The sequence below is a fragment of the Acinetobacter sp. ANC 5600 genome (genome assembly GCF_002018395.1).
GTDB lineage: Bacteria > Pseudomonadota > Gammaproteobacteria > Pseudomonadales > Moraxellaceae > Acinetobacter > Acinetobacter amyesii.
In genome coordinates this window covers 57,672-115,342 of sequence record NZ_MVKW01000001.1, presented here as the reverse complement: position 1 = coordinate 115,342, position 57,671 = coordinate 57,672, and the positions used below count along the sequence as shown (strand labels likewise).

Sequence of the window (57,671 nt, the reverse complement as noted above, 5' to 3'; positions counted from 1 at the left end):
TGCTCCGCAAGATGGTTTCCTTATGAAGCACGTTCTCATTTTGCCAAATGAGAAACAACGTTTCGTAAGAGTACCTCCGACTGAAGGCTAAACCCTTTATTCAAACTTTAGATGTAAGATTCCGTCGAATATTCTTAAAAATCATCTAAAAATGTGAAATTATTATTACGAGCTTAACATCAGTAAAAATACTATAAATTGAGCAAAATAAAAAACACCACAATTTGAACAATATAAATATTCGTTTATCTTTGAGCTAAATATGCAGAGATCTGGTTGATAAAACTACATTTGAAATTTTGTGACAAAAATCTGCGAAAAAGCCGGTTTTTCAACTTTCGGCTATAAAATCATAATACTAATCATGATTATTTTGAAAATTGATAGTGAATATATAACAAAATAACCTTGTCGAAATCTGCTTTTAGATTCATTAATTTTCAGTTTTCCATTACAATTGTGGGGTTTTGAAATTTATGCTTAGATTTACAATTAATTAGAGGACGTATCTGTGAGCAAAGACACTATCGTTGCCCTACATGCAGAGCACCAAGGTCGCTGGAAAAACCGTGAAGAAATCGCGGAACGTATGATTGCCCTAGTGGGTCAGTTATATCGTGAAAAAAACATCGTAGCTACAGTATACGGTCGTTCTTTAATTAACCGTTCGGTTATCCAAATTCTTAAAGCGCATCGTCGTACTCGCGTACTTGACGTTGAACTTTCAGTTGTGAACACTTTCCCAATTCTTGAAGCTTTGGCGAAAATCGAAAACATCGGTACTGCTGAAATTGATCTTGGCAAACTTGCTGTTGAGTTCAAAGAAAAAGGTGGTGATGTTGACGCATTCGTTGCTGACGCTGTGAAATCACTTGAAGGCAATGCAACTAACGTTGAAAACCGTGATGTTGTACTTTACGGTTTCGGTCGTATCGGTCGTATCCTTGCACGTTTGATGATCAGCCAATCTGGTCTAGGTCGTGGTCTTAACCTTAAAGCAATCGTTGTTCGTAAATCATCTGACGGTGACTTAGAAAAACGTGCGTCTTTGTTACGTCGTGACTCTATTCATGGTCCATTCGCAGGTACGATTTCTGTTGATGAAGAAAACGAAGCAATCATTGCTAACGGTAACTTCATCAAAGTGATCTATGCGTCTAACCCATCTGAAGTTGATTACACTGCTTACGGTATTAACAATGCACTTGTAATCGATAATACAGGTAAATGGCGTGATTCTGAAGGTCTTGCACAGCACCTTAAATGTCCAGGTGCTGCACGCGTAATTCTAACTGCACCTGGTAAAGGTGATATGAAGAACGTTGTATACGGTGTGAACCAAGCTGACATCCTTGATGAAGATACAATCATCTCTGCTGCAAGCTGTACAACAAACGCGATTACACCAACACTTAAAGTGTTAAATGACAAGTACACAGTGATTAATGGTCACGTTGAAACAGTTCACTCGTTCACAAACGACCAAAACTTGATCGACAACTACCATAAAGCTGACCGTCGTGGTCGTGCTGCTACTTTAAACATGGTAATCACTGAAACTGGTGCTGCTAAAGCTGTTGCTAAAGCACTTCCTGCTCTTCAAGGTAAATTGACTGGTAACTCAGTACGTGTACCTACTCCAAACGTATCTCTTGCAATTTTGAACCTTACTTTGGGTCAAGATGTTGACCGTGAAGAAGTGAATGAATACATTCGCCAAATTTCAATCAACTCTAACCTTCAAGGTCAAATCGGTTATACAAACTCAACTGAAGTTGTATCGTCTGACTTTATCGGTTCACGTACTGCTGGTGTGTTTGACGCTCAAGCGACAATCGCTTCTGGTAACCGTTTAACTGCTTATGTTTGGTACGATAACGAAGTGGGTTATAGCTGCCAAGTATTGCGTATTGCTGAGCAAATGGGCGGTGTAAGCTATCCAAAAGTTCCTGCTGAAACTAATGCTTAATTAGTTCACGCTGTAAAAAAAGGGCCTCATTTGAGGCTCTTTTTTTATCTAAAGAGTATGGGTTAAAAACTTAAGGCATAGATGACGAATGGATTGATCAAAAACATCAAAAGTTCTTGTTTTTTCTGCCACTGTTAGATGAGTGTAAGTCATTTATAATGAAAAGCTGACTAAAATGTTCAAGTTTTAAGTTGATGAAATTATTAAAGAATTAAATACAAAAAAATGCAAACTAGTTTGTATAATGTGTTCAAAATGATACTGTAAAAAATAAAAAGCAAAAGGAATTTAGTTTGCAAGCAAAGCACATGCTCAGTGGATTGGCATTTATTGTGTTTGCTGCGCTCTGTGGTGTACTTATCGCCATTTGGGTGTTTAAGCACTTTAATATTTATATCCCGCTAGAAAATCAGAACGTCAATATTGACCTGCAAGAGCCGTTACAAGCCGAAGTCAAAATTCATGATGCCTTAGATGTGGACGTGACAGGGCGGGTGAATGCTGAAATTCCGATACATGAAAATTTAAATATTCCCTTAACTCAAACGCTGACGCCACGGGTGTATTTTGATAATCAAGTCCCAATCAAGACCACGATTCCAGTACGTGAAACTTTGAAAGTGAATCAAAACCTTCCTGTGAATACCAAAGTGAAAGTTAAAGTCATGGGGCAGGATGTGACTTTGCCGCTCAAAGGTGATATCCCGATACAATTGGATATTCCAGTAAATATGAATGTGCCTTTGGAGCAAAAAGTACATTTAAAATTTGATGCGCCAGTCAAAACCGTGCTGAAAGAAAACCTACATATTCCACTAAATGCAAATTTAAAAACCAACATTCCTATTGAAGGTAATTTAAATGTTCCAATTAAGACGGCATTAAAAGCGACAGTGGATGTGCAAAATACGTTGCCGGTTCAAATTAAAAAGGGTGAATTGGTAATTCCACTAAAAACAATGCGACTCAACAGAGAGCATGCCAAAACTGAAGCGAAAGCTCAGGAGTAAGCCATGTGGATATTTCAATCGGCGAAGCGCATCATTTTGAGTTTTATCGCAGTTGCGTTATTGGTTGCGGTACTATTTTGGTTGTATTTAAATATTTATGCGTCGATGCAAGTACGTGCAAAAAATGCTGATATTCAATTGTCGCATTCACTACCCACCAAAATTTCCGTTGGTAATTATTTGCAAACGCAGTCTATTGGGACTCTGGATACGCAGATTGCTTTAGATCGGAAGCTGCAACTACCCTTAAAGGGAAAATATCTGGCAGATTTGCAGTTTAGTGTAGAGGTTCCGATCTCAGTGGATATTGATTATTCCACCAATATTCAAATTAACCAGACGATGCCGCTTGAGGCGACCACAGATTTGGTGATTAAAAATAAACTCGTGCCGAAATTTCCCTTAAAAATGGACATTCCTGTCAAGTTAGATGTGCCTTTTCATTTGAAAAGAACCTATAACATTCCTATTCGAATTAATTTTAATGGTCCTGTGTATTTTGAGTTTAATGAAAAAGTCGATTTGCATGTGGTACATCAGTTTGCACCACAGCTAAAACTCAATGACCCGATGACAATGCGAAAAATCGCAACCTTTAATGCCACGATGTACAACGCAGAGCGTAATACCAAGGCAAATTTAGATATGAATATGGATTTGCCGATAAAAAATGTACATCCATAAGCATGATTCAACTCAAAAAAGCCCGAATCAATTCGGGCTTTTTTGTGGGTTCAATCTTATTTTAAAGCAGCTTCAACAGCACTACGTAGAGAAGTAGTTGGGTGACCGAGTAACTGTTCCAAGTCCTTACGATCACTTTGCATCGCACCGCCAATGCTATTGATATCGGCATCGACGATAACATCTACAAGACCAGCAGGTAAGCCAGCTTGTAATAGACCTTGCGTATAGTCTTCTGCTGTAAGATTTTGATAGTGAACATTTTGACCTGAAACTTGCTGTAGGGTTTCAGCAAGCTGTGCCAAGGTGAAACTGTCTGAGCTTGCAAGTTCATAGGTTTTATTTTCATGACCAGAGCTTGTAAGTACTTTTGCAGCAGCTTCAGCATAGTTAGCACGGGTCGCTGCATTAATTTTCCCATCCTTTGCTGCACCAAATAAGGTACCTGTTTCCACCACATGTCCTGCAGCAGCAAGATAGTTTTCGACATACCAGTTATTTCGTAAGAAGGTATAGGTTAAACCACTAGCTTGAATCAGACTTTCTGTTTCACGATGTTCTTGAGATAAACCCAATGGCGATGTATCAGCACGTAACAGGCTGGTATAAGCAAGATATGGAACTTTCGCTTCTACTGCAGCATCAATTACGGCTTTGTGTTGTGGAGTACGCCGACCAATTTCATTGGCAGAAATGAGTAATAATTTATCGACACCTTGTAGTGCAGGAACCAGTGTATCTGGTTGATCATAGTCAAAATGACGAAGTTCGATGCCTTGAGCTTGTAGAGATGCTGCTTTTTCTGTTGAGCGAACTAAAGCGATGATGTTTTCGGCCGCGGTTTCTTTCAATAAAAATTGAAGGACCAATTGGCCTAGTTGACCTGTTGCACCTGTAATTGCGATTTTCATATTTAAACCCTCTGATTGTTGAATAAATGATCTTGATGGTGGAATCTTAATCTGTTAACTTACTAAATGTAAGTACGTACCAAAAAGTAAGTTAGTGACTTTGAGGAAAGATTTAATGAACACATACGCTACAAGTAAATTATTAGGTCAAGTTTTATCCACAGATTGTCCATCTCGAGAAATATTGGAACATCTCACCAATAAATGGTCAGTATTAGTTTTACGTTGTTTGACTGAAGGGGTACACCGTTTTAGTGAACTTAAGCAGCGTATCGAAGGGGTAAGCGAAAAGATGCTGGCTCAAACGCTGAAAATGCTCGAGCAAGATGGTTTTATCTTAAGGACAGTCTATCCAGTCGTGCCACCCAAAGTTGAATATCAACTGACTTTAATGGGCTCGCAGGCTGCAGAAAAGTTAATGCATCTGATTGGTTGGGTTGAACGAACCTTGCCTGAAATTATTGAAGCCAAGGAAAATGCACGTAAATAGCTTTCAGAAATGGGGAGTGAAATTCGTTTGCCATTTATCAAAGGTATTTTGATGATGAGCTAAAGACTTTCGAGTGAGGTGCGGATTTTCCTAAAAATTTGCATCAGTACCAAGATGAATGAAATTTATAGTATTGCTGAATAATATTGTTCGAGAAATTCTTTAAAATATGGCAGAATAAGCGGTTTTAAAGTTTTTAGAGGATTGGCAAATATGCGCTTTGTTGATGAAGCAGTCATTACCGTAGAGGCTGGCGACGGTGGCAATGGCGTAGCCAGTTTTCGCCGTGAAAAATTCGTACCATTTGGTGGTCCAGATGGTGGTGATGGTGGTCGTGGCGGTAACGTATACGTTCAAGCCGACAACGACACAAGTACCCTAGTAGATTATCGTTATACACGTAAATTCCGTGCAGAACGTGCTAAAAATGGTCGTGGAGCGAACTGCTCAGGCCGTGGCGGTGAAGATACCGTATTGCTCGTTCCAGTGGGCACAACAATTGTAGATACAGAATCTGGCGATATCATCGGCGACTTAGTGGCTGACGGTCAGCGTGTGTTAGTGGCAGCAGGTGGTGAAGGTGGTTTGGGTAATACTCACTTCAAATCTTCAACCAACCGTTCTCCACGTAAATGTACACACGGCTCAAAAGGCGAATATCGTGAAATTCGTCTTGAATTAAAAGTACTCGCAGACGTTGGTTTGTTGGGTATGCCAAATGCGGGTAAATCAACCTTTATCCGTGCAGTTTCAGCAGCAAAACCAAAAGTTGCAGATTATCCATTTACCACAATGGTGCCAAACCTAGGTGTGGTTGATGCCGATAGTCACCGTTCATTTGTAATGGCGGATATTCCGGGTCTAATCGAAGGGGCTGCAGAAGGTGCAGGTCTAGGTATTCGATTCCTGAAACACTTGGCGCGTACACGTATTTTATTGCACATCGTAGATGTTCAACCGATTGATGGTTCTGACCCTGCGTATAATGCAAAAGCAATTTTGGAAGAGTTGAAAAAATTCTCCCCAACACTTTCAAAATTACCTGTTGTATTGGTACTCAATAAAGTAGACCAATTGGCGGCTGAAACGCGTGATGAATGGTGTGATCACATTCTCGAAGAGTTGCAGTGGAAAGGCCCTGTATTCAAAACTTCAGGTTTAACGTTTGAAGGTACTAAAGACGTTGTGTACTACCTGATGGATCAAATTGAAGAACAGCGCGAACGCGAAACTGAAGATCCTGAATATGCAGCAGAAGTTAAAGCGTTCCGTGATCAACTTGAAGCTGAAACACGTGAGCAAACGCTTGCTGCGAAAGAAGCATATCGTGAAATGCGTCGTCAACAACGTTTGGCAGGTCAAGGTGAAGACTTTGATGATGAATTTGAAGACGGTGATGATGAGGCAGAATCGTACTACGTACGTTAATTGCTGAATAAGTGTCAAAGCAAACAAGTCTGAGGACAAGATGATAGAAGTGGTAGATGGGCAACGTCAGCTCAAGGGTTGTAAACGTATCGTTGTTAAAATCGGATCATCACTACTCACAGCAAACGGAAAAGGGTTAGATCTGGATGCAATCTCGCATTGGGCGGGACAAATTGCAGAACTACACAATGCAGGGCACGAGATCATTCTTGTGTCTTCCGGTGCTGTGGCTGAAGGGATGGTTCGTATGAATTTGGACAACCGACCCACAGATCTACCCAGTCTACAGGCTTGTGCTGCCATTGGTCAGATGGGCTTAATTCATACTTGGTCTAGCGTATTAGAACAACGTTCGATTCGCACAGCACAAGTTTTGTTAACGCATGATGACTTGGCAGACCGTCGTCGCTATTTGAACTCTTGTGATGCCTTGCAGCATTTGATTGATTGGCGTGTGATTCCTGTGATCAATGAAAATGACACAGTGTCGACTGACGAAATCCGCTTTGGCGATAACGATACTTTGGCTGCGATGGTGGCTGGACAGGTTCATGCAGACCTTTTGGTGATTCTAACTGACCAAGAAGGCATGTTTGACTCAGACCCTCGTTCCAATCCAGATGCCAAACTGTTCCATACAGTACGTGCAATGGATGAATCATTATTCGATATGGCTGGCGGCGGCGGTAAATTCGGTCGTGGTGGTATGTTGACCAAAGTTCGTGCGGCACGTTTGGCAGCCAAGTCCGGTTGTCCAACAGTCATTGCGAGCGGTGATAGTGATAATGTGCTGTCACGTGTAATGGCAGGTGAATTACTCGGTACATTATTTATTACCGATAATGATCGTGTGACAGCCCATCAACAATGGTTAGCTGCACATTTACAAACAGCGGGTCGTTTAGTAATTGATGATGGCGCAGTCAAAGCCATTCGTGATAATCACCGCAGTTTATTACCTGTCGGTGTGAAAGCGGTTGAAGGGCATTTCGAACGTGGTGATGTGGTGGAATGTGTCGATACACAAGGTCATCGTGTTGCCGTCGGTCGTGTAAACTTCAGTTCACGTTCGGCAGAAATCGTCAAAGGTTTGGCCTCAGATAAAGTTCATCAAGTTTTAGGGGAAGCTCGATCACTTGAAATGATCCATCGCAATCATATGGCGATTTATTAATAATTACGTGGAATTACTTGGAGTGTAAATATATTGCATAAGTTGTTGTATTCTAATCTAAAAGCGAATTTTTTTATAAGGTTGGAATTACAAGTAATTACGTAATAACACTTTGAAATACCACTTTAAAAGAGGTTAGACTAGAGGTTAATGGTCTAACCTTTTTTATGGGTGTGTTGAATGTTAACTAAATTACAAATAGATGCTTTGAAGGCGAAGGACAAACTTTACAAAGTTTGTGATGGGGATATGCTTTATATTTTCACTTCTCCTACCGGTAAGAAAACATGGAAGGTTCTATATACTTTTGATCATAAGAAAGGAACTGTAACACTTGGGCCTTATCCAACTGTTTCGATCAAAGAAGCTCGATTAAAACGAGATGAAATTAAAGTTCAACTTGTTAAAGGTAATACGCCAGGCCAATTAAAGAAAAAAAATGAACACAACAAATTGGAAAGTATGACTTTAAAGGATTTATTGGAAGAATACTTACAAGTAGTCACACCTACGCATAAAGGTGCGAAACAAGAAGAAAGTGTCATTAAAAGTTATATAAGGGATTTTCCTAAATTAATGAAGAAGCTAGTTAAGGAAATTAACTCTTCAGATATAGATGATTTTAGGGATGAGAGATTAAAAAGAGTGGTAGGTGCAACCGTTGCTAGAGATTTGGGCGTTCTAGGCGGGGTCTTCAGGTATGCGATTGAAAATAAAAAAATCATCAAAGATTCTCCTCTGAAATATGTTAAAAAACCTAAGCAATCAAAACATAGAGAAAGAAGAATTTCAGAGGATGAAATAAGAAAAATATTAGAAGCTTTTAAGTATAAGCCAACATTCAGGCCAATTAATAAGAAACAACAAACAGCTTGGGCATTCTTATTTGCTATTGAGACCGCTATGCGGGCTAATGAGATTACTAGCATGAAGTGGGAACATGTTTTTGAAGATCATGTTTTTTTACCAGATACTAAAAATGGTGATTCACGAAAAGTACCTTTGTCAAATAAAGCAAAACAGTTACTTGAATTAATGAGGGGGTTGGATGATGAGAATGTATGTACACAGACAAATACAAATAGTCTTTCTCAAAATTTCTATAAAGTTTCTAAAAAACAATTGATGCTAGATGATCTACGTTTTCATGATACAAGACATGAAGCAACAACTCGATTAGCTCAAAAGCTCCCAATTCAAGATCTTGCCAAAGTTACCGGTCATAAAGATCTTCAAACATTAATGAAATATTACAACCCAACAGTATCGGAATTAGCAGAAAGAATTAATATGTAATATTAATTCTATTGTATATGCATTTTTAGAGTAATAATTATGTTTAATGACTTGAAAAAAGAGATATTAGATCATTTAGTTAAAATTAAGGGATTATTTATAGATAGTAATGAAATAAATACTGAATTAGCAGATGTTTATTTTAAATATATTTCTCTAGATTTTTTAAGTTTATTCAAGTTGGTAGAAAGAGATATAGAAAAATATAAAAATGATCTCATGAATAAATTTGAATCACTTTCTAAAGAAAGAACGGATGCTATAGATTACGTTAAGTTGTCTATAGCAATAGATGTAATGATTATGAAGTATTTAGAAAGTGATCAAGTTGATGTAAGTTTTTTAACTAGTCAATTGATAGCAAATCATTATGCTTTGTCAAAAAATATTATATATAAAATCCAGTCTGTGGATGTGATGATGGAAATTCAATCAAAAAAGAACAGTCAAGCTGGAAAGCAAAAAGGAAAAAGGAATGAAGAGCTAAAAGTAGAATATTACGACGATATTAAAGCTTATAGAGAGCGAAATAGATTTCTATCACTGACACGATGTGCAGGTGAGATAAAGGATAATTTAGAGATACCCCTTACTGAACCTAATATTATAGAAGTTATCAAACAGGTTGATAATGAGATTAATAATTTAAGATAATTTTGAAATAAATTGTTACATGTGTCTTTGAAGCGCTGTATCGGTTTTTACAGGTATAAAAAAATATTTCAAAGTGAGTTCAAGCAATAACGTTCCATGTAAAGGAAAGAACAAATGTTTGAATTACCCTTAAAAAATTATTATCGAATGCAGGATATTGCTAAATATTCTGAACAGCCTCAAAAATATCATGTGTACAAATCTGGTAAAAACAAGGGAAAAATTAAAGTTATAAAAGCTCAGCCCGCAAAACAGGGACTAGTTCCTGTTTCAGCTAAGACAATTTGGTGTTGGGTTCGGGAGGGTAAATTTCCAAAACCTATACGACTGAGTGCTAATGTAACAGTATGGAAGGCTGAAGATATTCATCAGTGGATCTCTAATAAAGAAGCAGGAGATAATTGATGAATATTGAACATTATTCGAACTATATTCAAAACTGTTCATTTAAAATGACTTTAGGAACTACTATTTCAAATTTATTTACTATGAAATATGGGATCATTCCTAATGATGTTTATGAAGCAACTGTTAACTTAGAAGGGTATCCTCCGGTAAAAGGGTTGCCACTTATTCCTTTAATAGATTTAGATAAATAATATTACAGGATTATTTTTCTTGGATATTTTTAATGATAAGGAAATATTGATTGGTTGTGGTTATGTTCTTTTGAATAAAAACAAATTAAATGATGAGGCTGTTTTAATTACAGAAGATAAGTATGCGGCCTTTAAAATTTCTGCTACTAAATATTCGGTTTATTTTTTAAAAAAAGCAGATAAAGATTTAGTTTTGAAAATAAAAGAAAAATGGAAAAATCTTTCTATCGTTGTTGCATGCCATGAGCAAAATGATTTTAGAAGGAGATTACATGATATTAATATCAAGGTTTTAGGGCTATCTGAACCTGTTACAGCTTATAGTGACCCCATAGAATTACAAAATGAGATTGAATATCTCATTTCAAATACTTCGATAAAACAATGGGATAACCCAAAAGAAATAAAAACAACTTTATCTATGGTGCAACCTCTTACAAAGTCAATGTTACCTTCAGTAATGTGGGACTATATTTCTGATGAAGCAATACGTGCAGACAATATGTCAATTGATTTTGTGGCTGTTTGTACATTAGTAAGTTGCGGTTCAGTTGTAGGTACTAAAGTCGCAGTAAAACCAAAGCAAAAAGATGATTGGACAATAATTCCTAATCTTTGGGGAGCTATTGTTGCACCTCCTTCTAGTAGGAAAACTCCTGCACTTAATGCTGGTATGAAGCCATTAAATATGCTTGCTGAAAAGGCGAGAGTCATTTTTGATCAAAAAGTTAAAGAACATGCGGTAAATAAAATTTTGTTGGAGACAAAAGATAAAGGTCTGAAAGAGAATCTAAAGCAAGCGAGTAAAAAAGGTGATCAAGTAAAAGTAGAGCAGATTTCCAAAGAACTAATTGAGCTAATGGGGGTATCAGAAGATTATCCAATTATGAAGCGTTATAAAACAAATGATGCAACTCCTGAAGCTTTAGCAGAATTAGAAAAAAGTAACCCTGATGGGATTTTAGTATGTCGAGATGAGTTAGTGGGGCTTCTAACTTCATTAGAAAACGGAAAAGACGAGGGCAATAGAACTTTCTTTTTAGAAGGTTGGAATGGGGGAGGATCGTATGAATTCGACCGTATTTTGAGGGGGAATGGTTTTATTAAGAATCATTGCTTATCTGTACTAGGGGGAATTCAGCCCGATCGGTTAATTCAGTATTTAGAACCAAGTATTAAAGGTTCGGACAATGATGGTTTAATACAAAGATTTCAACTCATGGTTTGTCCAGATATACCAAGATGGCAATATAAGGATGAATACCCAAATTATGAAGCTAGAAATGCGCTTTTCAATCTGTTTGAATCAATTGATAAAATAGGTGTGGAAGATTTAGTTGCTATAGGTGCATTTCCAATAAATGAATTTAACTCTATTCCTTACTTTAGATTTGATAGCGAGGCCCAGCAAAAATTCATTGAATGGACTACTAATCTCAATGAACATTTAATACCAAACGAGGCACATCCAATTATTGCTGAACACTTGACTAAGTATGGGAAATTATTACCAGCATTAGCTTTGATTTTTCATTTAATAGAATGTCTACTACACGGCTATAAAGGACAAATAAATAAAAGATCAATCGAAATGGCTATTGATTGGTGTGATTACTTGGAGTCTCATGCAAGACGAATTTATGGCTTAGTTCTTCAAGGATCGGGTATTAGAGCAGTAACATTATCTGAAAGACTTCTAAGGCTGGAAGATCAACATGAATGGAAATTTAATGGTTTTACTAGCAGAGAGGTGCAAAGGAAAAACTGGAAAGGGTTAACAACCCCTGAGTCAGTTACTGATGCTTTAGATGTTTTAGTAGAACATAAATGGCTTGTATTGGAGGAAATAGAATCTAGCGTTAGAGGAGGGCGGCCTACAAAAAGGTATTGGATTAACCCTAAAATTTATGAAAATAGATGATTTTGGAAATGACAAAACTGACAAAACTTTGTTTTGTCAGTTTTGTCATTTGAACGACACTGGTTTTTAAATATTCTGATGTAGTTTAAAAACTATCTTTTATCGAATTGAGTGAATAGAATTATCAACATTGAATTTTTAATTTGTTTCCGATATGAAAACTGAGCAAACCTTATCCACTGAAGTAGTCACAGCCAATAGTGAACAATTAGCAGTCTTAAAAAGTAATTTCCCTCAATGTTTTGACCGTCAGGGAAAATTTATTCTGTCTAAGCTACAAGATATTCTTCAAGCAAATGCCGTTGATGTTAGTCGTGAAAGTTATAGTCTGAATTGGTTAGGTAAGTCATATGCCCGTGTGTTGGCTAATGAGCCTATAAGAACGATGCTATCTGAAGACCATGAGCATAATCAGCTAGAGCACAATAAAAACAGTCATAATTTGCTGATTCAAGGTGATAACCTTGAAGTTTTAAAGCATTTAAAAGGTGCTTATACCGATAAAATTAAAATGATTTATATTGACCCACCATACAATACTGGGTCAGATGGCTTTGTATACAAAGATGATCGTAGTTTTTCACCTGAACAATTTGCAGAGCTTGCAGGTATTGATTTAGATGAAGCTAAACGAGTTTTAGATTTCACTCAAAGTAATGCAAATAGCCATAGTGCATGGCTTACGTTTATTTACCCTCGCCTTTATATTGCAAAGCAATTATTAAAAGAAGATGGGGTAATTTTTATTTCGATAGATGATAATGAGCAAGCCCAGCTGAAAATTTTATGTGATGAAATTTTTGGTGAAGCTAATTTTGTTGCGAATATTCCGACAATTATGAACCTAAAAGGCAATCATGATAATTATGGATTCTCAGATACACATGAATACTGTTTAGTATATGTACTTGATAAAACAAAGATGGTCTTCGGTGAATTTGCTGTTGATGATGATTCAATTGATTCCGAGTGGCAAGAAGATGAGTATGGTTTTTTCAAAAGAGCTGATACGTTAAGACGTACTGGTCAAGATGCTAGTCGAGAAAAGAGACCTAAAGGATTTTTCCCTGTTTTTTATAATCAAAAAACCAATAGTTTTTATGTGACTGACAATGATCTTCCTAAAGATAAAGATGATCTAAAACTTTTACCAATAAATGATGATGGTGAAGAACTCTCATGGAGTTGGAGTAAAAAAACTATAACTGAATATAATTATGATCTAATTTTAGTAGAGGGTAGGAATTTTAAAAATATTTATAAAAAGCAAAGACCTAGGTTGGGTGATTTACCTACAAAAAAACCCAAAACTGTTTTCTATAAACCTGAATACAGTACGAGTACTGCAACCACATATTTAAAAAATCTTCTTAATAAAAAGGTTTTTGAAGGAACTAAACCCGTTCCCTTTATAAGAGATTTAATAAGAATTGGTTGTAACAAAGATTCTTATGTTTTGGATTTCTTCGGCGGAAGTGGAACTACCGCTGAGGCAGTTCTAACGCTAAATAACTTGGAAGAAGATAGAAATCACAAATACATTATAGTTCAATTGGATGAAAAAACCGATCCGAACAAAGATGCTTACAAAGCAGGTTATAAGACAATTTTTGAGATAACCAAAGATCGGATTATCAAAGCAAGTGAAAAACTAGCTCACGATCATCCTGATACAAATGTTGAACTTGGTTTTAAAATTTTTAAGACCTGCGAAAATTTTTTACCATCATCTATCTATAAAGAATTAAAGCAACTCACACTCTCTCAGTCAGCTACACCATCTTCTACAGCTGGGTTTGATGAAGCTCAACTACAAGACATTCTTAACACATGGAAAGGTTTGGATAAAATTTTATTGTCTGAGAATCCCAACTCTGTGAATCTTGGTGATTATCCAGCCTATAGTTTTGGGCATGTTTTATACTTAGTCCATCAAGGCTTTAATACAACTGCCTTAAAGGAGTTGATTAAAAAACTTGATGATGAACATGAATTCCAAGTGTCAAAATTAGTCCTTCTTGGTCATCATTTTGATAGTAAATCTCAACGTGAAATTAATGAAGCGATGAAGAACTACAATAACAAAAAATCGATTCCAGTTGATGTAGTGGTGAGATACTAATCATGAATGCAACATTACCTTTATTTGCAACACAGCAGACTAAACAATTTCATTTTGAAGGTAACTTACAGCATCAACAAGATGCTGTAAGTAGCATCCTAGCAGTTTTAGAAAATGTGACTTTTGCAAACCCCAATCAGCAGATGGCTTTAGTAAGTAATCCTTTGGCACCCAAAGACAAGCAATTGGGGTTAACAGACTATGGAAAATCCATTGAAGCTGTACAAAAACACAATGGAATTGTAGGACATACAGCTAAACCTGAAAGTAATGTCCTTGATATTTCGATGGAAACTGGGACAGGTAAAACTTATACCTACACCAAAATGATGTTTGAGCTAAATGCACGGTTGAAACTTTTTAAATTTATTGTTGTTGTGCCAACACTTCCTATTAAGGCTGGTACAGTTAATTTTTTAAAATCCCAAGCATCACAGGAGCATTTTGCAACCAATTATCAGAATAAGTCTATTCGTTGTCATGTTGTTGAAAGCCAGACAGGTAAGAAATCTAAGAAAGACTTTATGCCACAAAGCATCCTAGATTTTGTTCAAGCACCTGATGATGGGCAAACTATTCATGTACTTGTAATCAATGCGGGGATGATTAACTCAGATACGCTCAGTAAGACGTATGACCGTGCTGTATTTGATCAATTTAGCACACCTGTAGATGCAATCGCCTCAATTGCACCAATGATTATTATTGATGAACCACACCGCTTCCCAACAGCACAAAAAACTTGGGGGAATATTCAAAAACTCGGTGGTCAATTTATTGTTCGTTATGGAGCAACTTTCAAGGATGACTACTATAACCTTATTTATCAATTAACAGCTGTAGATGCTTTTAACCAAGACTTGGTGAAAGGTGTTATAGCTTATATTGAAGAGTTTGAAGGTGCGAAAGACACTTCTATTAAACTTATTGATATTGATACGAGCAATAAGAAGAAAGAAGAGGCAATTTTCCAAATTAAAAAGGGAAAAGTTTCCAAATATATTCATTTACTTAAAAATGAATCTTTAAGTAAAGTCGATCAAAATTTCGGAAGCCTAACAATTGATACCTTAAATAAAACTACAGTGATGTTATCTAATGGATTAGAGCTTAAAAAAAATGATGTGATTGATCCGTATTCCTACAATGAAACATTGCAGGAGAAGATGATTCGTAAAGCTATTACAAATCATTTTAAAATGGAAAAGGATTTATTGACTCGATCAACTGCTCGGATTAAACCGTTAAGCCTTTTCTTTATTGATAATATTGAAAGTTACCGAGGCAAAGAAGGAGAAAAAGGAAGTTTAGCTTTATTTGTAGAAGCTGAAATTGAAAGGCATGTCACTCAGCTTTTGACAACTGAAACTCATGAAACCTACCGAGAATATTTAGAGAATACTTTGAAAGATATTTCTCAATCTCACGGTGGTTATTTTTCTCAAGATAATTCTGAAAAGGATGAAAAAATTGAGAAAGAGATTGAAGAAATTCTACATGATAAAGAGACTTTACTGAGTCTAGATAACCCTCGTCGTTTCATTTTTTCGAAATGGACATTACGTGAAGGCTGGGATAATCCCAATGTATTTCAGATTTGTAAATTACGTTCTAGTGGCGGTAAAACCAGTAAGTTACAAGAGGTGGGACGTGGCTTACGATTACCAGTCAATGAGTTCATGCAACGTGTAAAAAATGAGAACTTCCAGTTGCATTATTATGTGGATTTCACAGAAAAAGACTTTGTAAAAGAATTGGTTGAGGATATTAACAGTAAATCAGCAGTTGAATTTGATGAAACAAAACTGACAACTGAGTTGATTGCTCAAATTTTGGATAAATATTCAAATCAATTTAACGATGAAGATGCTTTATTAGAGTATCTCGATGATCTTGATGTAATTAAGCGTAATAATGACTTCAAAGAAGGTGGTTTAGCTAAGTTAAAGCAAGAATTTTCTCTTGTATTTGCTCAGGGATTAAAAGCAAATAAAGTACGTAATGCTGGGGAAACCAAGCAGAAAGCAACGATGCGTCTAGCGAAGTATGCAGAGCTTAAAGAGATGTGGGAAACTCTTAACCGTAAAGTGATATTGGAATACAAAATTGAATCAGAAGAGCAATTTCATGCCTTACTGAAAAGTTATTTTGAAGCGAATTTAGATAGCTTTAAAAAAACAGGTAGTTTCACGAAAAAACATACATTAATAATTGAAAATAATTTGGCATCACAGCAGGTTGAGCGATCGATTCATGAAGATGTTTTACCGATTCAAACGATGACCTATGGTGAATTCTTACATGAGTTAGCTATCTCATTAAAAGTGAATCGTAATACATTACATCAAGTTTTTATAGAGTTATTACAAAGTACGGATAAGCATTTAGATATAAATCAATACCTAAGCCAAAGTACAATTCGCTCAATTCGTAGTGGCTTTAATGATTATTTATTAAAACAATCATTCCAAAGCTATCAAATTGGCTTAACTGATGTTTCAAATACAGTCCACCCTACTGTATTCACTGATGAAGAAGGTGAACCATTAGCTGAGATAGATAGTGCTAACTTAGGGCGAATGACTGAAGCTTTAAATATTGCAGATAATTATCTATTTAATGAGCTTTTCTATGATTCACCTTTAGAAAAAGAAAACATCTGTGAAAAAGTTTCTGAAGTGTCCGTATTTACAAAGATTCCTAAAAACTCAATTCGTATTCCAATAGCTGGAGGTGGGACATATTCACCTGACTTCGCTTATATTGTTGAATATGAAAGTGGAAAGAAGACTTTGAATTTGTTGATTGAAACGAAAGATAAGAAAAACTATACCTTATCTGAGGAAGAACAGCGTAAGATTAAACATGCTGAGCTTTTATTTCAAAATGTCAGAGATGATGTAGATGTTGTTTTTAAAACTCAATTTGAAAGTGAAAAAGTGGTTGAAATCATCCAATCAGTGTTGAAATCATAAAGTTAAGAGGAAGTTGAGTTGTTGAATTCTCTTTGAATATCAATACTATTTGTGATCCTTTTATCTCAGGAAATTTTGTTATAGATACACTTTCATAACAAGATTGACTTAGATATAAGGATCAAATTTTATATGCCTTTTCCATAGTTAATTTGGTTTCTAACGGGTTTTGAGAATCTCAGAAACCCTTATATCAGCATATAAATATCCAGAAGCCTGTTTGTACCATTCAATGGCTTTATCTAAATTTTTTACTACCCCATAGCCTTCCTCATAACATGAGCCGAGAATATATTTACATTCAATACAACCTTGTAATGCAGCTTTTTCGTACCATGAAAAAGCTTCAGAGGGATTTTCTTGCGTGCCACTACCATTTGCATGCATTAATCCTATGAAACGTTTCAAGTTAATGTTTGTGTCACTATCTGCAAATTTCAAAAGTAGATTCAACAAAATTTTTAGTCCTTTATCAATTTCAGGGTGATGTATTAATAAAGGAGACTTTTCTGCAAAACTTAGAATTAAATTATATGCAGGTTGAAGATTCCCTTTAGCAGCAATAATAAGATTTAGAAAAGCTTTTTCTAAATCGTATACTTCTGAGTCAAATTCATAATAAAGATTAAATAATTTGTAATTAGCTTCTAGATCACCTTGATTTGCAGCTTTTTCATATAGCTTTACAGCTTTGCTCAAATCACAAGGTACCCCTGTACCAGTGAGATATAATTCTGCTAGAAAGAAGTTAGCAACGCATATATTGGCTAATGATTTTTGTTCTAATATGCCTAAGAATTGATAAAATTTAGTTTTCTTGGGATATTTTAGTAAATGGTAATTTACTAACCACTCAAGATAGGAAATGATATTACTTTCCAACTCACCTTCTTTAATTGATTGATTAAACAGCTCAAAAGCTTTTGCATAGTTTGGTGAGGTACATTCACACAATACATGACCCAAAAGAACTTTTCCTTCTTTACTGCCTTGTGCAACGGCTTTTTCTAAATAAAATTGAGCTTGTTCATAATCCTTATTCCCTTGATTTTTGGGATACAAATATTCCTTTGCCAACCTAATTTGTTGATATACATCCCCATCTTCTGCTTTTTTTTTCATATATTTAAATTGACTACATTCATCTGAGTTACGATAAAATGTAAAAATAACAATAATTATCAATAGTATGCACACTGCAAAAAACATGTTTTATCTCATAAATAATTATTAGAAAATTGGCTATATTATTGGTTATATATTTTCAAAATGGAACTCAGGATTAACAAAGAAAGGTTACATCCCAAATGGAATGTAACCTTAAAAGGTTTTTGAGAACATTTCCTTGTTCAATTTTAACGCCTTTATTGGCTGCTCAATTTTTTCATGCTGACTTAAGCCATATTCCACTTCAAATTTCTAAATCTAGGATTTAGCTTTTTCTCACCTAAAATGGAAGAGCGAGACACTTATATTTTTCATGTCCGTGTGAACATTAGCTAGGTTAGAAAAGAACCTAGTAACTCCGCACAAGCAATACTTCTTCAGTGACCAAACTTTAGAATACTTATGCTTTATCAATCATGGTCTAGTTTGAGCGACCAAGCCCAAACAGAGGAATGCGACCAAGCATTCCCTTAACCTTCTTCTAACATATTGCCGAACATATTCTCATATGTGCCGACTCAAGCTTTCGCAGTGAGCAATCTGATGAATCAGACTGTTTTAGGATTCGCTTTAAGCTAGCTATCTCACTTAATACCAATCTTCCTTTGAAGATCTGTATCACAATTTCCACAAGTAAAACCTGCTTTATATGCGCTACTTGCCATCGCTCCCACACTGTACAAATTGACAGACCTTTAACCAATTTAAGTCCTTCATACAGTGCTTCCCAAGTTATTTCAAAGTGTCTTACTGTGCAGACCGTTTATCCTCTCGCTTGCATACATACTTCCTGTTTCCCCCAACCGTAGTTCCTTAGTTTTATCGGGATATGATGTATACACAACTTTATAAAGGGTAAAACTCTTACACTCCAATCAGCATCTATCGATTAATGCCGTTACACGTTTAAGCTATCCAGCGACCCATTCAGCTTGCGCCAAATGGTGCCAACTTCTCCACCGTTAGGCTCGAAGTCCTAGTACCTCACGGTACTCTCAGCAGCCATCGTGATTGGAAATGAGCATACTTTTCGCAAGTTATTCACTTGCCTCGATCAAGCATACACACTCAGCTATTAACGGAGACTATCGCACATCCTATGCTGCTCCTGACTGTTTCACTTTGAACAGGGGTTCAATTCAAAACCAAAGTTTTAAATCTAATCTGGCTATTCCTAACCAAATGACCATTTCGGAATAAATTCCTTATAGGCTCCCGTGTCCTTGTCGCCCAACAACTTTATATGCAATGCATATAGGAACTCTTAAATCCAAGTTGAATGAACGGATAGAAGAAGAGCATTGCAGCTCTCCAGCCCCCGTTGCAACGTACCGAGCGAGGTTTCCCCAGCAGTCCGCTACATCGGCAGTACAAGAATGGTTAGTTCAGGTACTCACGGCAATATGTATCAAAGTTTTGAATGGTGGTCTTTAACCCATCCAAAACCTCAAAGAAGAAAATTAAGGATGGATGGTCAGTCCACTATTCGATTGATGACTTCATATTAATACATCTAATTTTAAATATCAATATTATTGATAATAAGTTTAAAATAATATAAATTTAACTAATGAAGTTTGTGTCGTCATTAGGAACTACTTAATTGCCACCTTACAAAGTGAGGTGATCATTCATAAAGCTATGGCTTTGCCATAGCGGTTTTTGAGCAAAGCTCAAAATTAAAAACACTTTAATTGAGACAATTTCTATTGTTGATTGACACAAATGCTTAGATGGGATTCCACAGGGAAAAAGTGGATTGTTGATTTACAACGAAACTGTATTGTTGGATGACAAAAGATGATTGATTACAGCCCTCATACCAAATACACAGCACAGAAAATTCAGGATAAAGTGACACGTGGAGCTTACTTTTATTCATCATTTAGCATTGATGATGGCATTGGCTCAACAACCAACATTAAGAAATTGATTGATAAGCTGACTGTCAGATATGACCTGAATTTAACCAGTCGGCAAAGAAATTATCGACTGAAAACAGGAAAGCCGATTGCAGATCTGATTGTTCAAGATGTGATATATGAGAATAGATGGCAATTCATTTTGCTCATTACCACGCCTAACAGCCACAAACACAGTAAACAGCCAATTCATTCTACTGAACAGCAAAAGCAAATCGGCAAAGATAAAATCTTTGAAATAGAAGAGTTGTCTTTTTCTAGAGAGCATATTATTGCTGAAACTAACTTAATCCATGACTACTTTAAAGATGATGAAGTTTTAAATTTCATCATGTCTAAACCTTATCTAGAATTAGATTTTGCTGGCTGTTCAGCAGAATTGGTTCGAATGACTCACAAAAAGTATAAATCAAATTCTGATAAGTTTTACAGAACTCCAAGTAAGCCTTTTAGTTGGACATGGAGATGGAAAAAAGATGTCATAGCAAAAAAGAAAACAGACTTAGTTAATATTATAAATCGCTATGTTTCACAACCTAACAAGGCTAAACCAATTGAAGATCTTGTTAAATGGCAGTCCTTTTTTCAAACCTATGCGGTTTTTAGAGGAATGCGACAACAGGTTGGACGACTATATACATTAGGGAAATTGTTTTTATATAGTCGTGGCAAACAAAGATGGGATGACCAAGAACTACCTAATTTGAAATTATATTTTGCACCACGCTATGAAACATATGCGGAAAGTTACGATGAGTACTGTATAAGACGAGATGTTTACACTCATTTTGGAAAAGAACTTCCAAGAGAAATAGCTAAAGATGGGGGATGGGAGAAAATTGAAGAATTTTTAGGCTAATTTAATACTTTATATTCACCTTTTTTAAATATTACAAATAAAGCGAATAGAGTATTCATTTTTATATAAAAAAACATTAATGTTATATTGAATACAAATATATACTTGAAAGAAGATGATTAACGAAATTAGTGAACAAATAAAAGACAACTTGAGAGAATGTCAAGTAAAAAGTATTGAAGTAATTGCAAAGTATTTAAGATCAAAAAGCGAAGGATCTTGCTTAATTAGTTTACCAACTGGAGCAGGTAAGAGTGGTGTAATTTGTACAGTAAGCCACAATTGTAAATATAAAAAACTACTGGTTGTAACGCACAGAAGAGCGGTGTGTGATCAATTATATAAACAATTAAAAGGTAAATTTTTTGAAAAGATATTACCTGAAGAAGTTGATTATAAGTCATTTATAAAAAAAGATATTTTTAGTAATATTGGTGATGTTTCGAAAGATGGTGTGTATTGTACTACATTCCAAAAAATTACTGGTTTGAGTGAAAGTGAGCTATTGGTATTAAAAAATTCTTTTGATCTTATTTTGATAGATGAAGGACATGCAGAACCATCTCCCAAATGGGGTGCTACTATAAGAGAACTAGTAGCTAAAAAAATAATTATTACAGCTACTCCATATAGAAATGATCTATTTAGTTTTGATATAGATGTTAAGCATAGTTATATCTATACATATAAAAAAGCTACAGAAGATAATGTTATTGTACAACCTCGTTTTGATACTATTAACATGAGTCAATTAACTCTAAAAATTAGAGAGTTAAAAGAAGAACAACCAGATTCAATTTGTATAGTTAAGTGTAAAAATTTTTCTGATATTCAACATTACTTTAGTGAATTTACTTCTACATTTCGAACAGTTGCTATTCATGATCAATATGAAACTAATCAAGAAGAACATAAATATAATTATGTCCCACAAAATTTAGCCGAATTAGGATATGAGGTGTTAATACATCAACGAAAGCTTGATGAAGGTATTGATATTCCAGAGGCAAAAATTTTAATTCTTACTTATCCTGTTGGAAGCGGTAAAGAATTGGTGCAAACTATAGGAAGGGTGGTAAGGATCTATAAAAATTATCAACCTACTGTACTAGAGGTTGGTGTAGAAAAAAATTATAATTTATGGAAAAATTATCTCGAATTTGATGAATATATTACAAATGAAAATTCGGCTAATAGATTTTTAAATACCCTAAATACAGCAAATTTAATTGATAAATACTTAGACGCATTTCCTGATAGAAGTTACTTTGAATCTAATTATCGTAAAAAATTTAATTTCAACGAATTTAATCCTGCTGAATCTTTAGAAATTCCTTTAGCTTCGGTTTGTTTTTATAATAAATTAGAAGGTTTTAATCTATATGATTGTTTGGATAAACTACATTGGGACTTTACTAGAGAAGGTGCCTTATCTAAATATGATTCAGAATTAGGGGTTGTAACAGCGGTATGTTTTAATAATTCTAAATTTCTGAAGGATAGTTTGTTTTTTGAGCCATCATTAGAGATATTAATAATTAAAGAATTAGATGATATTGTTGCTATTTTTGATAGTAGTGGTCGTAAGTTTAATGATAGAGATGAACTTAAAATTGGCAGAGTAATTAATGTAGACCAATTATTTTCTGTGGTATCTTCAACCAAAAAAGCTATAACTAAACAAGCTAATACTAGAGCTCTACAATATAGCTTAAGCCGTGCAGAAGGGATTGCTCTTAAAGCCGAAAATTTAGAACTTATTAATCATGAGCAAGCAAACTCTGCATATGCGATAACGACTACAGTTGTCACAAATATTGATGATAATGATAAAATTATTTCTTCTTATTATTTGGGGGTTGCATCCGGTAGAATTTCTGACCAGAAAAATTCTAGGTTCACTTATGAAGAATTCATGGAATGGTTAGAAGATATTAATAAACATCTTCAGTCAAAGAAAAAACCAGCAAGTAATTTTCTTAATTCTTTTGCTCAAGTTGTAGATTATATTCCTGTGGATGATCCAGTAGCTTGTATCTTAGATTTTACAGATACTAAATTTTATGATTTGGAGATTGAGTTTGATGGTTTTAAACAATCTATAGATAATAACTTTATTTATAGGAAGTATAATAATGGAATTTATTTTTTTAAACTGTTTTATCAAAAGGGGGATGATTCAATCGAAGAATTAAAAAATTTTATTAAGTTTTCATTTAATGAAAAACTAGAATTAATTGCTGAGAGTGATTCAAGTATTAACTTTTTCATAAATAAAGAATTGGCTGAACTAGAAGATGTTTTTAATGAAAATACAGTTAAGCTATTATATAAAGATGGGACTGTATATTTAAATAAATCCTTCTATAAGCAGGTGTTACCAACTCAAAGTGGAAAAATAAATCAAAATATCGTAAAAAACATTATTCCGCTTGAGTGCTTGAAACATCCGCAATTAACTGAAAAAGACGAAGATAATTTGACTCATAACAAATTTAGTTCTAACTCAATTTTTCATTTAATTGATCAAGTAGCCAACATACATAATCCAAATGTTTTATATAGTGAGTTGGGACAATTCTATCAGCATATTCCTAATGTAGATTTAGTACTTTGTACAGATATGGGGACTGAACCCGCAGATTTTATCCTTTCCTCTAAAGAAAAAGTTGTTTTTGTTCACATAAAATGTGGAGATAGCTCTCAACGACCTAAGTCCTCAGCTGGTGCACTTTGTGAGGTAGGAGGTCAAGCATTAAAAAATTTACATTACTTAGTGAATAGCAGTTCCCTCAAGTATGGAAATATTACTAATATTCAGGGGGATTGGCCCAGTCCAACAGGAAATAATCAAGGTATTAAGCTAAATCGTATTAGATTATTTAATAAAACTTTTGACCTTAATCATATGCTTGATGATGTTATAGCTAAAATTGATGAAAGAAGAATAGATCCATTGGTGAAAAAAGAAATTTGGATTGTGGTAGGAAATGCATTTTCACACAACCACTTTTTATCGCAATTCGATAACCCGAATTTGGCTGCTCCAGAAACTATCCAAGCCTATCAGTTACTTGATACATGGTTTAGTCAAGCTAATGCACATAATGTAGATTTAAAGATTTTTACATCAGTGTGAAGACTTATTTTTAAAGTTGAAATACTTAAAAATAAAGAGGTTAAATTAGAGGTTATTTTATTTTAATATTTATAAATAAGCATTAAAAACAATATATTGTATACTTTGTAGATCGCAATCATATGTCGATTTACTAAATTGAAAATCAAAATCCTGCTTCCGAGCGGGATTTTTTATGGCATGCCATTTGAATATAACGATAAAAATAGAAATAAGAGGAAAAGAAGATGAGCGAAATTCAATATTTAAACATTCAAGATCTAAAAGATGAGCAGGCTCAACTGTGTGATTTATTGGCCCAATGTGTGCAAGATGGTGCATCACTGGATTTTTTAGCAGAAGAATCTAAGTCGCACTATGATGAATATTGGTCTGCTGTGGCAAAGGATATTCAAAAGCATAAAACCTTTTTGTGGGCGGCGCTACAAAGCGGTGAAATTGTGGGCACAGTACAATTGGTTCGTGCCACCAAAGCCAATGCACTGCATCGTGCTGAGATTGAAAAACTTATGGTGCATCCAAAGGTACGTCAGCAAGGCATTGCTCACCAACTATTCACACTTGCAGAAGATAAAGCAAAACACTTGAACTTGAAATTACTTGTACTTGATACGCGTACAGGCGATGTCTCTGAAAAGCTATATGAAAAATTTAACTTTATAAAAGCTGGGATCATCCCGCAATTTGCATTGAGCCATACAGGTACAATAGATTCAACGACATTATTTTATAAATTATTAGTTTAAGTTGAAACGGATAGATATTTTAGACCAAAACTCCTGCACAGATGCAGGAGTTTTTCATTAAAGGTTCTTTTGATTAACTCGTTTAGAGAGTTCTTCCGCACTTTCAACTCGTTCAGAATAGCGATCTGTGAGGTAGGCAGATTGACCACGTGTGAGTAGGGTAAATTTATATAATTCCTCCATCACATCGACAATGCGAGTGTAATAGGAGGAAGGTTTCATGCGATCATTTTCATCAAACTCTAAAAATGCTTTTGCAACGGAAGATTGATTTGGAATCGTGATCATCCGCATCCAACGCCCAAGGATGCGCATTTGGTTAACAGCATTAAAAGATTGCGAACCACCACTGACTTGCATTAACGCCAGCGTTTTACCTTGAGTAGCACGAATGGCACCTGCGGCTAAAGGAATCCAATCAATTTGTGCTTTCAATATAGAGCTCATCGCACCATGTCGTTCTGGCGAACACCAAACCATGCCTTCAGACCATGCAAGTAATTCATGTAATTCCTGAACTTTGGGATGTGAAGTTTCAGCATCTTCAGGCAGTGGAAGACCTTTAGGATGAAAAATTTTGACTTCTGCACCAAAATGTTCAAGGATTCGACCCGCCTCCAATACCGTTAGGCGGCTAAATGAGCGTTCACGGTTAGAGCCATATAGCAGCAGAATGCGTGGCGGATGTTCAAGTGCTTTAGCTTGAACTTGTTCAAAACGCGGTGTTTCAAGTAAATCTAGTTGAATATTGGGGAGCTTCATTTTAGTTCTCTTTATACCATTTGCGTTTTAGCCAGAGCGATACACTCACTAATGCAATAAGCACAGGCACTTCAACCAATGGGCCAATAATCGTGGTAAATGCAATCGGAGATGCAATGCCAAAGGTGGCGATGGCAACAGCGAGGGCAAGTTCAAAATTATTACCTGCTGCTGTAAAGGATATCGCAGTGGTTTTGGCGTAGTTATTGCCCATCCATTTGCTCATCAAAAAGCTAATGAAAAACATCACCACAAAGTAGATCGTGAGGGGGATGGCAATACGCAGTACATCCATCGGAAGGCTCACGACATCTGCACCTTTGAGGCTAAACATCACCACAATAGTAAAGAGTAATGCGATTAAACTGATGGGGCTGATTTTGGGTATAAATTGATTTTTATACCAATCCAGACCTTTTTGTTTTACCAATATGGCACGCGTCAGGAAACCAAGCAGGAAGGGAATACCTAGATACACCAATACTGCATGTGTGATGGTCCAAAAGCTGACTTGGATCACTTGTGCTTCGATACCAAAATATGGCGGTAAAAAACTCAAAAAGAACCATGCGTAGGTACTAAAAAATGCAATTTGGAAAATACTGTTAAATGCCACTAAAGCCGTAACGTATTGGTTGTCCCCACAAGCGAGATCATTCCAAACCAGAACCATTGCAATACAACGTGCTAAACCAATCAGAATCAAACCGGTCATGTATTCAGGGTGGTGTTGTAAAAACACGATCGCCAAAATAAACATCAGGCAAGGCGCAATTAACCAATTTTGAACCAGTGATAGGTATAAGGTACGTTTATCTTTAAACACTTCAGGCAGCGCTTTGTAATCCACTTTAGCCAAAGGCGGATACATCATGAGGATTAAACCAATGGCAATCGCAATATTGACATCACCGATATTGAGTTGATTTAAAGCTCTTGAAGTACTTGGAACATACACGCCAATCGCAATGCCTAGCCCCATTGCGATAAAAATCCATAGCGTTAAATTGCGGTCTAGAAATGACAGTTTTGCAGCAGCCATTATTGAATCTCTGAAATTTTTTGGATTTCTTTGTTAAGCTCTTCACGACTTAATTGCTTAAAATCGAGTGCAAATAAAGCATCTAAACGGCGGTTAATATGCGCCACGGTATCAAGAAAAGCTGCAAGTTTTACGTCATCTGCAAGCTCTAAATGGGAAGGGTCTTCTAAACCCCAGTGTGCTTTGATGGCAGAGCCTAAGTAAATTGGGCAAGCTTCTTGAGCTGCAGAACCACAGACAGTAATTACCACATCGGGTTGGTATTGTTCACATGCTGTGATGGTTTTACTCGACAAGCCCTCAGTCGGTAGATTGAGGTTATGTAGGGTTTTTAAGGTAAATGGGTGGACTTGTCCTGAAGGTTTACTGCCTGCGCTATAAGCACGGAAACCTTCAGGGGCACGCTGGTTAAAAAGTACTTCGGATAAAATGCTGCGGCAGCTATTGCCAGTACATAGAAATAAAAAATTCATAGCGTTTCACACAATGTGGTAGTGCCTTTCGGGGAGTTTAAATCGAGGTCTTTAAATCGTTCTTGGTGACGCATGACATCGAGTATTTGTGTACACCAAGTAGGCAGTGCAGGGTGAATGGAGTAATAGACCCATTGACCTTTACGTTGATCACTCAGCACACCTGATGAACGCAGTAATGCCAAATGACGCGAAATTTTAGGTTGGCTCAATTCAAGGGACTCAGTGAGTTCGCAGACGCAGAGTTCACCTTTACAAGCCAACAGCATGATGATGTTCAGACGAGTCTCATCTGCAAGTAATTTGAAAAATTCAGTCTGTTCCATGTTTATCTGCATATATGGATTTTCATATATCTTTACATATGAATATATGGATGTCCATATATATTATTCAATAAAAATCCCACACTTGGTGGGATCCTATATTTAGACCAGTTTAAAAGTCGAATGAAGTTTGTAAGAAGAAGGTACGTGGTTGACCGATATATTTACCACCTGTTGCATCTGATGAACGGGTGAAATACTGTTTATCAAAGACATTCTTAATACCAGCAGCAACTTTAACCCCTTGTAGCGAACCGCCAAAGTCATAGCCTGTACGTACAGCGAAAGTTGAATAGCCTGGAATATCGCCCAGTTTACCATTTGCTGTTTCTTCTGTTTGGTAAATCCCCGAATCTTGGTTACCTGGGGCACGTTGTTTAGATTGTGCATACATGTCGGCATTGATTGACCAAGCATCATATTTATAGCCTAAGCCAAAATTTGCAACATTCTGTGAGTAAAACGGTAAGTCTTTATCTTTAAAGTTACCCGCTTCAGCAACCGCTTTGGTATAGGTGTAGTTGCCATAAGCTTTTAAGCCTTCGAGATTGTCAGCTAAATGACCGAAATTATAGCTAAAACCGGTTTCAATCCCTTTATGGCTGGTTGCCCCTAGGCTGGTCCAAATGCCATTGCTGCCGGCATCACGGTCTAAGTAGAGCTCTTTTTCAAAATCTAAATAGAAAGCGGTTAATTCAGCAGTTAAGCCATTACCGAGATATTTAGTGCCGATTTCATAGTTTTTTGACTTTTCTGGGTGTAAGCCATCGAGTGTAGAAACAGCCACATTATCTTTTGCTGCTGCTAATTGGTTATATTGCTGTGGACCAAAAGAGACACCGGCATTGGCAAAGAAATTCCAATGGTCAGTTGCTTTATACAGGACAGCTAAACTTGGTAAAAATTCATCTGATTGGATCGATGGATGAACAGTATTTTGTAATACGCCATTTTTATAGGCACTAAAACTGTTTTGCGTATCAATCGATTCAAAACGAACGCCGGGTGTAATATTCCATTTACCTAGTTCTATACGGTTATCAATATAAGCTGCGTGTGCTTTGGTGCCACCCGCACTGCGGGTACGTGCTATAAACTGATCGGGTTCAGCATCTGCAGCGTATTCAGTACGGCCTGCGAACTCGGTGCTTTCTTCATCCATATAACGGTAGCCTACAGTCACTTCATTCAGCGTGCTACCTAAGCTATAGCTACGAGAATAACGTGGCTCAATGGCAAAGACTTTATAATCACGCGGTGAAGTATCTAAGCGATGATTGCCATTGGTTAAGGTGGATTCAAGATTGCTGGTACGGAATGAATCGATGTAATAACTTAAAAGTTCAAAGTTGTTCGTGTCATCTTTATGTGTATAACGCAGCGATACATCTGAACGACGGCCAGTGAAAAAATCACGATAATGCGACGTTTGATATGGATTTGCTTCGAATTCAGCAGTGCTTAAACCTTCAGGCATTTCACCTGTACCATCGTAGTGATGTAAATTTAACGCGATTTTATCCTGATCAGTGATGTCATAAGCGGTTTTTAACATGACATCATCAATGTCATTTTTATTGTTCGCTTCACGATAACCATTGCCTTTAGTACCTGAATAAAGCAGGGCTAAGCCTAAACCATTATCTAATGTTCCACCAACGAACAGACTAGGACTTAATTTTACCTGATCTGTACCTGTTGCATATTCAGAGTTTAAAGCTACAGTTCCTTTAAATGATTCAGGAATGCTACGTGTGGCAAAATTGATAATACCACCGACATTTTGTGGCCCAAAACGGACAGAACCTGCTCCACGGACTACATCAACAGATTCTATATTTCCTAAAGAGACAGGTGCCATAGAAAGCTGTGGTTGTCCATAAGGTGCAAATGACATCGGTATGCCATCGATCAACACGGTTGAACGGGGAGAAAGACGAGAGGTTAATCCTCGAACACCGATATTTAATGAAACATCGCTGCCGCCAGTACCATTATTTTCTTGAACCTGAACACCAGGAACTTGGCGTAACGCATCTTTTAGAGATGTTGCTGCGCTTTCGTTTAAGCGTTTACGGTCAATAATGGTCCGCGCACCGGCATGCTTTTGCACTTTTTTTTCATTGGCGTTTTCCAGCCAGTTACCTTGAGTTTCAATGGTGATGGTCGGTAAAACATTAGCTTGCGCGGTCTCTGTATTTTCAGCAGCAGAAGCCATAGTGGCAACTATGCTTATACCTACGGCAATACTCAGCGGTAATAAAGGGAAGTTTTGAAGCTTTGAAGATTTTTTGCTTGAACTATACATAAAAGTGTGAGCAATGGAGAGAGTGCGCGTATCATAATCTTGAGTGTGATAAATTTAAATAAGGATGATTATCATTTAAAACTATGAATATGATTAAGCTAATAGACTTTTTAATTTAAATAAAGAATAGGTGTAATTTATAGTCAAAAAAACCGCGCTAAAGCACGGTTTTTTAAAATGAATTTAATTATTTGAACTGGATAGAGCCATTTGCACTGACCGTGATTTTAGATTCACCACCTGCCATTTCTTGTTCAGGAATAGCATCGGCACTTGCAGCTTTCATCATCGCCATACGCGGAACTGGCTGACCACCATAATTGCTGGTATTTAAATTAATATTAACTAAGTTGTAGCCTGATTTATTCCATGCCTGAGCGAGCGCTTGGGCACGTTGTTGAAAGTTTTTGGATGCTTCAACCATCAGTTCATTTTCAACTTTTTTACGCTGTGCATCTGACACACTAAAGCTGATGGATTGAGTTTGGAAATTTTGTTGTAACTCGCTCACCAATTGGCTAGCTGCTTTAAAGTCTGTACTTTCTAAACGTACTTCGGCACGACCACGCCATTCTTTCAATTTACGACTGTCATTGTCATAAATCGGGTAGGTGCTTTGAGATCCCGTTTCGATTTTTACCGCAGGGTATTTACGGGCTGTGTTCACCGCTTGGGTCATCAATTGGTTGATTTGGGTAGCAAGTTCAGCCGGCTGTTTATTTGATTTTTCAATATATAAAACAGCATACATTTGGTCGTTCGACACTTGGCGAGTAGCATCCGCCTGAATATTCACGATGTTGTAATTGAGTGGGTCAGCTGCTTGAGTTGCTGCTGCCAAACCTAGACCGGATGCTAATAAAACAGTGGATAAGATAATTTTACGCATTGTTATGACCTATTCTTCTTTCAGAATGATTAATTTAGCTTATGCTGTTATCTTAAAAGGGGATTGTGATGGATTAAAGGAAAATCTGTGGTGGGATTGTAAATCTTTCAAAAAAAATAAATGTAGTGCTTGATGAATTATTTATTTAAATAATCAGTACTTAGTTGTTTAAATAATTGATGATTACAATAATCATTCATAAGTTGTAAAAAAGCATAAAATAAAAAGGTTTTCTTTGTTTTGTCACACTGTAAGATGATAATTCAAGATATCCATGGAATAGATCTGTTTTTTCTCTAAATTATCTTTTTATTTGGTCATAAAAGTGATTTATTTTCTTGAAAAAGTCTGTATCATCCGCCTCCTAGTTAGCCCATACTCAAAGAGCTTTTAAAGCTAACTAGAAACTCATAAAGCACCGAGTCAAAGGACCGCAAGTCACCCGACTTATTTCTTTCAACCCATATCAGAGATGGTAATTCGATATGAGCGTTTCTTCAGTAAATCCTGCCACTGAGTCTACTAACGAATACTATTTGACTCGCCAAAGTCAAATGGAATCCAATGTTCGTAGCTATCCACGTAAACTTCCACTTGCGATAGCAAAAGCTTCAGGCTGCTGGGTTACCGATGTCGAGGGACAAGAATACCTCGATTGTTTAGCTGGGGCAGGGACATTGGCACTAGGCCATAATCACCCTGCGGTCATTCAAAGTATCCAAGACACACTTGCGAGCGGTCTTCCGTTGCATACTTTGGATTTAACAACGCCTTTAAAAGATGCTTTTACTGAAGCACTACTTGAGCAATTACCTGGTGGTAAAGCTGAGTATTGCTTGCAGTTCTGTGGCCCGTCTGGTGCAGATGGTACAGAAGCAGCAATTAAATTAGCAAAAACTTACACTGGTCGTAGTTCAGTGATTAGCTTCTCTGGTGGCTATCATGGTATGACACACGGTTCACTTGCAATGACAGGTAACTTGTCTGCAAAGAATGCGGTGAATGGCTTAATGCCAGGTGTTCAATTTATGCCGTATCCGCATGAATACCGTTGCCCATTGGGTCTTGGTGGTGAAGCGGGTGTAGACGCATTAACGTATTATTTCGAAAACTTCATTGAAGACGTAGAAAGCGGTGTAACGAAACCTGCTGCTGTTATTCTTGAAGCGATTCAAGGTGAAGGCGGTGTGGTTACAGCACCAGTAAAATGGTTGAAAAAAATCCGTGAAGTGACTGAAAAGCACAACATCGTTTTAATTCTTGACGAAGTTCAAGCGGGCTTTGCACGTTCAGGTAAAATGTTTGCCTTTGAACATGCAGGTATCGAACCTGATGTTGTGGTGATGTCTAAAGCGGTAGGTGGTAGCTTGCCACTTGCTGTACTGGGTATTAAACGTAAGTTTGATGCTTGGCAGCCAGCGGGTCACACGGGTACATTCCGTGGTAACCAATTGGCAATGGGTACAGGTCTTGCAACGATCAAAACCATTAAAGAGCAAAACTTGGCGCAAAATGCGCAAGAGCGTGGTGATTTCCTTCAAGCTGAATTGAAAAAATTAGCGGTAGAATTCCCATGTATCGGTAACGTGCGTGGCCGCGGTTTAATGATCGGTATCGAAATCGTTGATGAGCGTAAACCTGCTGATCATATGGGTTCACTTCCTGCAGATGGTCAATTGGCTGCTGCAATCCAAGCAGCGTGTTTCAACAACAAATTGTTGTTAGAAAAGGGTGGACGTAACGGTACAGTGATTCGTCTACTTTGCCCATTAATTATTAACCAAGCTGAATGTGAAGAAGTAATTGTGCGCTTTAAGAAAGCAATTTCTGAAGCATTGGTTGCGGTACGAGGCGCTTAATTCATGGTAGATTTTGCAGAACATCGTAAAGCGTTATTCTGCAATGATGCACAATCCATTGCTGACTATCAGTCAGCAATGGATTCAGCTGTTAAAGCTGTATCTGCATGGTTGCAAAATGACAAAATGTACACTGGCGGTAGCATTAAAGAGCTTCGCTCTGCAATCGCATTCAATCCTTCTAAAGAAGGTTTAGGTGTACAAAAATCGCTTGATCGTATGGTTGAGCTTTTCTTAAATAAAAGCTTAAAAGTACATCACCCACATTCTTTAGCGCATTTGCATTGCCCAACAATGGTAACAAGCCAAATCGCGGAAGTGCTCATCAATGCAACGAACCAATCGATGGACTCATGGGATCAAAGCCCTGCAGGTTCATTGATGGAAGTTCAGTTAATTGACTGGCTTCGCCAAAAAGTTGGCTATGGTGCAGGTCAAGCAGGTGTATTCACCTCTGGCGGTACGCAGTCTAACTTGATGGGCGTTTTACTTGCACGTGATGCATGTATTGCTAAAAACTGGAAAGACGAAAACGGTAACCCGTGGTCTGTTCAGCGTGATGGCGTGCCAAGCGACGCTATGCGTAACGTAAAAGTGATCTGTTCTGAAAATGCACACTTCTCTGTGCAAAAGAACATGGCGATGATGGGCATGGGCTTCCAATCTGTCGTGACTGTTCCTGTAGATGCTAACGCACGCATGGATATGGACGCGCTTGAGAAAACCATGACTCACCTTCAAGCTGAAGGCAAAATCGTGGCATGTGTAGTTGCAACTGCGGGTACAACCGATGCAGGCGCAATTGACCCATTGAAAGAAATTCGTGAAATCACCAACAAATATGGCGCGTGGATGCATATCGATGCAGCATGGGGTGGTGCATTGATTCTTTCAAATGAATATCGTTCTATGCTAGACGGTATCGATCTTTCTGACTCCGTTACGCTTGATTTCCATAAGCATTATTTCCAAACGATTTCATGTGGCGCGTTCTTGCTTAAAGATGAAGCGAACTATCGTTTCATGCATTATGAAGCTGAGTACTTAAACTCGGCTTATGATGAAGAGCATGGTGTACCTAACTTAGTGTCTAAGTCACTGCAAACCACTCGCCGTTTTGACGCGTTGAAATTGTGGATGACAGTTGAGGCGCTAGGTGAAGAGCTTTACGGTTCGATGATTGATCATGGTGTAGGTCTAACACGTGATGTTGCAGACTATATTACTGCCACTGACGGTCTAGAAATGCTGGTTGATCCTCAATTTGCATCGGTATTGTTCCGTGTAGTACCAGCAGGTTACCCAGCTGAATTGTTAGATACATTGAACCAAAACGTTGCAGACGAATTGTTTGCTCGTGGTGAAGCGAATATTGGTGTAACTAAAGTAGGTCAAGTTCAATCATTGAAAATGACGACTTTAAGCCCAGTAGCGACTTTAGACAACGTGAAGAATTTGCTTGCTCTTGTGCTAGCAGAAGCGGATCGTATCAAAGGCCCAATCGCTGATGGTACATATACACCTGCAATTGACTAATTGTCATTTTGTAATTGTAGAAGAAGGGGCTCGTAAGAGCTCCTTTTTTTTAAAAAATGAAAAGGCGCTTAATTTATTGCATGGCCGCAATTTTTCATTGAGTGATGATAGTTTACTGCGTAGGCAGATTGTTACTTTGAGGGATCAAAGTATCTAAAATCCTTCTCAGGTAAAAGGTACATCCATGTGACCATTACCTTATAGTGACATCCCTGTCGCCAGTCGCGATATTCATTGATGTTTATCATTTGATGAATGAGATACCACAATATTTATAACCAATATAAGGCTTGTAAAGGAGTTTCCCTCTCCTTGTAGGAGAGGGTTAGGGTGAGGTGAATGCAATACGATATTGATGTTATGCCGCAAATAATGGACTAAAACCTTTTTTATGCAATAATTTGCGGTACATGCTGGGACTGCGGTCCGCTGGAAAATGCGCTTCGATGCTTAAATCTAAGGGTAAATATTCAGGCTTTTGCGATTCAGAGACTAAACGGTCCTCCTCAAATATTTTCAGGTTAAAGTCATAAGCATCTTCTACAGGCAGATCCTTGTCATAATTTCGACAAATAGGTGCAAATAGACGTGTAGAGCGGGCGGTCATTGGTGAGGCCGTATTCATAATCACTTGCTTGCTGTTATTAGGAAAATGAATCGTCAGCGTTGCAGTAAAAGGCAGATGTATTTCGAAATGACGTAGCCATTGAAAACCTTCTTGACCTCTTTGATCTAAACCAATGGGGGTAACGTTCAACACTGCTCCAATAGTCCGCATTATAACCTGTTACTGTCTCAATAGTTTTACAGTCGGCTACTTCAACATTTTCAGGATCGCCAAACGTATCGGGATGTGCCCATGCAAAATGCGCAACATCAATAAAACCTTCAAGCTGCCGGCCTGCAAAACATTGAAAATCGACCGTTGGGCACACCAATTGCTGAAACTCGGCTTCATCCCAATATGGCATGGCAGGGATATTTGGTGCAGTACCTTTAGGCGCACTAAGTGAGCACCATATCAGTCCATAACGCACAACAGCGGCATAAGTACGCAAGTTAAAGCGAGGTGAAATTTTGTGCTCAGGATGTGCAGGGATGCGATTACAATGACCATGTTCACCAAAGCGTAAGCCATGATATCGGCAGACCACGCCTTGACCATCATTCTTGCCTAAACTGAGAGGCACGCCGCGGTGAGGGCACGCATCTTTAGCTACAATCAGTTCATCTCCCATTTTATAAATGACGAGCGGCATATCTAAAAGCATGGTGCCATAAGGCTGTTCTGTAATGTCTCGAGCGAGTGCAATCGGATACCAATATTCTGCAAGTAAGTGCCAGTCATGTTCATCAAAAGTCATATGCACAGGCAAGTCTGGATTAAATGTCGCATTGGCTTTACTGGTCATTTTAGGCTTTTTTTTTTATGTAAACTTGCATATTGAGCGGACTAAAAATGTAATGAAATTTCAATTATTGGAATATGAGGAAATAAAAAATAGAACATGCAAATGTGTATCATTCAGAAAAAGAGGAGAATTTGAAAAAAGAAAATAAGACAAAATATGACAGTGATATGAATTCTTACGAATATCAAAGTAGAAATATATAAGATCAATACTTTGATAAATTTCATTACGTATTGAAAAATAAAGAATTATATTTAAATCAATGTGCAATCATCAATTATCATAAAAGCGTCATAAAGATGTAACCTAACTGTCATACTCTAAAATCAAAATGCAGATATCGAAAAAGTACAAGACTTTAAAAACAAAAGTGGCGTACTCCAATAAATGCATCAATTAAGAGAGATGAGAATGCGCTTAAATCATATCGCACTTGCTATGGTACTCACTACTGGGGCAACAGTCGCTACAACTGCAAATGCAGCTCGTGACACGATCCAAATTGCTGGTTCTTCAACTGTACTGCCTTATGCAAGTATTGTTGCAGAAGAGTTTGGTAATACATTCCCACAATTTAAAGCACCTGTCGTAGGTTCAGGCGGTACTTCAGGTGGTTTGAAACAATTTTGTAATGGTGTAGGCGATAACACAATTGACGTTGCAAATGCATCTCGTAAAATTAAAGGTACTGAATTGGCTGCATGTAAAAAAGCAGGCGTTAACCAAATCTTAGAAATTAAAGTTGGATATGACGGTATCGTATTTGCTTCAAATGCGAAAAAAGCGGCATTCAAACTTCGCCCACAGCACGTATTTGCTGCACTTGCTGCTGAATTACCATCAAAAGGTAAATTGGTTCCAAACCCATACACACGTTGGAATCAAATCGACCCAACTTTACCAAACGAAGCAATCACTTTAGTTATTCCTGCATCAAACCATGGTACACGTGAAGTGTTCCAAGAAAAAATGGTGGATGCTGGCTGTGAAACTTATGAAGCTTTCGCAAAATTAGATAAAGATGCTCAAAAAAAAGCATGTTCAACATTCCGTAAAGATGGTCGTGTGATTGAAATCGCAGGCGACTATACAGAGACATTGGCACGCTTAAAAACTTCACCTAACGCTGTAGGTGTATTCGGTTTAGGTTTCTATGATCAAAACCGTGACAAATTACGTGTAGCGACAGTAAACAATGTTGCGCCATCTGAGAAAACAATTCTGAATGGTTCTTACCCTGTATCACGTCCATTGTTCTTCTACGTGAAAGGTGAGCATCTTAAATCAATCAAAGGCTTGAAAGAATTTACAGAATTCTTTGTAAGCAAAAAAGTATCTGGTAAAGGTTCTAAGCTTGAAAAAGCAGGCTTAATTTCAATGTCTGATAAAGAGCGAGCTGCAGTTCTTGCAAACTTTAAAGCTGGTAAAGCAGTTAAATAATTGGATTGAAACAGCCAATGGCAGGATTGACCTGCCATTGGCTTTTTGCAAAGAAACAGTTTTTTCAAGAAGGGCTTTTGAAAAAACAGTGGAGATTACATGAATCTGCTACTTATTGGTGTGTTGCTCGCAATTATTGCAATCGCTTATCAAGTTGGACTGACCAAAAGTCGCAAACTTGCAGGTAAAGGCAATAACTCAGCAATGTTGCATTCACGACCGGGCTATTATGGTGTTTTGGTCGCTTTATGGTGTGGGATTCCCGCTTTTCTAATCTTGATTGTTTGGAACTTGGTTGAACCGAGTATTTTTCAACACGTTATTTTAAATAATGTCCCTGAAAATATTCGTTTAAGTTTAGATCCTGCAAGCACGAGCGTAATGGTTGACCGCGTTCAAGCGATTGCTTCTGGTTTTGGAGTAAGTGATACGCCAGCTGCATATGAACTTGCAGCAGCAGAACAGTTAAAGAAAATTGAAAGCATCGGCTCATATGCAAAATTGGCCGTTGTGATTTGTGCGGCATTGATTGGTTTAGTCATGGCTAAACGCCGCATCGCAGAAAAATATCGTGCACGTAACCAAGTCGAAAAAGTCATTAATATCGCATTGGCATTATGTTCCGGTGTCGCAATCCTGACAACAGTTGGCATTGTGATGTCGATGTTTAGTGAAGCAATGCGCTTCTTTAGTTTTGTTAATCCACTCGATTTCTTCTTTGGTACTGAATGGAACCCAGGTTTTAGTACTTCGGGAAGTGCAGAAGGCAGCTACGGCTTATTACCTTTATTGTGGGGTACGCTCATGGTGAGTGGTATCGCATTATTGGTAGCTGTTCCTGTTGGTCTAATGATTGCAATTTATCTTGCTGAATATGCAAAACCAAGTTTCCGTGCTTGGGCAAAACCTGCCATAGAAGTTCTCGCAGGTATTCCAACCATCGTTTACGGTGTATTTGCCTTAATGATTATTGGCCCCTTTGCAAAACAGCTTGGCGCATATATCGGACTCGATATTAATGCAACCAGTGCTTTAACAGCAGGCTTTGTGATGGGGATTATGATTATCCCATTCGTTTCATCATTATCTGATGACATCATTACTCAAGTTCCTCGCGCGCTTCGTGACGGTTCACTCGGTTTGGGTGCAACAAAATCAGAAACGATTCGCCAAGTAGTGATACCTGCAGCTTTGCCGGGCATTATCGGTGCATTTTTATTGGCAGCATCTCGTGCAATTGGTGAAACCATGATTGTGGTACTTGCAGCAGGGAACAGTCCTTTACTACACATTAATCCGCTCGAAGCAGTGTCTACAGTCACCATTACCATCGTAAACCAATTAACAGGTGATACAGACTTTGCGAGTCCTCAAGCATTGGTTGCTTTTGCACTCGGTTTAACACTGTTTGTGATTACCTTAGGGCTGAATATTGTTGCACTGTACATTGTGCGTAAATACCGTGAGCAATACGAATGAGTACGACGAATACATCAAACATGGATCAAAAATTTGATTCACATGCAGCCGCTGAGCTTCGTGAAAAACGTAAGAAAATCATTGAAAACTCTTTGGCGAAAAGACATCGTAAAGAAAAGACCTTCCGTGTCTTGGGCTTTAGTGCAGTAGTGACTGGTTTATTTTTCGTCGTGCTATTGTTTGGTAGTATTTTAGCCAAAGGTTTACCTGCATTTTGGCAAAGCTCAATGACGGTACCTGTGTTTTTTGATCCAAACATTGTCAAAGTTGGTGCGAAACCAATTCAAAAAGAAGGTGAATCACCTGCACAGTTCCAAGAGCGTTACATTGCTTGGCAAACTGAAATGGGCATGGTGGATTGGGATGCGCTGATCGTAAATGGGATCATTGCAAAAGATCCAGCGATTGCCTCACAACGTGATGATCTCAACAGTTTATATACAAGTTCAGAAGCTTATCGCTTACGTGATATGGTAATGGCAGATCCGTCATTGATTGGTCAAAAACAAGATTTTAAAATCCTTGCAGATGCTAATGTCGATGTCTGGTTGGCTGGTAATATTGACCGCAGCTTGCCTGATGAACAGCAACAATTGAGCCCAGAAGTACGCCAACTTGCAGATAAACTTAAAGCTGATGGTGTTATTACTAACTCATTTAATACTGAAATATTTAAGAATCCAGACTCTCGTAGCTCACCTGCAACTTCAGGTTTAGCTGGGGCGTTTATGGGGTCGTTATTTATGATGCTGATCGTGATCATTATTTCGATTCCAATTGGTGTAGCATCTGCAATTTACTTAGAAGAGTTTGCACCTAAAAACTGGATTACCGATGTTGTCGAAGTCAACATTAACAATCTAGCAGCGGTTCCTTCGATTGTCTTTGGTTTGCTTGGTGCAGCGATCTTTATTGGTTGGATGCATATGCCGCTTTCGGCTCCTGTGGTTGGTGGTTTAGTCTTAAGTTTGATGACTTTGCCAACGGTCATTATTACAACACGTGCATCTTTAAAAGCTGTTCCTCCATCGATCCGTCAAGCCGCTTTAGGTTTGGGTGCATCACGTTTACAAACTGTATTTCACCACGTCTTGCCACTGGCATTACCAGGTATCTTAACCGGTGCCATTATTGGTGTTGCGCAAGCCCTAGGAGAAACTGCTCCATTATTATTGATTGGTATGAGTGCCTTTGTGGCAAGTGTACCAGCCACTCCTTTAGATCAATCCACTGCATTACCTGTACAAATTTTCCTTTGGCAAGGTAATGAGCTACGTAACTTCTTTGAAGGACGTACCGCAGCAGCAATCATTGTACTTCTTGCTCTCATGATCGGCTTAAACAGTTTAGCCATCTGGTTACGTAAGAAATTTGAAGTACGCTGGTAATTGAGGGCATTATATGAATAGCGTCATTACAACTGAAAAGAATTCCTTATATCAGGATAAATCCGTGAATCCAGAACAAACACAATTTACCTCTGCTCAGGGCAGCCAAAAACAAACCAATACTGCGTTTGTGTCACAATTCGATACGCAATCTAGCGCGAAAAAAGATGCGAAATCGAGCAATGTGAAAATCAGTACCAATGATGTGCATGTGTACTATGGCGAATCTGAAGCGATCAAAGGCATTGATCTGAACATTTATGAAAATGAAGTGATCGCCTTTATTGGACCGTCTGGTTGTGGTAAGTCAACTTTCCTGCGTACGCTCAACCGTATGAATGACACGATTGATTCTTGTCGTGTGACAGGACAAGTGCTCATGGATAATCAAGATATCTATGATCCAAATCTTGATGTTGTATTACTGCGTGCCCAAGTAGGTATGGTTTTCCAAAAGCCGAACCCATTTCCAAAGTCAATCTTTGATAATGTCGCTTATGGTCCAAAACTTCATGGTTTGGCACGTGATAAATATGACATGGAAGAAATAGTTGAAAATAGCCTGCGTAAAGCGGGGCTTTGGGATGAAGTGAAAGATCGTTTGAACCAACCGGGTACGGGGCTTTCAGGTGGTCAGCAGCAACGTCTATGTATTGCGCGAACCATTGCAGTCAGTCCTGAAGTGATTTTGATGGATGAGCCTTGTTCAGCACTCGATCCGATTGCAACAGCAAAAGTGGAAGAACTCATCACCGAGCTATCCGCGCAATATACTATTGCGATTGTGACGCATTCGATGCAACAAGCAGCGCGTGTATCTGATCGTACTGCTTATTTCCATCTTGGTGATTTAATTGAAGTAAATGCGACTGAAAAAGTCTTTACTCAACCGGATCATCAATTGACTGAAGCGTATATTACCGGGCGTTTTGGCTAATCTAGTCTGTCTAAAAAAGAGCCGAAAGGCTCTTTTTTTATGAAGTCAATAATTAGGTCAAAAAGTCTTGATAAAAATAAAATGCTCAATTTGGCTCAATGAGAATTATTTTCAAAAAATAGATTGAATTTTTGTGATGCAACCCACATGTTATACAACATAAATATGAATTAAATGAGTTTCAATTTTATGCTATTTCATAATCCCAAGTTGCCTGCGGAAATTCGTGTAAGTCACTTAAATGCACGTATTAATGAACAACGAAAAAAAATTGCGCAAACCACTGCATCTAAACTTGAGCTGCTGCAACTAAGCCAACAATTATCAAAAGAAGCGCGCGCACGTAAAAAGAATAACCAAAAAATTTATGTGATCGATTTTAATGGTGATACCGCTGCATCGGCGGTGACAAGCCTTCGTGAAGAAATTACCCTAATCTTAGCGACAGCAAAAGCTGGGCGCGACCGCGTAGTTTTACGTTTAGAAAGTCCAGGCGGGATGGTGCATGGCTATGGTCTGGCTGCAGCACAATTGGTACGTTTACGTGATGCTGGATTTAACTTAACCATTTGTGTGGACAAAGTTGCTGCAAGTGGTGGCTATATGATGGCCTGCATTGCAAATGAAATTGTTTCAGCTCCATTTGCAGTTGTGGGATCGATTGGCGTGGTTGCACAAGTGCCAAACTTTAACCGTTTATTGAAAGAAAAACATATCGATTTTGAACTGTATACAGCAGGTCAGTTCAAACGTACCGTCACTATGTTTGGTGAAAATACGGCTGAAGGTAAAGCCAAATTTGAAGAAGAGTTGCAGCAAACGCATAACTTGTTTAAACACTTTGTTGAAAAATACCGTCCTCAGCTTAATGTCGATAAAGTTGCAACAGGTGAGCATTGGTATGGGCAAGATGCCCTTGATCTTAATCTAGTCGATAAGCTCCAAACGTCAGATGAATATCTATTAAGTCTCATGCCACAACATGATGTATATATGATTGAAACCCGAAAAAAGCCAACGCTTGGTGAGAAGTTAGGCTTACAAGCAGCACAAATTGCGGACTCATTGGTGCCTGCAGTCATGTCTAAAGTGATGGAGTCATTGAGCAAAGCCAATTCGAGCCTCGTGCAGTTGCGTGACCCTAAACTCTAAAATTGTTTTTGTTATGATGTATTTAAAGCTCACTTCGGTGAGCTTTTTTTTATGCTAAATGATACTACTTTGAAAATTGCAGCAAGCGCGGCTAATAAACAGCAACCATATTATAAATACTTTGATAATTTTGATTATCCAAACTTGGCTGAATCTAAAATATTAAAATGGATAGAACCATAGAAACTGCTGTTATTGGCGTAGAATTTAAGGTGAAAAATTAAATAAAAATAATTCTGATGAATTTACATCCAGAATGGTTTGTCTGTTCAGCACCAATTTGATAAGGTACTTAACTAATTATTTATTAGATGTTTATTACATAATAACACTGAGGGCGAAATGACAAAAATTGTCGTGATATCAAAGAAAGATCAAACGATTTTAAAAGAAACTCAGGCCACAAAAATACAAATATCTCAACCGTCCGTTATTCAGTTAGAACTCAAGCCAGCCGATATTCAGTCGATCCATCGGGTAGGTAATCAATGTGTGATTACCCTGAAAAATGGTCAAAAAATTGTGATTGATGATTTTTATACAGATGACTTTGGCTCTGATAATTCTTTGCTCGTGCATAGTGGGCCAGAGCAATTTGAATTGGTTGAAATGGATGTTGATGGCAAAACAATTAGCTATCGTTCTGTGAATGAATTTATGCAACCTTTAGCTGCATCGACTCAATTAAATCAGGCGACAACACAAGCTCAAGCTACAGAAGTTGCTAGTGAGGATGATGGTTCACCATCGCTACTTAAGGCGGGATTGGCGATCTTAGGTGCAGAAGCGGTATTTCTTCTAGCATTTGATAAAGACGATGATCAATCCTCTAGTAATGACAAAACAGCCCCAAGTACGCCAACAGGAAGTTTTGATAGTGACGGAAAAGTGGTATCAGGCAAAGCGGAAGCTGGCGCAACGGTTTATTTAGTAGATGCCAAAGGCAATACGATTGGTCAATCTAAAGCAGACGCTGATGGTAACTATAAAATTACTTTAGATGTCGCGATTACAGATGGCAATCGCGTAATTTTGTACGCTAAAGACAAGGCGGGAAATAGTTCTCAATCTACGATTTTAACGGGTAGCAAAGATACGATTGCTCCAGATGCTGCAAATGCACAAGTAGATGAAAGCGGTAAGTTTGTCTCTGGTTTTGCCGAAGCGGGTGCAAAAGTTTATGTTTATGCTGCAGATGGCACAACGCTTTTAGGTGGGCCTGTGACTGCGGCAAGTGATGGCAATTTCTCCATTGCATTAAGTAATACTTTACAATCAGGTGAGACGGCTAAAGTCATTGTAGAAGATAAAGCTGGCAACAAATCTGAAGCGCAGTCGGTTGAGATGGGCAAAGATACGCTTCGACCCGATCAACCTAAAATTGAAGTGAATAAATCCGGAACTGAACTGGTTGGTACGGCTGAAGCCAATAGCACCATTCAAATATTAGATGCAAATTCACAAGTCATCGCCACCACTACGGTAGATACCAAAGGTCAATTTAAACTGACATTGTCCCCAGCACTGTCGGATAGTAATAAGACAACCATTATTGTGGTTGATGCGGCAGGCAATCAATCGATACCGTTAAATGTCACTGCTGGAACGGATAATACGGCACCCGTTGCACCAACAGCAACAATCAATACAGATGGTACAGAAGTGTCGGGAAGCGCTGAAATTGGTGCCAAAATTACCATTAAAAACAGTGCAGGAAATACGCTTGGTACTGCAACTGTAGGCGACGATGGGCGCTATACGGTGAAATTAAGCAGCGCAATAACAGATAATAATGTTGTCCAAGTGACTGCGACAGATGCGGCTGGCAATAGCTCAAAGAGCACGCAAGTCATTGGAACAAAAGATACTATTGCGCCATCCGCGCCGACGTTGACGACTGTGTATGATGATCGCGAGACTACAAAGCTCACCATTAAGCAGGGTGAGAGCACTCAAGATTCGACACCTAGTTTTGAAGGCAAAGGTGAGACCAATGCCACGATTACCATTTATAAAAATGGCGTCGCAGTGGCAACCGTCAAAGCAGATACCAGTGGAAAATGGTTGTATACACCAGAATCTGACTTAGCGGCAGGTAAGTATAGCTATAGTTTTACCCAAACGGATCTAGCTGGAAATACCAGTGCCAAAAGCTCAGCATTTGATTTTACAGTTGAAGCGATGACAGTTGCTAAAGCGAGTTTATTCTTGATCTCAGAAGAACAGGCTTCGGTTGAATTACATGATCAAGCATCGCTGTTAATAGATGATAATAATGTATTTGATGTACTTGCGCAGCACAATGTGTCGAGCTTTAGCCTAGACGAAACTAATGCATTAATTCCTAATGATCAAATTGATTTGAACAGCTTATTGAGCAATCAAGAACCAAACATTGCTCTTGATGAAATATCAGATGATTCATCTTATTTAAATCCGTCTATCAATCCGGTATCGGGTGTCACAGCAGTTTCAAATACAGAGCTTCGAACAGCATGGGGCGCTTTAGATCCGTTAGATCAAACCTTAAATGCGCTACCACTGTATTAATACATCCATTCATGAATATAGCGATAAAAAAGCACTCTAATGAGTGCTTTTTTATTTAGGATTTTTTCAGATTGAAATATAAAAGGCCGCCAGTGATCATCGCACCAAATGTTGCAAGTAGCATATCTTTATGTGCATCCCAAATATCACCTTGTTGCCCATTATAATTTTCAGCTTCTTCTGGTGATAAGCCAATGGCAATCAGCCATTCGATCCATTCATAAAATAAACTGGTCGCCATGACGAATTGTACGACCAATAAAAAGAGTGTTCCGGCTTTTAACTGCGGCAGCCAGATTTGAAATATGCGATAAAAGAACGGGTAGAGCAGCAAACCATAGGCAAGATGTACAAGCCGATCATACATATTCCGAGTCCATCCCATGCTTTGGTCAAGGTTGAAACCGAGGAGAGCTTGTGTCCATTCAGAATAAGGCACATAAGAATATAAATAATGTGCACCAATGACATGAATCAGTAAAAAGCCAAGATACAGACAAACTGTTGCGAAACTCAGTCCTATTTTATAGAGGAAAACGAGCAACACGATCAGCATAAACGCTGTGCCGATTTGATGGAGGATATACGCTTCCATTTCTAAAGGTTGGATACTGGCGATCACAATGGCAAGAGTTAATAATGCAAAAGCTAAGATGTGCTTAAGTTTTAATTTGAAATCAATCATGAAAAGGCAAAGCTCAAAATTTTTATCGGTGTGCAATGGTTATAATTCGCGGCAAGTATAGCCATAATGCGATGAAAGGTGTTAGTTCGACGGCGTTAGAATTTGTGCATTATTTTTTCAAATGTCATCAGCTAGCAACTAGGGATAAGTATTTTCAAAAAGATTGTATTAAACTCAGATGAATATCGATGTTTAAGTATTTGGAAGTAACTATGGCCGTTGTTGAGGCATTTATTGCGACTCAAAATTGTTATTTTAACTATGAGTTTGAAGAACTTAATTTAACAGATGATTTTCCAGAAGAGCTCTCTGTGTCTTTGCGCGGCATGATGTTTCGCCATGAGATTCAATATCCCGATGCCACATATTATGTTTATTATTCAGATATTTTAACAGGCTGTGAATTACAACGGATGAAAGATGATTGGGCGAAATATTGCCCTGCAGAATAAAATTACGTCTAAATTTTCTATCTCCTTGCGGAGCATGCTCTTCATCCCAAAGGGAGTAGGAGTATATAGGTGGAAACAAAAAACGAGGCATGATGCCTCGTTTTTTTTGATCTATCTAAAATTAGATTTTAGAAATAAGATCTTTAATGTTTGCTGCTTGAGTTGATGCATTACCTGTATATGTTGCAGGTGTCATTTCTGCAAGACGTGCACGGTCACCAGCTGGAACAGCTTCTAATTCGTTACCATTTACGAAATCAACCATCATTTCGCGAGTCATTGCTTGACCACGAGTTAGGGCTTTAAGTTTTTCGTAAGGTTTTTCAACTGCATAACGACGCATTACAGTTTGAATTGGTTCAGCAAGAACTTCTTGAGCATGGTCAAGGTCTTCTAGAATACGTTGAGCATTCAACTCAAGTTTGCCAATACCTTTAGAGCAAGCTTCAAATGCAATCAAGCTTTGTGCAAAACCAACCCCCATGTTACGAAGAACAGTAGAGTCAGTTAAGTCACGCTGCCAACGAGATACAGGAAGTTTTTCGCCTAAATGCGCAAGTACTGCATTTGCAATACCCAAGTTACCTTCAGAGTTTTCGAAGTCAATTGGATTAACTTTATGTGGCATTGTTGAAGAACCAACTTCGCCTTCTTTCAAACGTTGTTTGAAGAAACCAAGTGAGATATAGCCCCAAACGTCACGGTTAAAGTCGATCAAAATCGTATTGAAACGACGTAGCGCATCAAAAAGTTCCGCCATGTAGTCATGTGGTTCGATTTGAGTGGTGTACGGGTTAAATTTTAAGCCTAAAGATTCAACAAATGCTTGTGAATGCGCAGGCCAGTTAATTTCAGGGTAAGCAGAGTAGTGCGCGTTGTAGTTACCTACAGCACCGTTAATTTTACCTAGAAGTTCAACTTGTTTGAATTGCTTGATTTGACGCGCTAAACGGTAAGCTACGTTCGCCATTTCTTTACCCAAAGTTGTTGGGCTAGCAGTTTGACCGTGTGTACGAGACAACATTGGTTGTTCAGCGTGTTGTTCAGCCAAAGCAACGATTGAATCGATGATTTGCTGCATTGCTGCAACTAAAACTTCACGGCCATTTTTAAGCATTAAAGCGTGAGACAAGTTGTTGATGTCTTCTGATGTACATGCAAAGTGAATAAATTCGCCTGCATTTTTAAGCTCATCGATATGTGCGATTTGCTCTTTTAAGAAGTACTCAACTGCTTTTACGTCATGGTTAGTTGTACGTTCAATTTCTTTAATGCGGTTTGCATTGTCTTCAGAGAAGTTCGCAACAATTGCATCAAGCGCAGCGTTGGTTTCAGCACTGAACGCAGGAACTTCAGTGATTTCAGGACGGTTTGCAAGCGCTTGTAACCAACGCACTTCAACAGTCACACGAGCATGGATTAAACCAAACTCAGAGAGGAAGGGACGTAGAGCATCACATTTGCTTGCGTAACGTCCATCTAATGGAGAAAGTGCGGTTAAAGCGTTCATAGCGATTCCTTAAATTTTGGAATTAAACGTAAAACAAAAAGCCCGTACTGCATCAGTTAAACCACCTGATACTGTAAACGAGCGAGATCTTGAATATCTTGGAGCAGCTTACGCTTGCTGAAAATCATACCCCATGAGCTACCGCCGAGCTGACGCCACAAGTGAGCCATTTGTAAGCCTGTGAATAATGTCGCGCGAATGCGATTGGTATGTGCTGTATCTTTAAATGCTTCAGCGTTGCCTCGAACCATAATGCGAGGATTGATCGAACCCGCAGTTTCAATATAGGTTTGGGCAAGGTTTGCAATGATACTTGGATGTAAATAATTATTATCGAAAAATGAAAGCTGTCTTAGGATTTTTTGTTGGGATTGTTCAATGATTTCGACAAACTTGGGATTGCTATAGACTTTCTTTTCTAACTGCAATAATGCCATCGCATACGTCATGGGTAGCTTGGTATTGGCAAGTTTAGGAAGTCTAGATTTGGGAGATGTATTGAAGGGTTGAGTAATGCTACTTTCTAAAGTCTTTAAACCCAGCGAAATATCTGCCAAACCACTAAAAAAATCGAGCGTCTGACTAGACTGATTGGATTTAGGACGGATATTCAAACTGGCTTTGATGAGATGTTCAAAATAAAAATTACCGCTTTCACCAATACTTTGCGTACCCGTCAATGCGGTCATATGGGTTAGCTGCGTCGCTTGAAAAACAGCAGCTAACGCCAATGCGCGATTTTGGCGAGTATTCAGAGTTTGAGGCTGTTGAAACGGTAACTCTGTCATCCGAAACAATCCTTATGAAATAAAATCCGGTTTAGGGGCATTGGTATGATGAATCACACCACCACCTAAACAAACTTCACCGGTGTAGAACACCACACTTTGACCCGGTGTAACAGCACGTTGTGGCTCATCGAATTCGACACGCACACCATTTGGCGCTGTAGAGTCTTTAAATAATGTACAGTCTTGGTCAGGCTGACGATAACGAGTTTTCGCTGTGCAGCGGAAACCTGATTCAGGAATCTCATGTTCACCAGCCACCCAATCAATCGCTTCAGACCATAAAATGGTGCTTTGCATGAGTGGATGTTCATGACCTTGACCAACGACTAGGCGATTACCTTCGATATCTTTATGCAGTACAAACCAAGCGCCTTCTTCAGCACCTTTTAGACCACCAAGACCGATGCCACCACGTTGGCCGAGCGTATAGTACATTAAGCCGTGATGTTCACCAACCTCTTTACCTGTGTCTAGGACGATTTTTCCGGGTTGAGCAGGTAAATATTGCTTTAAGAAGTCATTGAATCGACGTTCACCAATAAAGCAGATTCCTGTTGAATCTTTTTTCTTCGCGGTGATTAGACCTAATTCTTCAGCGATTTTACGCACTTGTGGTTTTTCAATTTCACCTACAGGGAATAAAGTCTTGTTAATTTCACGACCATGCACTGCATGTAGGAAATAGGTTTGGTCTTTATTGTTGTCTAGGCCACGCAGTAGAGGTGCATACTCTTCACCACGTGAATTTTTTAGCGTTTCACCACGGCGGCAATAATGGCCTGTCGCAATAAAGTCAGCACCTAGGTTCACAGCATGGTCTAGAAATGCACGGAATTTAATTTCTTTATTGCAGAGAATATCTGGGTTTGGTGTGCGACCTGCGGCATATTCTTCTAAGAAATGCTCAAAGACACGGTCCCAATATTCCATTGCAAAGTTTGCAGTATGAAGTTTGATACCAATTTTGTCACAAACGGCTTGAGCATCGGCAAGATCTTCCATTGCCGTACAGTATTCCGTGCCGTCATCTTCTTCCCAGTTTTTCATGAAAAGACCTTCAACTTGATAACCTTGTTGAAGTAAAAGTGCTGCAGATACAGAAGAATCTACACCACCAGACATACCGACGATGACACGTTGTTGCATAGGATTAAGCATCCAAATTTGAAATTAAGGGAGAATTTTGGTGCTCGTAAATGAGCGATAAAGGAAATTTTTGACCTGAAAGAGCATCTTGTACAGCTTTGATGACTAATGGACTGCGCGCACGGGCAGACTCAATGAGTTCATCAAGCGTCATCCATACTGCACCGACAATACCTGTGTCTAACTGTGCATCGGCATGGTACTGAATGTCCTTAGCTAAGAAACAGAAACGGAAATAAGTACGATCAGGGAACATCGGAGGAGTATAAGTATACATGCCTAGGAGGTTCGTGATTTCTACATCATGACCTGTTTCTTCCATGGTTTCTCGAATGGCGGCTTCAATAATGGTTTCGCCAGCTTCAACATGACCTGCAGGTTGATTAAATACAGTATGGGTCACACCTTCTGTATGTTCTTCAACAAATAGGAATTTTCCGTCTTTTTCAACGACTGTAGCAACAGTGACATGAGCAGTCCAAGCGGTCATAGAAAAGCACCATGGGGTAAAAAACGCTATTCTACAAAATTTAGGGAGCGGTGGCTATGATTGATTTTTTTCTTAATTTCCTTGAGATGCGTTTCAATATTGAAGTAAGAAGAACGTGGAGGAATCTTGTAAGATAAATCCATTGTACATATCTTCACACTGAAAAATATTTTGAGAATTAGATGAAAATACTAAGTTTATTTATATTTGTTATGTTAATGGTTAGTTGTACGGCAAAAAGCGGTGCTGATGAAAATTTGTTGCTTGTAGATGATGCAATTCTCGACGTTAAACAAACGCTGCCAAAGAAAAATAATGCATATACAGTTTGGAAAGATATATACAGAGATGGTGCAACTATTAAATTAATATATCAGATGGATAATTATACATTTCCAAAAGATAAAATATATTTGTTAGAAGAGTATGCAAAATCAGATTCTGTAAAGAATGTTATTTGCAAATCTTTATTGGAAACATTTGGTTGGGATTATTCTGTAGAGTCAATTACATATGATATGAATGATACAGTTTTATTTTCTTTTGTTTATAGTAAGAAAAATTGTTAAATAAAAGTGTATTGTTTAATTATTTAGTTAAATTATATTTTTGTCCAGTACTGACCGAATTGTTATAGATTTAACATTACAGCTTTTTAAAATACTTGCTTTAAAAAGCAGTAATGTTAAATATTAAAATCTTTATTCAATGAAGGGAGTCTTGTTATCACGAGGAAAATCAGGGAATAGCGTGTAAATCATATCAGGATTCTTTTGAAGACCCGCACCATCAATGTATTTCCACTCCTTACTTTCAATTGGACGTACGGCAAGCATGAAGGAAAGATCACCTGTCATTTTTCGACCATTCATAGAAATCGTGACTTGTTTAGGTACGGCACAAAACTCATTTCTACCAATGATATAACTTTGTTTTGGAGGATGAGTGTCAACTTGAGAGACATATATTTTATTTTGTTTAAAGGAGTTTGCAGCAAGTTCTAATATGGCATTATATTTATCTTTACCACCTGCATAATTGATAATAGATGAATCTGTTTTTTCGGTGATTAATGCATAATTACCCTTATTTAAGGCTGTGCCGATATCTTTAATTTCTTTGGCAATGATTTTTTCATAATCATCTTTACACTGCGTTGAATTCGCAAAAGCAGTTGTAGAGGTTAAAATTACGCCTGCAAAAAATATTCTAGTAATTAATAAAGTATAAGGTTTAATCAACATTAAAGAGTTACTCTGTATTTGAATTTGTCTGTCAATGAAGCATTTAGACATAAGCTGGAACTGTTAAAACTAAAAACGAATGCGTATATTATTTATTTTGATCAAGATAATTATTCGACACCTTCACATAATTCTGCGCTGAATAAGGCAAGAACGCTTTTTCTTTATCAGTCAGTGGGCGAACTTTCTTAACGGGACTGCCCACATATAAATAACCACTTTCCAAAACCTTATTTGGTGGAACAAGTGAACCAGCACCAATCATCACATCATCTTCAACAATTACATCATCTAAAATAATCGTACCTATACCGACTAAAACACGATTACCAATGGTACAACCGTGTAATTTCACGTGATGACCAATCGTCACATCTTCACCAATAATCAGTGGAGAACCCTCGGGTTTATCGGCTTTTTTATGACTCACATGCAACATTGAGTGGTCTTGCACATTGGAGTTTTTACCAATACGAATATGGTTTACATCACCACGAATCACAGCAAATGGCCAAACCGAAACATTTTCAGCCAATACAACATCGCCAATCACCACTGACATTTCATCGATATAGCAAGAGTCATCAACGTGTGGAGCTGTGTCTAAATAAGGACGGATGTTTTGGCTCATAGGAAAGTCATCTACAGGTTTTTAGGCAGTATAAAATAAAAAAGCACCTAGACCGAAATCTAGATGCTTTCACTTTAGTCTTAATATCGAGTTTTCATCAAACTTAGAATAAGTTGCTAAAGAATTGTTTGATGTGATCAATCATTTTTGCAAAGAAACCAGCTTCTTCGACATTTTGTAGAGCTACAAGTGGTTTTTCAGCAATGACTTTGCCATTAAGCGTTGCAACGTATTTACCAACCACTTGACCTTGTTTTAAAGGAGCAGTTAATTTTGGTTGAACAACCAATTGAGTTTTAATGGCGTTCGCTTCGCCTTTAGGCATCGTCACGTTAAAGTTTTCAGCTAGACCTACTTGAACTTCATTGTCTTTACCGTACCAAACTTTTGCTTTTGCAAGCACTTGTTTAGCAGGTTGAACTTTTACAGTTTCAAAGTTTGCATAACCCCAAGCTAAAATTTCACGTGTTTGAGATGCACGCTCGTTCATGCTTGGCGCACCAAAAATCACTGAAATTAAACGTAATGGACCACGTTTAGCTGAAGTCGTTAAGCAGTAGCCCGCTTCTTCAGTATGACCAGTTTTTAAACCATCTACACTTGGGTCAGTATAAAGCAGGGCATTACGGTTGCCTTGCTTAATGCCATTGAACGTAAATTCTTTTTCAGAGTAGATCGGATAGTATTTTGAACTGTCATGAATGATATGTTGCGCAAGAGTCGCCATATCTTTGGCAGTCGAGAAATGTCCTTCAGCTGGCATACCTGTCGCATTGATGAATTGAGTATTCACCATGCCAATACGTTTCGCTTCTTGGTTCATCATGTGGGCAAAGGTGCCTTCATTGCCAGCAATATGTTCTGCCATAGCTTTAGAAGCATCGTTACCCGACTGAATGATAATGCCACGTAACATTTCTAATGCAGTTGCAGTACCGTTGAGCGGAACGTACATACATGACTCAGTGCTGCTGCCGCGACACCAAGCCGACTCATTCATACGTACTTTTTCATTTTCAGTTAGTTCACCGCTTAATAACTTTTGTTCAATGATGTAACTGGTCATCATTTTTGTCATTGAAGCAGGAGCTAATTTTTCGTTTTCATTTTTAGAAGCAAGGATTTGCCCTGTCTCATAGTCCATCAGCACATAAGATTTATTATTTAATTCAGGTGGTGCAGAAAGGACAGTTGCCGCGAATGAAAAACTAGGTGCAAGTAGTAATGCGGCAAGGGCGGTTTTTCGGGTCATTCTGGGTGGTTCCAATAACTTAGGTATAAGCACAAAGAGCCTAGCATTTTAGGACAAAGCTAGGCGGACTGCTATGGGGTGCAAGCGCTTATTTTAAAAGTATTGTAACCAATTGGTATTATTTGCTGTAAGCAGTCAATTCTTTGCAAATCGCACCATTTTTCTTATCGCCAGCTTTCTTCGCATCAGACTGCGCTTCTTTTAAAGCTTCTTTAAAACTTTTTTGTTTGCTGAGCTGTTGTAAGGCATTTACAGGGTTCTTTTCATTCGGCATATATTCTTTGGCTAATTTTGCATAACCCGCTTCAAACTTCGGCTGATCTTTGTCATTCACAAGTTTTGGACAGACTTCAGATAGTACATATATAGCTGCAAGTTCTTGACTAGTCACTTGAGGTGTAGGGGTCACTTCAATTTTTTCATCTGCGGCATGTGCAGACATGGTGGTGAAAGCAAAAGCAGAAAGGCTAAGGGCACAAAGAGATTTTACAAAGGAGTTTTTCATTTAAATAACCTGTTAAATAACCTAAAAGATATCAAATAGCTAAAATTTATTTGCTTAGCTTAATCGTATTTCTGGTAGAGATCAGTAGAAAATTGTATTGAAGCTGTTTAGAAATCAATACATTGTGAAAGAAAAAAGGATGAGGCTATAAAGCGTCATCCTTTTTTGGGCAGGTTTGATGCAATAAGGACTAACCTATTGAGAGGGCGTCCAAAGCTGAATGATCAATTAACCTTCATAACTTAAAACGTCATCACAAACTGATTTTTGTTCAGCTTTATCAGTTTCTTTAGCAGCTTGACGTGCTTCTTCAAGAACTGATTTATATTCGCTGTCAGACTGTAGTTTTTCTAAAGTCATTGATTTGTCAGAATAATCAGCAAGATATGTTTTAGTGAGTGCTTGAATGTTGGCATCAAATTTTGCATTTTGACCAATAATCGCAGGGCATACTTCTAACATGACTTGTGCAGATGCAATATCTTCTTTTACGATGGTATTGGCTTCTTCTTGAGTGAAGTCATTGTCTGCGACCACAGTTTGAGTCATGCAAGCTGCTAGAGCAAAGCCCAATAAACCACGAAGTGCTACGGTTTTATTCATTTTGTACACACACATTTATGCTGGATGTTGAAATGTAAATATATATAATTATTCATATATTTCAATAAAATGTTCTTGCGAGTCATTTTTAATTTTTAGTAATGGAAATTTAGTTGTGAATATTTTAATTGCCAATGATGATGGCGTTTTTGCTCCCGGTATCCAAGCTTTAGCACATGCATTGCGTCCTCTCGGTCGTGTGGTGATTGTGGCGCCTGAAAGCGAACGCAGCGGTTTTTCAAGTGCTTTAACTTTAGATCGACCATTACGACCTGTCGAAATTGCACCAAATATGTGGGCAGTAAATGGTACACCTGCGGACTGTGTGTATTTATCAATGAATGGTCTGTTTGATTTTGAATTTGATCTGGTGGTGAGTGGAATCAATAGTGGCGCAAATCTGGGTGATGATGTGCTGTATTCAGGGACAGTGGGTGCGGCATTTGAAGGCCGTTTAATGAAACAACCTGCGCTAGCCGTCTCTTTGGCTGGGCCAAATGTGCGTAGTTATAATAACCCAGAAGATTATGCAGTCGCCGCGCAATGGGTGCATGACTTTATTGCCAATGGTTTACCCGCGCTACCTGCACGACATATTTTTAATATTAATATTCCAGATGTTGCTGAACTTCGAGGAACCAAAGTGACCTATCAAGGAAGACGTTTACAGTCCAAACCGATTACCAGTCATGTAGACCCGCGTGGTCGTCAAGTCTATTGGATTGGATTGGCAGGCGAGGCAGTGGCAGAGCCTAAGAAAGGCTTAACCGATATCGAGTCAGATTTCTTTGCCGTGGCAAATGGTTATGTCAGTGTAACGCCTATACAAATGGATGCTACAAATTATGAGATTTTGAATAACTTACACGCAGAGTTATCTAAAATTTAAGTATTAGTGTTATAACTTTGTGAAAATGGTTATGCCGCAACTTTTTTAGAGTAGATTTTTGCTAATCTTAGCCCATTCATAATGACTATATTTGAATTATTAGTGAGGAAGATGATGTCCCTGGTGTCACAATATCGCGTTATTACCGCTCCTGCAGCATTATTTAAGACCCTTGTTTTATCTGCTGCTGTGGTTACAACTTTGGTCATGACTGGCTGTGCGTCAAAACCACAAATTAATAATGCGACCCGTTATGCGACTGCTCCGGATTATTATACAGTTCGTTCGGGAGATACTTTAAGTGGCATTGCAGCTCGCTATGGCTTGAGCTATGTCAGCATCGCAGAAATGAACGATATTGCCCAGCCTTATCGCATCTATGTTGGACAATCCATTCGCCTTAAAAATAGTGGCTCTCGTCGTACGACGTCTACACAAGCCATGACTCAAGCGGCACCAATTCAACGCCAAACGATTGCAATGCCAACGCAAACAGCGCCCGTGACTCAAGCTTCAACCACTCCATCGACAGTGACGCGAACTACAGTTCCAACGCCAGTGGTCAGTTCTTCAAGTTTACGTTGGGTGAGTCCAGTATCGCGTCCTACGGTATTACAAGGCTATAACTTAGCATCGAATGTGAAAGGAACACGTTACGCAGGTAATACAGGTGATCCTATTTTTGCAGCAGCTGATGGTCAAGTGGTCTATGCCGCCGATGGTCTTAAAGAGTACGGCAATTTAATTTTGGTGAAGCATATTAATGGCTATATCACTGCATATGCACATAACAGTAAAATGAATGTCAAAAGTGGCGATACTGTGAAAGCAGGGCAGCAAATTGGTGAGATGGGTTCATCGGGTACCAACCGCACGATGCTTGAGTTCCAAGTGCGTTTAGATGGTAAACCAATCAATCCAACTTCAGTTTTACCAAATAATTAAATATATAATGCAAAAGCAAAATATCCCCGTATAATACAATGAGTTGCTTTTATCGAAAGATGAAGCTTCTCATAAGTTTATGAGGGAAATTTATGTTAGATCAACTTCGAGCAATGGGTGTCTTTGCTTGCGTTGTGGAAAAAAATTCGTTTAGCGGTGCTGCTCGTGAGTTAGGTATTACCACGAGTGCCGTGAGTCAGCAAATCCGCTCACTAGAGCAGGATATGGAAGTCATTCTTTTACATCGTTCAACACGTAAGTTAAGTTTGACAGAAGCTGGACAAGCTTTTTTTCATAGTTGCCAAGAGATGCTATCTGCCGCAGAGCGCGGCAAAATTCGTATCAATGAACTTCGTGACGACTTAGTCGGTGAATTACGTATTGCATCAACACCAGAACTTTGTGCGAATCATGTGATTCCTGCATTGTCACATTGGATGTCGGCACATCGTGGTTTATCGGTTCATCTAGAAGCAGATAATCAATATATCGACTTAATTGATGGACGCATTGATATTGCGCTACGAATGAGTTCAAAAATTGATGATCAACAGTTTCATGTGGTGCCATTGGCACATGTTGAACAAGTTCTCGTTGCAGCACCAAGCTATATCAACCAAACCAGTTTAATTACACGACCAGAAGATTTACAAAATCATGATATGGTTCAAATAAATTTGGTTAAAAACTTTCAGCATTTTGCATTTGAAAATGCAGTGACGAAAGAGCAGGTTGCATTGGATGTGCACTCCCGATTTACAACAAATAATGTATTTGCTGCAAAAGCAATGTGCCAACAAGGACATGGCATTGCAAGAATATTATATCTAGATACGCAAAAAGACTTATTAAACGGTTCTCTTGTTGAAGTTTTACCAGAATGGCGCTTACCATCATTCACTCTATATGCTGTGATGTCTAAACGTGATCAACAGCCTACCAAGATTCATCGTTGCCTAGATGCATTAAAATTGTATTTCAGTCAATTACCAGGCGGACGTGTATACCAAGAAGCCTCATAAAAACAATAAAGCTTGAAAAAGTTATAAAAAAAAGCCGCAATTAGCGGCTTTTTTTTTCGGCATAAATTAGGCTAGAAAGTTTTTCACCATTTTAACAATGCGTTCAATTAAGATATCCGCTTGTTCTTTATTGATGTTTAGCGTAGGTAATAAACGAATCACAGAGCCTGCTGTTACGTTAATAATCAACTGATGCTCATCACGTGCAATATTCACAAGTTCACCACATGCTTTTGGTAATTCAATGCCGACCATTAAACCAAAACCACGAACAGTCACGTTTTGCTCTGCAAGTTGCTCTGTGAATTGCTCAACAAGATACGCACCCATATTTGCAGCATTTTCAACAAGGTTTTCCTTTTGAATGGTATCAATCACGGTATAAACCACACGTGAACCTAATGCTGTACCGCTATAAGTTGAACCGTGGTTACCCGCTGTTAAAACGCCAACACCACGACCTTGAGTCATGACTGCGCCAATAGGGAAACCATTACCTAGACCTTTAGCTGTAGTTAGCACATCAGGAACAATATTGGTGTGTTGATACGCAAAGTATTTACCAGTACGGCCGTTACCTGTTTGCACTTCATCAAGCATCATTAACCAGTTGTGTTGGTTACAGATACGACGAATATCTTCTAAATAGCTAAAACCTTGAGGTGCAGTATTTACACCACCTTCACCTTGGATCGGCTCAACCAAAATCGCTACGATGTCAGGGTGGTGAATTGCAGCTTCTTCAATTGCTTCGATATCACCAAAAGGTACACGAATAAAACCTTCAACCAATGGGCCAAAGCCTTCTTGAACTTTTTTGTTACCTGTTGCAGATAATGTCGCCATGGTACGACCATGGAATGAATGATCAGCAACAATAATTTTAG

At 38.1% G+C, this 57,671-nt stretch carries 48 protein-coding genes and 1 pseudogene (1 of these 49 only partly in view); 29 read left to right on the top strand and 20 right to left on the bottom strand.

Annotated elements, in window-relative coordinates; all coding sequences use genetic code 11:
* Positions 1-511: 511 nt before the first annotated feature.
* The 3 genes from B1201_RS00490 to B1201_RS00480 all read left to right on the top strand — a co-directional run bounded on the left by B1201_RS00490 (position 512) and on the right by B1201_RS00480 (position 3,663).
* Positions 512-1,969 (top strand): glyceraldehyde-3-phosphate dehydrogenase, encoded by a 1,458-nt coding sequence (locus B1201_RS00490; protein WP_078191876.1) that lies wholly within the window; start codon positions 512-514, stop codon positions 1,967-1,969.
* 308 nt (positions 1,970-2,277) lie between these two features.
* Positions 2,278-2,979, top strand: coding sequence for an MFS transporter (locus B1201_RS00485; RefSeq protein WP_143221649.1), 702 nt, complete (start codon positions 2,278-2,280; stop codon positions 2,977-2,979).
* Positions 2,980-2,982: 3 nt separating this feature from the next.
* Positions 2,983-3,663 carry a hypothetical protein gene (locus B1201_RS00480; protein WP_078190209.1) on the top strand — a complete coding sequence of 227 codons (681 nt, stop codon included), beginning with the start codon at positions 2,983-2,985 and terminating at the stop codon, positions 3,661-3,663.
* 56 nt (positions 3,664-3,719) lie between these two features.
* Here B1201_RS00480 and B1201_RS00475 read toward each other — a convergent pair whose 3' ends face one another.
* Complete coding sequence (locus B1201_RS00475) at positions 3,720-4,574, bottom strand: SDR family oxidoreductase (RefSeq protein WP_078191874.1); 855 nt, start codon at positions 4,572-4,574, stop codon at positions 3,720-3,722.
* 115 nt (positions 4,575-4,689) lie between these two features.
* Here B1201_RS00475 and B1201_RS00470 point away from each other — a divergent pair, with 115 nt between their 5' ends.
* From B1201_RS00470 to B1201_RS00425, 10 genes are all read left to right on the top strand, one after another.
* Positions 4,690-5,064 carry a winged helix-turn-helix transcriptional regulator gene (locus B1201_RS00470; RefSeq protein WP_078191873.1) on the top strand — a complete coding sequence of 125 codons (375 nt, stop codon included), beginning with the start codon at positions 4,690-4,692 and terminating at the stop codon, positions 5,062-5,064.
* A 213-nt stretch (positions 5,065-5,277) separates the two neighbouring features.
* Positions 5,278-6,492 (top strand): Obg family GTPase CgtA, encoded by a 1,215-nt coding sequence (cgtA, locus tag B1201_RS00465; RefSeq protein ID WP_078190204.1) that lies wholly within the window; start codon positions 5,278-5,280, stop codon positions 6,490-6,492.
* A gap of 40 nt (positions 6,493-6,532) precedes the next feature.
* A complete protein-coding gene (gene proB / locus B1201_RS00460) occupies positions 6,533-7,666 on the top strand; it encodes a glutamate 5-kinase (protein ID WP_078191872.1) in 1,134 nt (377 codons plus the stop codon).
* A 180-nt stretch (positions 7,667-7,846) separates the two neighbouring features.
* On the top strand, positions 7,847-8,962 hold the full coding sequence (locus tag B1201_RS00455) for a tyrosine-type recombinase/integrase (protein ID WP_078191871.1): 1,116 nt from the start codon (positions 7,847-7,849) through the stop codon (positions 8,960-8,962).
* 39 nt (positions 8,963-9,001) lie between these two features.
* The gene (locus B1201_RS00450; protein WP_078191870.1) at positions 9,002-9,616 is read left to right on the top strand and encodes a hypothetical protein; all 615 of its coding nucleotides are present in this window, start codon (positions 9,002-9,004) and stop codon (positions 9,614-9,616) included.
* A gap of 114 nt (positions 9,617-9,730) precedes the next feature.
* Positions 9,731-10,021 (top strand): helix-turn-helix transcriptional regulator, encoded by a 291-nt coding sequence (locus B1201_RS00445; protein ID WP_078191869.1) that lies wholly within the window; start codon positions 9,731-9,733, stop codon positions 10,019-10,021.
* Entirely contained in the window at positions 10,021-10,215 is a 195-nt protein-coding gene (locus B1201_RS00440; RefSeq protein ID WP_078191868.1) for a hypothetical protein, read from the top strand. Before B1201_RS00445 ends, B1201_RS00440 begins: the two co-directional genes overlap by 1 nt.
* A gap of 19 nt (positions 10,216-10,234) precedes the next feature.
* Positions 10,235-12,136 (top strand): YfjI family protein, encoded by a 1,902-nt coding sequence (locus B1201_RS00435; protein ID WP_078191867.1) that lies wholly within the window; start codon positions 10,235-10,237, stop codon positions 12,134-12,136.
* 154 nt (positions 12,137-12,290) lie between these two features.
* Positions 12,291-14,258, top strand: a complete 1,968-nt coding sequence (locus tag B1201_RS00430) for a site-specific DNA-methyltransferase (protein ID WP_078191866.1) — start codon at positions 12,291-12,293, stop codon at positions 14,256-14,258.
* 2 nt (positions 14,259-14,260) lie between these two features.
* On the top strand, positions 14,261-17,233 hold the full coding sequence (locus B1201_RS00425) for a type III restriction-modification system endonuclease (RefSeq protein WP_078191865.1): 2,973 nt from the start codon (positions 14,261-14,263) through the stop codon (positions 17,231-17,233).
* Positions 17,234-17,392: 159 nt separating this feature from the next.
* On the opposite strand, the gene B1201_RS00420 is transcribed toward B1201_RS00425, so the two are convergent.
* Positions 17,393-18,442: a tetratricopeptide repeat protein gene (locus B1201_RS00420; protein ID WP_078191864.1), complete on the bottom strand. Its 1,050-nt coding sequence runs from the start codon at positions 18,440-18,442 to the stop codon at positions 17,393-17,395.
* A 1,758-nt stretch (positions 18,443-20,200) separates the two neighbouring features.
* On the opposite strand from B1201_RS00420, the gene B1201_RS00415 reads away from it, so the two are divergent.
* The 3 genes from B1201_RS00415 to B1201_RS00405 all read left to right on the top strand — a co-directional run bounded on the left by B1201_RS00415 (position 20,201) and on the right by B1201_RS00405 (position 25,066).
* The gene (locus B1201_RS00415) at positions 20,201-21,181 is read left to right on the top strand and encodes a hypothetical protein (RefSeq protein ID WP_078191863.1); all 981 of its coding nucleotides are present in this window, start codon (positions 20,201-20,203) and stop codon (positions 21,179-21,181) included.
* Positions 21,182-21,296: 115 nt separating this feature from the next.
* Positions 21,297-24,320, top strand: coding sequence for a DEAD/DEAH box helicase (locus B1201_RS00410; RefSeq protein WP_078191862.1), 3,024 nt, complete (start codon positions 21,297-21,299; stop codon positions 24,318-24,320).
* A gap of 227 nt (positions 24,321-24,547) precedes the next feature.
* Positions 24,548-25,066 carry a GNAT family N-acetyltransferase gene (locus B1201_RS00405; protein ID WP_078191861.1) on the top strand — a complete coding sequence of 173 codons (519 nt, stop codon included), beginning with the start codon at positions 24,548-24,550 and terminating at the stop codon, positions 25,064-25,066.
* Between the two features lie 57 nt (positions 25,067-25,123).
* On the opposite strand, the gene arsH is transcribed toward B1201_RS00405, so the two are convergent.
* From arsH to B1201_RS00375, 6 genes are all read right to left on the bottom strand, one after another.
* Positions 25,124-25,828: an arsenical resistance protein ArsH gene (gene arsH, locus B1201_RS00400; protein ID WP_078191860.1), complete on the bottom strand. Its 705-nt coding sequence runs from the start codon at positions 25,826-25,828 to the stop codon at positions 25,124-25,126.
* 1 nt (position 25,829) lies between these two features.
* On the bottom strand, positions 25,830-26,870 hold the full coding sequence (gene arsB, locus B1201_RS00395) for an ACR3 family arsenite efflux transporter (RefSeq protein ID WP_078191859.1): 1,041 nt from the start codon (positions 26,868-26,870) through the stop codon (positions 25,830-25,832).
* Positions 26,870-27,343 (bottom strand): arsenate reductase ArsC, encoded by a 474-nt coding sequence (locus B1201_RS00390; protein ID WP_078191858.1) that lies wholly within the window; start codon positions 27,341-27,343, stop codon positions 26,870-26,872. The genes arsB and B1201_RS00390 overlap by 1 nt, the downstream gene beginning before the upstream one ends.
* On the bottom strand, positions 27,340-27,669 hold the full coding sequence (locus B1201_RS00385; protein ID WP_078191857.1) for a metalloregulator ArsR/SmtB family transcription factor: 330 nt from the start codon (positions 27,667-27,669) through the stop codon (positions 27,340-27,342). The genes B1201_RS00390 and B1201_RS00385 overlap by 4 nt, the downstream gene beginning before the upstream one ends.
* 112 nt (positions 27,670-27,781) lie before the next feature.
* A complete protein-coding gene (locus B1201_RS00380) occupies positions 27,782-29,977 on the bottom strand; it encodes a TonB-dependent receptor family protein (RefSeq protein ID WP_078191856.1) in 2,196 nt (731 codons plus the stop codon).
* A 187-nt stretch (positions 29,978-30,164) separates the two neighbouring features.
* Positions 30,165-30,866 (bottom strand): SIMPL domain-containing protein, encoded by a 702-nt coding sequence (locus B1201_RS00375; RefSeq protein WP_078191855.1) that lies wholly within the window; start codon positions 30,864-30,866, stop codon positions 30,165-30,167.
* 485 nt (positions 30,867-31,351) lie between these two features.
* Between B1201_RS00375 and B1201_RS00370 the strand changes: the two genes are divergently transcribed.
* Positions 31,352-32,725 carry a diaminobutyrate--2-oxoglutarate transaminase gene (locus tag B1201_RS00370; protein WP_078191854.1) on the top strand — a complete coding sequence of 458 codons (1,374 nt, stop codon included), beginning with the start codon at positions 31,352-31,354 and terminating at the stop codon, positions 32,723-32,725.
* Between the two features lie 3 nt (positions 32,726-32,728).
* On the top strand, positions 32,729-34,261 hold the full coding sequence (locus B1201_RS00365; RefSeq protein WP_078191853.1) for a pyridoxal phosphate-dependent decarboxylase family protein: 1,533 nt from the start codon (positions 32,729-32,731) through the stop codon (positions 34,259-34,261).
* Between the two features lie 358 nt (positions 34,262-34,619).
* On the opposite strand, the pseudogene B1201_RS00360 reads toward B1201_RS00365, so the two are convergent.
* A pseudogene (locus tag B1201_RS00360) lies at positions 34,620-35,673 on the bottom strand (Rieske 2Fe-2S domain-containing protein).
* A 411-nt stretch (positions 35,674-36,084) separates the two neighbouring features.
* Between B1201_RS00360 and B1201_RS00355 the strand changes: the two are divergent.
* From B1201_RS00355 to B1201_RS00330, 6 genes are all read left to right on the top strand, one after another.
* The gene (locus B1201_RS00355; RefSeq protein ID WP_078191852.1) at positions 36,085-37,113 is read left to right on the top strand and encodes a substrate-binding domain-containing protein; all 1,029 of its coding nucleotides are present in this window, start codon (positions 36,085-36,087) and stop codon (positions 37,111-37,113) included.
* A gap of 99 nt (positions 37,114-37,212) precedes the next feature.
* On the top strand, positions 37,213-38,592 hold the full coding sequence (pstC, locus tag B1201_RS00350) for a phosphate ABC transporter permease subunit PstC (protein ID WP_078191851.1): 1,380 nt from the start codon (positions 37,213-37,215) through the stop codon (positions 38,590-38,592).
* Positions 38,589-39,980 (top strand): phosphate ABC transporter permease PstA, encoded by a 1,392-nt coding sequence (pstA, locus tag B1201_RS00345; protein ID WP_078191850.1) that lies wholly within the window; start codon positions 38,589-38,591, stop codon positions 39,978-39,980. The genes pstC and pstA overlap by 4 nt, the downstream gene beginning before the upstream one ends.
* Before the next feature lie 13 nt (positions 39,981-39,993).
* Positions 39,994-40,917, top strand: coding sequence for a phosphate ABC transporter ATP-binding protein PstB (gene pstB / locus B1201_RS00340; protein ID WP_078191849.1), 924 nt, complete (start codon positions 39,994-39,996; stop codon positions 40,915-40,917).
* A 189-nt stretch (positions 40,918-41,106) separates the two neighbouring features.
* Positions 41,107-42,069 (top strand): protease SohB, encoded by a 963-nt coding sequence (sohB, locus tag B1201_RS00335; protein WP_078192382.1) that lies wholly within the window; start codon positions 41,107-41,109, stop codon positions 42,067-42,069.
* Between the two features lie 342 nt (positions 42,070-42,411).
* Positions 42,412-44,619 (top strand): Ig-like domain-containing protein, encoded by a 2,208-nt coding sequence (locus tag B1201_RS00330; RefSeq protein WP_078191848.1) that lies wholly within the window; start codon positions 42,412-42,414, stop codon positions 44,617-44,619.
* A 55-nt stretch (positions 44,620-44,674) separates the two neighbouring features.
* On the opposite strand, the gene B1201_RS00325 is transcribed toward B1201_RS00330, so the two are convergent.
* A complete protein-coding gene (locus B1201_RS00325; protein ID WP_078191847.1) occupies positions 44,675-45,304 on the bottom strand; it encodes a DUF2238 domain-containing protein in 630 nt (209 codons plus the stop codon).
* 212 nt (positions 45,305-45,516) lie between these two features.
* Between B1201_RS00325 and B1201_RS00320 the strand changes: the two genes are divergently transcribed.
* A complete protein-coding gene (locus tag B1201_RS00320) occupies positions 45,517-45,756 on the top strand; it encodes a hypothetical protein (RefSeq protein WP_078191846.1) in 240 nt (79 codons plus the stop codon).
* Positions 45,757-45,877: 121 nt separating this feature from the next.
* On the opposite strand, the gene purB is transcribed toward B1201_RS00320, so the two are convergent.
* The 4 genes from purB to B1201_RS00300 are packed head-to-tail and all read right to left on the bottom strand — an operon-like array spanning position 45,878 to position 49,693.
* Positions 45,878-47,266: an adenylosuccinate lyase gene (purB, locus tag B1201_RS00315; RefSeq protein ID WP_078191845.1), complete on the bottom strand. Its 1,389-nt coding sequence runs from the start codon at positions 47,264-47,266 to the stop codon at positions 45,878-45,880.
* 56 nt (positions 47,267-47,322) lie between these two features.
* A complete protein-coding gene (gene hflD / locus B1201_RS00310; RefSeq protein WP_078191844.1) occupies positions 47,323-48,054 on the bottom strand; it encodes a high frequency lysogenization protein HflD in 732 nt (243 codons plus the stop codon).
* Positions 48,055-48,066: 12 nt separating this feature from the next.
* On the bottom strand, positions 48,067-49,203 hold the full coding sequence (gene mnmA / locus B1201_RS00305; RefSeq protein ID WP_078191843.1) for a tRNA 2-thiouridine(34) synthase MnmA: 1,137 nt from the start codon (positions 49,201-49,203) through the stop codon (positions 48,067-48,069).
* Between the two features lie 4 nt (positions 49,204-49,207).
* Positions 49,208-49,693: an NUDIX hydrolase gene (locus B1201_RS00300; RefSeq protein WP_078191842.1), complete on the bottom strand. Its 486-nt coding sequence runs from the start codon at positions 49,691-49,693 to the stop codon at positions 49,208-49,210.
* 182 nt (positions 49,694-49,875) lie between these two features.
* Between B1201_RS00300 and B1201_RS00295 the strand changes: the two genes are divergently transcribed.
* On the top strand, positions 49,876-50,262 hold the full coding sequence (locus B1201_RS00295) for a hypothetical protein (RefSeq protein ID WP_078191841.1): 387 nt from the start codon (positions 49,876-49,878) through the stop codon (positions 50,260-50,262).
* Between the two features lie 132 nt (positions 50,263-50,394).
* Here the strand turns inward: B1201_RS00295 and B1201_RS00290 are convergent, their stop codons facing one another.
* From B1201_RS00290 to B1201_RS00270, 5 genes are all read right to left on the bottom strand, one after another.
* Complete coding sequence (locus B1201_RS00290; RefSeq protein WP_078191840.1) at positions 50,395-50,937, bottom strand: hypothetical protein; 543 nt, start codon at positions 50,935-50,937, stop codon at positions 50,395-50,397.
* Positions 50,938-51,025: 88 nt separating this feature from the next.
* Positions 51,026-51,568 (bottom strand): gamma carbonic anhydrase family protein, encoded by a 543-nt coding sequence (locus B1201_RS00285; protein WP_078191839.1) that lies wholly within the window; start codon positions 51,566-51,568, stop codon positions 51,026-51,028.
* 103 nt (positions 51,569-51,671) lie between these two features.
* Positions 51,672-52,820 (bottom strand): D-alanyl-D-alanine carboxypeptidase PBP5/6, encoded by a 1,149-nt coding sequence (gene dacC / locus B1201_RS00280; protein ID WP_078191838.1) that lies wholly within the window; start codon positions 52,818-52,820, stop codon positions 51,672-51,674.
* 118 nt (positions 52,821-52,938) lie between these two features.
* Positions 52,939-53,325, bottom strand: a complete 387-nt coding sequence (locus B1201_RS00275) for an MCR_0457 family protein (RefSeq protein WP_078190175.1) — start codon at positions 53,323-53,325, stop codon at positions 52,939-52,941.
* Between the two features lie 228 nt (positions 53,326-53,553).
* Entirely contained in the window at positions 53,554-53,928 is a 375-nt protein-coding gene (locus B1201_RS00270; protein ID WP_078190174.1) for an MCR_0457 family protein, read from the bottom strand.
* 115 nt (positions 53,929-54,043) lie between these two features.
* On the opposite strand from B1201_RS00270, the gene surE reads away from it, so the two are divergent.
* The 3 genes from surE to B1201_RS00255 all read left to right on the top strand — a co-directional run bounded on the left by surE (position 54,044) and on the right by B1201_RS00255 (position 56,784).
* The gene (surE, locus tag B1201_RS00265) at positions 54,044-54,817 is read left to right on the top strand and encodes a 5'/3'-nucleotidase SurE (protein WP_078191837.1); all 774 of its coding nucleotides are present in this window, start codon (positions 54,044-54,046) and stop codon (positions 54,815-54,817) included.
* A gap of 114 nt (positions 54,818-54,931) precedes the next feature.
* Positions 54,932-55,762 carry a peptidoglycan DD-metalloendopeptidase family protein gene (locus B1201_RS00260; protein WP_078191836.1) on the top strand — a complete coding sequence of 277 codons (831 nt, stop codon included), beginning with the start codon at positions 54,932-54,934 and terminating at the stop codon, positions 55,760-55,762.
* A 92-nt stretch (positions 55,763-55,854) separates the two neighbouring features.
* Positions 55,855-56,784, top strand: coding sequence for a LysR family transcriptional regulator (locus B1201_RS00255; protein WP_078190171.1), 930 nt, complete (start codon positions 55,855-55,857; stop codon positions 56,782-56,784).
* 66 nt (positions 56,785-56,850) lie between these two features.
* On the opposite strand, the gene B1201_RS00250 is transcribed toward B1201_RS00255, so the two are convergent.
* On the bottom strand, positions 56,851-57,671 hold the 3' portion of the coding sequence (locus B1201_RS00250) for an aspartate aminotransferase family protein (protein WP_078191835.1). 391 nt of this gene lie beyond the right edge of the window; 821 of the gene's 1,212 nt are visible here — the last part of the coding sequence; the start codon falls outside the window, past its right edge; its stop codon occupies positions 56,851-56,853.

Excerpts from the sequence above, each read along its gene's own strand:
- B1201_RS00485 (WP_143221649.1), top strand. The coding sequence starts at position 2,278 with ATGCTCAGTGGATTGGCATTTATTGTGTTTGCTGCGCTCTGTGGTGTA.
- B1201_RS00480 (WP_078190209.1), top strand. The coding sequence starts at position 2,983 with ATGTGGATATTTCAATCGGCGAAGCGCATCATTTTGAGTTTTATCGCA.
- B1201_RS00475 (WP_078191874.1), bottom strand. The coding sequence starts at position 4,574 with ATGAAAATCGCAATTACAGGTGCAACAGGTCAACTAGGCCAATTGGTC.
- B1201_RS00470 (WP_078191873.1), top strand. The coding sequence starts at position 4,690 with ATGAACACATACGCTACAAGTAAATTATTAGGTCAAGTTTTATCCACA.
- cgtA (WP_078190204.1), top strand. The coding sequence starts at position 5,278 with ATGCGCTTTGTTGATGAAGCAGTCATTACCGTAGAGGCTGGCGACGGT.
- proB (WP_078191872.1), top strand. The coding sequence starts at position 6,533 with ATGATAGAAGTGGTAGATGGGCAACGTCAGCTCAAGGGTTGTAAACGT.
- B1201_RS00455 (WP_078191871.1), top strand. The coding sequence starts at position 7,847 with ATGTTAACTAAATTACAAATAGATGCTTTGAAGGCGAAGGACAAACTT.
- B1201_RS00450 (WP_078191870.1), top strand. The coding sequence starts at position 9,002 with ATGTTTAATGACTTGAAAAAAGAGATATTAGATCATTTAGTTAAAATT.
- B1201_RS00445 (WP_078191869.1), top strand. The coding sequence starts at position 9,731 with ATGTTTGAATTACCCTTAAAAAATTATTATCGAATGCAGGATATTGCT.
- B1201_RS00440 (WP_078191868.1), top strand. The coding sequence starts at position 10,021 with ATGAATATTGAACATTATTCGAACTATATTCAAAACTGTTCATTTAAA.
- B1201_RS00430 (WP_078191866.1), top strand. The coding sequence starts at position 12,291 with ATGAAAACTGAGCAAACCTTATCCACTGAAGTAGTCACAGCCAATAGT.
- B1201_RS00425 (WP_078191865.1), top strand. The coding sequence starts at position 14,261 with ATGAATGCAACATTACCTTTATTTGCAACACAGCAGACTAAACAATTT.
- B1201_RS00420 (WP_078191864.1), bottom strand. The coding sequence starts at position 18,442 with ATGTTTTTTGCAGTGTGCATACTATTGATAATTATTGTTATTTTTACA.
- B1201_RS00415 (WP_078191863.1), top strand. The coding sequence starts at position 20,201 with ATGATTGATTACAGCCCTCATACCAAATACACAGCACAGAAAATTCAG.
- B1201_RS00410 (WP_078191862.1), top strand. The coding sequence starts at position 21,297 with ATGATTAACGAAATTAGTGAACAAATAAAAGACAACTTGAGAGAATGT.
- B1201_RS00405 (WP_078191861.1), top strand. The coding sequence starts at position 24,548 with ATGAGCGAAATTCAATATTTAAACATTCAAGATCTAAAAGATGAGCAG.
- arsH (WP_078191860.1), bottom strand. The coding sequence starts at position 25,828 with ATGAAGCTCCCCAATATTCAACTAGATTTACTTGAAACACCGCGTTTT.
- arsB (WP_078191859.1), bottom strand. The coding sequence starts at position 26,870 with ATGGCTGCTGCAAAACTGTCATTTCTAGACCGCAATTTAACGCTATGG.
- B1201_RS00390 (WP_078191858.1), bottom strand. The coding sequence starts at position 27,343 with ATGAATTTTTTATTTCTATGTACTGGCAATAGCTGCCGCAGCATTTTA.
- B1201_RS00385 (WP_078191857.1), bottom strand. The coding sequence starts at position 27,669 with ATGGAACAGACTGAATTTTTCAAATTACTTGCAGATGAGACTCGTCTG.
- B1201_RS00380 (WP_078191856.1), bottom strand. The coding sequence starts at position 29,977 with ATGTATAGTTCAAGCAAAAAATCTTCAAAGCTTCAAAACTTCCCTTTA.
- B1201_RS00375 (WP_078191855.1), bottom strand. The coding sequence starts at position 30,866 with ATGCGTAAAATTATCTTATCCACTGTTTTATTAGCATCCGGTCTAGGT.
- B1201_RS00370 (WP_078191854.1), top strand. The coding sequence starts at position 31,352 with ATGAGCGTTTCTTCAGTAAATCCTGCCACTGAGTCTACTAACGAATAC.
- B1201_RS00365 (WP_078191853.1), top strand. The coding sequence starts at position 32,729 with ATGGTAGATTTTGCAGAACATCGTAAAGCGTTATTCTGCAATGATGCA.
- B1201_RS00355 (WP_078191852.1), top strand. The coding sequence starts at position 36,085 with ATGCGCTTAAATCATATCGCACTTGCTATGGTACTCACTACTGGGGCA.
- pstC (WP_078191851.1), top strand. The coding sequence starts at position 37,213 with ATGAATCTGCTACTTATTGGTGTGTTGCTCGCAATTATTGCAATCGCT.
- pstA (WP_078191850.1), top strand. The coding sequence starts at position 38,589 with ATGAGTACGACGAATACATCAAACATGGATCAAAAATTTGATTCACAT.
- pstB (WP_078191849.1), top strand. The coding sequence starts at position 39,994 with ATGAATAGCGTCATTACAACTGAAAAGAATTCCTTATATCAGGATAAA.
- sohB (WP_078192382.1), top strand. The coding sequence starts at position 41,107 with ATGCTATTTCATAATCCCAAGTTGCCTGCGGAAATTCGTGTAAGTCAC.
- B1201_RS00330 (WP_078191848.1), top strand. The coding sequence starts at position 42,412 with ATGACAAAAATTGTCGTGATATCAAAGAAAGATCAAACGATTTTAAAA.
- B1201_RS00325 (WP_078191847.1), bottom strand. The coding sequence starts at position 45,304 with ATGATTGATTTCAAATTAAAACTTAAGCACATCTTAGCTTTTGCATTA.
- B1201_RS00320 (WP_078191846.1), top strand. The coding sequence starts at position 45,517 with ATGGCCGTTGTTGAGGCATTTATTGCGACTCAAAATTGTTATTTTAAC.
- purB (WP_078191845.1), bottom strand. The coding sequence starts at position 47,266 with ATGAACGCTTTAACCGCACTTTCTCCATTAGATGGACGTTACGCAAGC.
- hflD (WP_078191844.1), bottom strand. The coding sequence starts at position 48,054 with ATGACAGAGTTACCGTTTCAACAGCCTCAAACTCTGAATACTCGCCAA.
- mnmA (WP_078191843.1), bottom strand. The coding sequence starts at position 49,203 with ATGCAACAACGTGTCATCGTCGGTATGTCTGGTGGTGTAGATTCTTCT.
- B1201_RS00300 (WP_078191842.1), bottom strand. The coding sequence starts at position 49,693 with ATGACCGCTTGGACTGCTCATGTCACTGTTGCTACAGTCGTTGAAAAA.
- B1201_RS00295 (WP_078191841.1), top strand. The coding sequence starts at position 49,876 with ATGAAAATACTAAGTTTATTTATATTTGTTATGTTAATGGTTAGTTGT.
- B1201_RS00290 (WP_078191840.1), bottom strand. The coding sequence starts at position 50,937 with ATGTTGATTAAACCTTATACTTTATTAATTACTAGAATATTTTTTGCA.
- B1201_RS00285 (WP_078191839.1), bottom strand. The coding sequence starts at position 51,568 with ATGAGCCAAAACATCCGTCCTTATTTAGACACAGCTCCACACGTTGAT.
- dacC (WP_078191838.1), bottom strand. The coding sequence starts at position 52,820 with ATGACCCGAAAAACCGCCCTTGCCGCATTACTACTTGCACCTAGTTTT.
- B1201_RS00275 (WP_078190175.1), bottom strand. The coding sequence starts at position 53,325 with ATGAAAAACTCCTTTGTAAAATCTCTTTGTGCCCTTAGCCTTTCTGCT.
- B1201_RS00270 (WP_078190174.1), bottom strand. The coding sequence starts at position 53,928 with ATGAATAAAACCGTAGCACTTCGTGGTTTATTGGGCTTTGCTCTAGCA.
- B1201_RS00260 (WP_078191836.1), top strand. The coding sequence starts at position 54,932 with ATGTCCCTGGTGTCACAATATCGCGTTATTACCGCTCCTGCAGCATTA.
- B1201_RS00255 (WP_078190171.1), top strand. The coding sequence starts at position 55,855 with ATGTTAGATCAACTTCGAGCAATGGGTGTCTTTGCTTGCGTTGTGGAA.